The organism is Pseudomonas sp. IT-196MI5 (assembly GCF_949767415.1).
Taxonomy (GTDB): Bacteria; Pseudomonadota; Gammaproteobacteria; order Pseudomonadales; family Pseudomonadaceae; genus Aquipseudomonas.
Map to the genome: position 1 here is coordinate 115344 of NZ_CATKPZ010000004.1, position 57671 is coordinate 173014.

General features: G+C 57.5%; 52 protein-coding genes and 2 tRNA genes (2 of these 54 cut by a window edge). 27 read left to right on the forward strand and 27 right to left on the reverse strand.

Going from position 1 to position 57671, the window contains the following annotated elements; genetic code table 11:
- From fdnG to ACM6IK_RS03030, 7 genes are all read left to right on the forward strand, one after another.
- Positions 1-615: the final stretch of a formate dehydrogenase-N subunit alpha gene (gene fdnG / locus ACM6IK_RS03000; RefSeq protein ID WP_414873088.1), read on the forward strand. The gene continues 2451 nt to the left of window position 1, outside the view; only the last 615 of its 3066 coding nucleotides appear in the window; its start codon lies beyond the left edge, outside the window; it ends in the stop codon at positions 613-615.
- Positions 616-1551, forward strand: a complete 936-nt coding sequence (fdxH, locus tag ACM6IK_RS03005) for a formate dehydrogenase subunit beta (protein ID WP_414873089.1) — start codon at positions 616-618, stop codon at positions 1549-1551.
- Positions 1548-2213 carry a formate dehydrogenase subunit gamma gene (locus tag ACM6IK_RS03010; RefSeq protein WP_414873090.1) on the forward strand — a complete coding sequence of 222 codons (666 nt, stop codon included), beginning with the start codon at positions 1548-1550 and terminating at the stop codon, positions 2211-2213. The genes fdxH and ACM6IK_RS03010 overlap by 4 nt, the downstream gene beginning before the upstream one ends.
- Positions 2214-2216: 3 nt before the next feature.
- Positions 2217-3143 (forward strand): formate dehydrogenase accessory protein FdhE, encoded by a 927-nt coding sequence (gene fdhE, locus ACM6IK_RS03015; protein ID WP_414873091.1) that lies wholly within the window; start codon positions 2217-2219, stop codon positions 3141-3143.
- A gap of 51 nt (positions 3144-3194) precedes the next feature.
- On the forward strand, positions 3195-4625 hold the full coding sequence (selA, locus tag ACM6IK_RS03020; protein WP_414873092.1) for an L-seryl-tRNA(Sec) selenium transferase: 1431 nt from the start codon (positions 3195-3197) through the stop codon (positions 4623-4625).
- A complete protein-coding gene (selB, locus tag ACM6IK_RS03025) occupies positions 4622-6529 on the forward strand; it encodes a selenocysteine-specific translation elongation factor (RefSeq protein ID WP_414873093.1) in 1908 nt (635 codons plus the stop codon). Before selA ends, selB begins: the two co-directional genes overlap by 4 nt.
- Before the next feature lie 32 nt (positions 6530-6561).
- A tRNA-Sec gene (locus ACM6IK_RS03030) sits at positions 6562-6657 on the forward strand.
- A gap of 57 nt (positions 6658-6714) precedes the next feature.
- Here the strand turns inward: ACM6IK_RS03030 and ACM6IK_RS03035 are convergent.
- The 6 genes from ACM6IK_RS03035 to ACM6IK_RS03060 all read right to left on the reverse strand — a co-directional run bounded on the left by ACM6IK_RS03035 (position 6715) and on the right by ACM6IK_RS03060 (position 12199).
- A complete protein-coding gene (locus ACM6IK_RS03035) occupies positions 6715-6960 on the reverse strand; it encodes a type II toxin-antitoxin system ParD family antitoxin (protein ID WP_008045492.1) in 246 nt (81 codons plus the stop codon).
- Positions 6961-7130: 170 nt separating this feature from the next.
- Positions 7131-8450 carry an OprD family porin gene (locus tag ACM6IK_RS03040; RefSeq protein ID WP_414873094.1) on the reverse strand — a complete coding sequence of 440 codons (1320 nt, stop codon included), beginning with the start codon at positions 8448-8450 and terminating at the stop codon, positions 7131-7133.
- Between the two features lie 178 nt (positions 8451-8628).
- Positions 8629-9282: a hydrolase gene (locus ACM6IK_RS03045; RefSeq protein ID WP_414873095.1), complete on the reverse strand. Its 654-nt coding sequence runs from the start codon at positions 9280-9282 to the stop codon at positions 8629-8631.
- Between the two features lie 132 nt (positions 9283-9414).
- Positions 9415-10893: a DUF1254 domain-containing protein gene (locus ACM6IK_RS03050; protein WP_414873096.1), complete on the reverse strand. Its 1479-nt coding sequence runs from the start codon at positions 10891-10893 to the stop codon at positions 9415-9417.
- A 16-nt stretch (positions 10894-10909) separates the two neighbouring features.
- Complete coding sequence (locus ACM6IK_RS03055; protein WP_414873145.1) at positions 10910-11059, reverse strand: hypothetical protein; 150 nt, start codon at positions 11057-11059, stop codon at positions 10910-10912.
- Positions 11060-11131: 72 nt separating this feature from the next.
- Positions 11132-12199 carry an alpha/beta fold hydrolase gene (locus ACM6IK_RS03060; protein ID WP_414873097.1) on the reverse strand — a complete coding sequence of 356 codons (1068 nt, stop codon included), beginning with the start codon at positions 12197-12199 and terminating at the stop codon, positions 11132-11134.
- Between the two features lie 409 nt (positions 12200-12608).
- On the opposite strand from ACM6IK_RS03060, the gene ACM6IK_RS03065 reads away from it, so the two are divergent.
- The 7 genes from ACM6IK_RS03065 to ACM6IK_RS03095 all read left to right on the forward strand — a co-directional run bounded on the left by ACM6IK_RS03065 (position 12609) and on the right by ACM6IK_RS03095 (position 20176).
- Positions 12609-13820 (forward strand): MFS transporter, encoded by a 1212-nt coding sequence (locus ACM6IK_RS03065; protein ID WP_414873098.1) that lies wholly within the window; start codon positions 12609-12611, stop codon positions 13818-13820.
- Positions 13821-13947: 127 nt separating this feature from the next.
- On the forward strand, positions 13948-14667 hold the full coding sequence (locus tag ACM6IK_RS03070; RefSeq protein ID WP_414873099.1) for a TetR/AcrR family transcriptional regulator: 720 nt from the start codon (positions 13948-13950) through the stop codon (positions 14665-14667).
- 289 nt (positions 14668-14956) lie between these two features.
- Positions 14957-15439 (forward strand): VOC family protein, encoded by a 483-nt coding sequence (locus ACM6IK_RS03075; protein WP_414873100.1) that lies wholly within the window; start codon positions 14957-14959, stop codon positions 15437-15439.
- A complete protein-coding gene (locus ACM6IK_RS03080) occupies positions 15436-16656 on the forward strand; it encodes an FAD binding domain-containing protein (protein ID WP_414873101.1) in 1221 nt (406 codons plus the stop codon). Before ACM6IK_RS03075 ends, ACM6IK_RS03080 begins: the two co-directional genes overlap by 4 nt.
- Before the next feature lie 31 nt (positions 16657-16687).
- Positions 16688-17050 carry a DUF485 domain-containing protein gene (locus ACM6IK_RS03085; RefSeq protein ID WP_414873102.1) on the forward strand — a complete coding sequence of 121 codons (363 nt, stop codon included), beginning with the start codon at positions 16688-16690 and terminating at the stop codon, positions 17048-17050.
- Complete coding sequence (locus ACM6IK_RS03090; protein WP_414873103.1) at positions 17047-18702, forward strand: cation acetate symporter; 1656 nt, start codon at positions 17047-17049, stop codon at positions 18700-18702. Before ACM6IK_RS03085 ends, ACM6IK_RS03090 begins: the two co-directional genes overlap by 4 nt.
- Before the next feature lie 136 nt (positions 18703-18838).
- On the forward strand, positions 18839-20176 hold the full coding sequence (locus ACM6IK_RS03095) for an OprD family porin (protein WP_414873104.1): 1338 nt from the start codon (positions 18839-18841) through the stop codon (positions 20174-20176).
- Positions 20177-20405: 229 nt separating this feature from the next.
- Here the strand turns inward: ACM6IK_RS03095 and ACM6IK_RS03100 are convergent, their stop codons facing one another.
- Genes ACM6IK_RS03100 through ACM6IK_RS03110 form a run of 3 tightly spaced genes read right to left on the reverse strand, consistent with a single transcriptional unit; the run spans position 20406 to position 24393 of the window.
- Positions 20406-22661, reverse strand: coding sequence for a molybdopterin cofactor-binding domain-containing protein (locus ACM6IK_RS03100; protein WP_414873105.1), 2256 nt, complete (start codon positions 22659-22661; stop codon positions 20406-20408).
- Positions 22658-23122, reverse strand: a complete 465-nt coding sequence (locus ACM6IK_RS03105; protein ID WP_414873106.1) for a (2Fe-2S)-binding protein — start codon at positions 23120-23122, stop codon at positions 22658-22660. Before ACM6IK_RS03105 ends, ACM6IK_RS03100 begins: the two co-directional genes overlap by 4 nt.
- 5 nt (positions 23123-23127) lie before the next feature.
- The gene (locus tag ACM6IK_RS03110; RefSeq protein ID WP_414873107.1) at positions 23128-24393 is read right to left on the reverse strand and encodes a c-type cytochrome; all 1266 of its coding nucleotides are present in this window, start codon (positions 24391-24393) and stop codon (positions 23128-23130) included.
- A 287-nt stretch (positions 24394-24680) separates the two neighbouring features.
- On the opposite strand from ACM6IK_RS03110, the gene ACM6IK_RS03115 reads away from it, so the two are divergent.
- The 9 genes from ACM6IK_RS03115 (at position 24681) to ACM6IK_RS03155 (ending at position 32872) form a co-directional block, all read left to right on the forward strand.
- Positions 24681-25325: a DsbA family oxidoreductase gene (locus ACM6IK_RS03115; RefSeq protein ID WP_414873108.1), complete on the forward strand. Its 645-nt coding sequence runs from the start codon at positions 24681-24683 to the stop codon at positions 25323-25325.
- Positions 25326-25362: 37 nt separating this feature from the next.
- Positions 25363-26475, forward strand: a complete 1113-nt coding sequence (locus ACM6IK_RS03120) for an alkene reductase (protein WP_414873109.1) — start codon at positions 25363-25365, stop codon at positions 26473-26475.
- Between the two features lie 53 nt (positions 26476-26528).
- Complete coding sequence (locus ACM6IK_RS03125; RefSeq protein ID WP_414873110.1) at positions 26529-27671, forward strand: FAD binding domain-containing protein; 1143 nt, start codon at positions 26529-26531, stop codon at positions 27669-27671.
- A 114-nt stretch (positions 27672-27785) separates the two neighbouring features.
- A complete protein-coding gene (locus tag ACM6IK_RS03130) occupies positions 27786-28685 on the forward strand; it encodes a LysR family transcriptional regulator (RefSeq protein ID WP_414873111.1) in 900 nt (299 codons plus the stop codon).
- A gap of 259 nt (positions 28686-28944) precedes the next feature.
- Positions 28945-29397, forward strand: coding sequence for a hypothetical protein (locus ACM6IK_RS03135; protein ID WP_414873112.1), 453 nt, complete (start codon positions 28945-28947; stop codon positions 29395-29397).
- A gap of 1250 nt (positions 29398-30647) precedes the next feature.
- Positions 30648-30723: transfer RNA gene (locus tag ACM6IK_RS03140), tRNA-Phe, on the forward strand.
- 491 nt (positions 30724-31214) lie between these two features.
- Positions 31215-31586, forward strand: a complete 372-nt coding sequence (locus ACM6IK_RS03145) for a hypothetical protein (protein WP_414873113.1) — start codon at positions 31215-31217, stop codon at positions 31584-31586.
- Between the two features lie 2 nt (positions 31587-31588).
- The gene (locus tag ACM6IK_RS03150) at positions 31589-31768 is read left to right on the forward strand and encodes a DUF1289 domain-containing protein (RefSeq protein WP_414873114.1); all 180 of its coding nucleotides are present in this window, start codon (positions 31589-31591) and stop codon (positions 31766-31768) included.
- Positions 31769-32005: 237 nt separating this feature from the next.
- Positions 32006-32872 carry a patatin-like phospholipase family protein gene (locus ACM6IK_RS03155; RefSeq protein ID WP_414873115.1) on the forward strand — a complete coding sequence of 289 codons (867 nt, stop codon included), beginning with the start codon at positions 32006-32008 and terminating at the stop codon, positions 32870-32872.
- Positions 32873-33039: 167 nt separating this feature from the next.
- On the opposite strand, the gene ACM6IK_RS03160 is transcribed toward ACM6IK_RS03155, so the two are convergent.
- Positions 33040-33669, reverse strand: a complete 630-nt coding sequence (locus ACM6IK_RS03160) for a LysE family translocator (RefSeq protein ID WP_414873116.1) — start codon at positions 33667-33669, stop codon at positions 33040-33042.
- The gene (locus ACM6IK_RS03165) at positions 33663-34073 is read right to left on the reverse strand and encodes a VOC family protein (RefSeq protein ID WP_414873117.1); all 411 of its coding nucleotides are present in this window, start codon (positions 34071-34073) and stop codon (positions 33663-33665) included. Before ACM6IK_RS03165 ends, ACM6IK_RS03160 begins: the two co-directional genes overlap by 7 nt.
- Positions 34074-34201: 128 nt before the next feature.
- On the opposite strand from ACM6IK_RS03165, the gene ACM6IK_RS03170 reads away from it, so the two are divergent.
- The gene (locus tag ACM6IK_RS03170) at positions 34202-35524 is read left to right on the forward strand and encodes a PLP-dependent aminotransferase family protein (protein ID WP_414873118.1); all 1323 of its coding nucleotides are present in this window, start codon (positions 34202-34204) and stop codon (positions 35522-35524) included.
- 514 nt (positions 35525-36038) lie between these two features.
- Here the strand turns inward: ACM6IK_RS03170 and ACM6IK_RS03175 are convergent.
- The 12 genes from ACM6IK_RS03175 to ACM6IK_RS03230 form a co-directional block, all read right to left on the reverse strand.
- Entirely contained in the window at positions 36039-36710 is a 672-nt protein-coding gene (locus ACM6IK_RS03175; protein ID WP_413424256.1) for a methionine ABC transporter permease, read from the reverse strand.
- Positions 36707-37687 (reverse strand): methionine ABC transporter ATP-binding protein, encoded by a 981-nt coding sequence (locus ACM6IK_RS03180; RefSeq protein WP_414873119.1) that lies wholly within the window; start codon positions 37685-37687, stop codon positions 36707-36709. Before ACM6IK_RS03180 ends, ACM6IK_RS03175 begins: the two co-directional genes overlap by 4 nt.
- Positions 37684-38508, reverse strand: coding sequence for a MetQ/NlpA family ABC transporter substrate-binding protein (locus ACM6IK_RS03185; RefSeq protein WP_414873120.1), 825 nt, complete (start codon positions 38506-38508; stop codon positions 37684-37686). The genes ACM6IK_RS03180 and ACM6IK_RS03185 overlap by 4 nt, the downstream gene beginning before the upstream one ends.
- Positions 38509-38536: 28 nt before the next feature.
- Positions 38537-39574 (reverse strand): isopenicillin N synthase family dioxygenase, encoded by a 1038-nt coding sequence (locus tag ACM6IK_RS03190; RefSeq protein WP_414873121.1) that lies wholly within the window; start codon positions 39572-39574, stop codon positions 38537-38539.
- Positions 39575-40168: 594 nt separating this feature from the next.
- A complete protein-coding gene (locus ACM6IK_RS03195; protein ID WP_414873143.1) occupies positions 40169-41386 on the reverse strand; it encodes a DUF3422 domain-containing protein in 1218 nt (405 codons plus the stop codon).
- A 392-nt stretch (positions 41387-41778) separates the two neighbouring features.
- Positions 41779-42528: a peptidase gene (locus tag ACM6IK_RS03200; protein ID WP_414873122.1), complete on the reverse strand. Its 750-nt coding sequence runs from the start codon at positions 42526-42528 to the stop codon at positions 41779-41781.
- A gap of 82 nt (positions 42529-42610) precedes the next feature.
- Positions 42611-43408, reverse strand: a complete 798-nt coding sequence (locus ACM6IK_RS03205; RefSeq protein WP_414873123.1) for a transglutaminase family protein — start codon at positions 43406-43408, stop codon at positions 42611-42613.
- The gene (locus ACM6IK_RS03210) at positions 43405-44355 is read right to left on the reverse strand and encodes an alpha-E domain-containing protein (RefSeq protein WP_115948004.1); all 951 of its coding nucleotides are present in this window, start codon (positions 44353-44355) and stop codon (positions 43405-43407) included. The genes ACM6IK_RS03205 and ACM6IK_RS03210 overlap by 4 nt, the downstream gene beginning before the upstream one ends.
- 3 nt (positions 44356-44358) lie before the next feature.
- Complete coding sequence (locus ACM6IK_RS03215) at positions 44359-45768, reverse strand: circularly permuted type 2 ATP-grasp protein (RefSeq protein WP_414873124.1); 1410 nt, start codon at positions 45766-45768, stop codon at positions 44359-44361.
- 712 nt (positions 45769-46480) lie between these two features.
- Entirely contained in the window at positions 46481-46708 is a 228-nt protein-coding gene (locus ACM6IK_RS03220; RefSeq protein ID WP_414873125.1) for a hypothetical protein, read from the reverse strand.
- A gap of 10 nt (positions 46709-46718) precedes the next feature.
- Positions 46719-48017, reverse strand: a complete 1299-nt coding sequence (locus ACM6IK_RS03225) for an MFS transporter (RefSeq protein WP_414873126.1) — start codon at positions 48015-48017, stop codon at positions 46719-46721.
- 998 nt (positions 48018-49015) lie between these two features.
- Positions 49016-49921: a LysR family transcriptional regulator gene (locus tag ACM6IK_RS03230; protein WP_414873127.1), complete on the reverse strand. Its 906-nt coding sequence runs from the start codon at positions 49919-49921 to the stop codon at positions 49016-49018.
- Positions 49922-50031: 110 nt separating this feature from the next.
- On the opposite strand from ACM6IK_RS03230, the gene ACM6IK_RS03235 reads away from it, so the two are divergent.
- Entirely contained in the window at positions 50032-51270 is a 1239-nt protein-coding gene (locus ACM6IK_RS03235) for an SGNH/GDSL hydrolase family protein (protein WP_414873128.1), read from the forward strand.
- Positions 51271-51598: 328 nt separating this feature from the next.
- Positions 51599-52207, forward strand: coding sequence for a trimeric intracellular cation channel family protein (locus tag ACM6IK_RS03240; RefSeq protein WP_414873129.1), 609 nt, complete (start codon positions 51599-51601; stop codon positions 52205-52207).
- 282 nt (positions 52208-52489) lie between these two features.
- On the opposite strand, the gene ACM6IK_RS03245 is transcribed toward ACM6IK_RS03240, so the two are convergent.
- From ACM6IK_RS03245 to ACM6IK_RS03260, 4 genes are all read right to left on the reverse strand, one after another.
- Positions 52490-52705 carry a hypothetical protein gene (locus ACM6IK_RS03245; RefSeq protein WP_218428201.1) on the reverse strand — a complete coding sequence of 72 codons (216 nt, stop codon included), beginning with the start codon at positions 52703-52705 and terminating at the stop codon, positions 52490-52492.
- A gap of 169 nt (positions 52706-52874) precedes the next feature.
- Positions 52875-53648 (reverse strand): ParA family protein, encoded by a 774-nt coding sequence (locus tag ACM6IK_RS03250; RefSeq protein WP_414873130.1) that lies wholly within the window; start codon positions 53646-53648, stop codon positions 52875-52877.
- A gap of 156 nt (positions 53649-53804) precedes the next feature.
- Positions 53805-54737, reverse strand: coding sequence for a carbohydrate kinase family protein (locus tag ACM6IK_RS03255; RefSeq protein WP_414873131.1), 933 nt, complete (start codon positions 54735-54737; stop codon positions 53805-53807).
- 160 nt (positions 54738-54897) lie between these two features.
- Positions 54898-56463 (reverse strand): carbohydrate porin, encoded by a 1566-nt coding sequence (locus ACM6IK_RS03260; protein ID WP_414873132.1) that lies wholly within the window; start codon positions 56461-56463, stop codon positions 54898-54900.
- Between the two features lie 167 nt (positions 56464-56630).
- On the opposite strand from ACM6IK_RS03260, the gene ACM6IK_RS03265 reads away from it, so the two are divergent.
- Positions 56631-57671, forward strand: partial view of an ABC transporter substrate-binding protein gene (locus ACM6IK_RS03265; RefSeq protein WP_414873133.1) — the 5' portion only. 234 nt of this gene lie beyond the right edge of the window; only the first 1041 of its 1275 coding nucleotides appear in the window; its start codon is at positions 56631-56633; its stop codon lies beyond the right edge, outside the window.

A 57671-nucleotide genomic window follows, 5' to 3' on the forward strand; every position in this document is an offset into this window, starting at 1 on the left:
GACGCCGCACCGGAAGCGGGCATCAACCCGTTCATCATGAATCCCGAAGGCGTGGCGCGTTTCTTCGCTCTCGACAAGATGAACGAAGGGCCGTTCCCTGAACACTATGAGCCGTTCGAGACGCCCATCGGCATCAACCCGATGCACCCCAACAACAAGCAGGCGACCAGCAACCCGGCCGGGCGGATCTTCGATTCAGTCTGGGACACCCTCGGGCAGGCCAAGGACTTCCCGTATGCGGCGACCAGCTACCGGCTGACCGAACACTTCCACTTCTGGACCAAGCATTGCCCGATCAACGCCATTACCCAACCTGAACAATTCGTCGAAATCGGCGAGGTGCTGGCTAAGGAGAAGGGCATTGCTGCCGGTGACCGAGTCAGGGTCAGCTCCAAGCGCGGGCATATCGAAGCGGTGGCGGTGGTGACCAAGCGGATTCGTCCGCTGCAGGTCAACAATCAGGTCGTTCACCAGATCGGGATCCCCTTGCACTGGGGCTTCACCGGTGCCACCCGTCACGGCTACCTGACCAACACCCTGGTGCCGTTCCTCGGCGATGGCAACACCCAGACCCCGGAATCCAAGTCATTCCTGGTCAACGTGGAGAAAGTCTAAATGGCCAGCCAAGACATCATTGCCCGCTCGGCCACCACCACCCCCGCGCCGTCGATACGCGGCGCGGAGGAAGTCGCCAAGCTGATCGACACCACCAAATGCATCGGCTGCAAGGCCTGCCAGGTCGCCTGCTCGGAATGGAACGAGTTGCGTGACGAGGTCGGTCACAACCATGGCACCTACGGCAACCCGCAGGACCTCACCGCAGAAACCTGGACCTTGATGCGCTTCACCGAGCACGAGACCGACGCCGGCAACCTGGAATGGCTGATCCGCAAGGACGGCTGCATGCACTGCGCCGAGCCCGGTTGCCTGGCGGCATGCCCCAGTCCGGGGGCGATCATCAAGCACGCCAACGGCATCGTCGATTTCGATCAGGACCACTGCATTGGCTGCGGCTACTGCATCACCGGTTGTCCGTTCAACATTCCACGGATCTCGCAGAAGGATCACAAGGCCTACAAATGTACGTTGTGTTCGGATCGGGTGGCGGTAGGGCTGGAACCGGCCTGCGTGAAAACCTGCCCGACCGGTGCCATCGTGTTCGGCTCCAAGGAGGACATGAAGGAACACGCCGCCGAGCGTATCGTCGATCTCAAGAGTCGCGGTTTCGATAACGCCGGCCTGTATGACCCCGCAGGCGTCGGCGGTACCCATGTGATGTATGTACTGCACCACGCCGACACGCCGAAACTGTACGCCGGTTTGCCGGCCGATCCGATCATCAGCCCGTTGGTCAACCTGTGGAAAGGCGTGAGCAAACCTCTGGCGCTGCTGGCCATGGGCGCGGCGGTGCTGGCCGGGTTCTTCCACTACGTGCGGGTCGGCCCCCAAGTGGTCGAAGAGGATGAACACCCGAGCCCGCCGGATACCTCGGTGCACGAAGTCGACCCGGCGGTGCATACCTTCGATCCCCGTGGGGAGGGTAAGCCATGAGCAACAAGACCATCCTGCGCTATACGAGCAACCAGCGCACCAATCACTGGCTGGTGGCAATCCTGTTCTTCATGGCCGGGTTGTCCGGGCTGGCGCTGTTCCACCCGGCGCTGTTCTGGCTGAGCAACCTGTTCGGCGGCGGGCCGTGGACGCGCATTCTGCATCCGTTCATGGGCGTATTGATGTTTTTGTTGTTCCTCGGTCTGGTGCTGCGTTTCTGGCGCGCCAACTCCTTCATCGCCAACGATCGCCTGTGGCTCAAGCGCATCGACCGGGTGATCAAGAATGAAGAGGAGGGCGTTCCGCCCATTGGCAAGTACAACCCCGGGCAGAAGTTGCTGTTCTGGACTTTACTGCTGTGCATGCTGGTGTTGCTGTTCAGCGGCCTGGTGATCTGGCGCGCGTATTTCACAGATTACTTCGGCATCACGCTTATCCGCTGGGCGAGTTTGCTGCATGCGCTGGCCGCTTTCGTGCTGATCCTGAGCATCATCGTGCACATCTATGCCGGCATCTGGATCAAGGGCTCGGTCAGTGCCATGGTGCACGGCTGGGTCAGCCGCGCCTGGGCCAGGAAGCACCACGAGCTCTGGTATCGCCAAGTAACTCAAGATGAGACCCGCGACGCAGCACCCAAGCGACCGATCACCAAAAAGGGCTGACATTTGCCAACTATCCTCGAACCCGGAGAAATCGAAGCGGCGGCCAGTTCACCGCCGTTTCTGTACATGCCACCGCATAACCTGTTCAGCCTGCGCGCCTTGCGCCTGGAAACGCTGGCCGAAGGGCATCCGCTGGCCGATTACCTGCGTCTGATTGCCGGATTGTGCCGGGTGCAGCAACAGGTGCTGGACGACCCGCCGCTAAGCGAACCCCTTGACCGACAACGCATCGAGTTGTGCCAACAACACGGCTTGCCGCCGTTCGCGGCCGACAGTCTGGCGCGCGAAGACGATTGGCAGCTTTACCTCGATGCCTTGCTGCAACGCTATAGTGCACCGTCACAATCTGCCGTGGCCGATGCCGTGCAAACCTTGCGCCTGGCCGGTGCCGGGCAGCGCCGCGCCTGGGCGGTGGCGTTGGTCAGCGGCCAGTATTCGCTGGTGCCGGCAGCACTGGTGCCGTTTCTCGGCGCGGCGCTGCAAACCGCCTGGAGCCACTGGCTGTTGAGCACGCCCAATCTGCAACTGACCCGCGGTGACAGCCTCAGCCAGTGCCCGGCCTGTGGCTCGCCGGCCATGGCCGGGGTCATCCGCCATCGTGGCAAGTACAATGGTTTGCGTTATCTGGTCTGTTCGCTGTGCGCCTGCGAGTGGCATGTGGTGCGGGTCAAGTGCGTGTATTGCGAGCAGAGCAAGGGCCTGGAATACCTCAGCCTTGAAGATGACCGCCATGCCGCCAACCAGGCACCGCTGCGCGCCGAAGTCTGCCCCGGTTGCAACAGCTATCTGAAGCTGCTCTATCTGGAGAACGATGCGGATGCCGAAGCGCTATCGACAGACCTGTCCAGCCTGATGCTCGATATGCGCCTGACCCAGGACGGTTATCAGCGTTTGGCACCGAATCTGCTGCTGGCTCCGGGAGACGAATAAGCGCAGCGTCTACACTCTGGCGCGAGGGTCTTTCGTTTTCAGGAGCGTCAGATGTCTGCACGCGGTGCCAGCCAACCCCTGCGTCTACCTTCCATCGACAGTCTGTTGCGGCACCCGGCGTGCCAGCCGTTGGCTGAGCGTTATGGACGCGACGCCTTGCTGAGTACCTTGCGGCTTTTGCTGGATGAGTTGCGCGAAGGGGGGCAGCAGGGTTTGCTCGAACCTGCAGAAGTCAGCGCCGAAGTGCTGGCGGGCAGGGTCGGCGAACGACTGGCCATCCAGCATCGCAGCCAGGTGCGCCGGGTGTTCAACCTCACCGGCACAGTCTTGCACACCAACCTCGGGCGGGCGTTGTTGCCCGAAGAGGCGATTGAGGCGGTGCAAATGGCGGCCCGCTATCCGCTCAACCTGGAATTCGACCTGCGCAGCGGCAAGCGCGGTGACCGCGACGACCTGATCGAAGGCTTGATCCGCGAACTGACCGGCGCTGAAGCGGTGACCGTGGTCAACAACAATGCCGCAGCGGTCTTGCTGACCCTCAACAGCCTGGGGGCGCGCAAGGAGGGGATTATTTCCCGGGGCGAACTGATCGAAATCGGTGGCGCCTTTCGCATCCCCGACATCATGGCCCGCGCCGGGGTGAAGCTGGTTGAAGTAGGCACCACCAACCGCACCCATGCCCGCGACTACGAGGCCGCCATGGGCCCGCGCAGCGCATTGATCCTGCGCGTGCATGCGAGCAACTACAGCATTCAAGGCTTCACCACGCGTGTGGCGACGGCTGAACTGGCGCAAATCGCCCACCAGCATGGACTGCCGTTGCTTGAAGACCTCGGCAGCGGCAGCCTGCTGGACCTGACCCGCTGGGGCTTGCCCGCCGAACCGACGGTACGCCAGGCGCTGCTCGATGGCGCGGACATCGTTACCTTCAGTGGCGACAAACTGCTCGGCGGGCCGCAAGCCGGGCTTATCGTCGGCCGCAAGGAATTGATCGCCAGGATCAAGAAAAACCCGCTCAAACGTGCGCTACGGGTCGACAAAATGACCCTGGCGGCCCTGGAAGCGGTGTTGGCTTTGTACCGCAACCCGGACCGACTGGCCGAGCGCTTGCCGAGTCTGCGCCTGCTGACCCGGCCACAGGCCGATATCCTCGCCCAGGCCGAGCGATTGCGGCCAACGCTGGCCCAGGTGCTGGGTGAGGGCTGGAGCGTCAGTGCCATGCCGGCACTGGGCATGATCGGCAGCGGCAGCCAACCGGTGGCACGGCTGGCCAGTGCGGCGCTGTGTGTGCGACCACTCACCTCCAAGCGCTTGCGCGGGCGATCCTTGCTGACTCTTGAGCAGGCTTTGCGCGGTTTACCGATTGCGGTTCTCGGGCGCATCGACGATGACGCCCTGTGGCTGGATCTGCGGCAACTGGACGACGAGCCGGCATGGCTGGCGCAACTCGATCAATTACAGGTGGAGGGTCGGGCAGGGTGATTGTCGGCACCGCAGGGCACATCGACCATGGCAAAACCGCGCTGCTCCAGGCGCTGACGGGTCAGGCGGGTGACCGGCGCCGCGAGGAGCGCGAGCGTGGCATGACCATCGACCTCGGCTACCTGTATGCCGCGCTGGAGCCGAATGCGCAGCTGACCGGTTTCATCGACGTTCCCGGCCATGAACGCTTCACCCACAACATGCTGGCCGGGGCGCAGGGTATCGATCTGGTGTTGCTGGTGGTGGCCGCCGATGACGGGGTGATGCCTCAGACCCGCGAGCATCTGGCGATTGTCGAGTTGCTGGGCATTCCCCGGGCGTTGGTGGCAATCACTAAATGCGACCGGGTCGATGGCGACCGGGTGCAGGCTGTTCGCGAGCAGGTGGAAGCATTGCTGGCGCCGGGGCCGTATGCCAATGCACCGCTGATTGCACTGTCGAGCGTGACCTTTGATGGCATCGACACCTTGCGCCAGGCGCTGCTCGATGCCCAGCGTGAAGTGTCGCAACGCAGCACCGAAGGTGGTTTTCGCCTGGCGATCGATCGGGCCTTCAGCGTGGCCGGGGCCGGTATCGTGGTGACCGGTACGGCGCTGTCCGGCCAGGTCGCAGTGGGCGATACCCTGCTACTGGGGCCACAAGGCAAACCGGTGCGCATTCGCGGCCTGCACGCGCAAAACCAGGCCACCGACCACGCCATTGCCGGCCAGCGCGTGGCGTTGAACCTGAGTGCCGAACGGCTGGCCCTGGAGCACATCCATCGCGGCCACTGGTTGCTGGCCGCCGGCTTGTACGCACCGACACAGCGCCTGGACATCGACATGCAGTTACTCCCCGGCGAATCCCGCGCCTTGGAGCACTTTCAACCGGTGCACGCGCACCTCGGCACCCAGGACGTCACCGGTCGAATCGCCTTGCTCGAAGGCACCAGCCTGGCGCCCGGTGGGCGGATGTTGGCCCAACTGCTGCTCAATGCACCGGTGCATGCGGTGAGGGGCGATCCGCTGGTCCTGCGCGATCAGAGTGCCCAACGTACGCTGGGTGGCGGCCGGGTGATCGACCCGTTTGCACCCACCCGGCAACGCCGCAGCCCCGAGCGGTTGGCGCAACTGGTCGCGCTGGCGAACAGCGCAACGCTGGAAGATGTATTGCCGGCATTGCTGGCCCATAGCGACAGCGGGATCGATCCGCAGCGCCTGGAACGGCAGTTCAACCGACCGCGCAGCAGTTGGGTGTTGCCCGCTGATGTGCGCTTGATCGACACCCGTCAAGGCGCGTTGCTGTTCAGTGCCAGCCGTTGGCAAGCCTTGAAGCTGGCGGTACTGGAGCACCTCGCACGCTTTCATCAGCTCGATGCGGATCAAATGGGACCGGACCGCGATCGCTTGCGCCGTTTCGCCGGCAGCACGATGGAACGCGCGACATTTATCACCCTGCTCGAGGAGTTACTGGCCAGCGGCGACATCGCCAGCAGCGGTCCGTGGTTGCATCTGCCCGGGCATCAGGTGCGTTTGAGCGAAGAGGACGAAGCCCTGTGGCTACACTTGCAGCCGCTGTTCGAACAGGCCGGTTTCGACCCGCCGTGGGTGCGCGACCTGGGGCATGAGGAAGCGGTTGTGCGCGATCTGCTGCGCAAAATGGCGCGCCTGGGCTTGATGCATCAAGTGGTGCGCGACCTGTTTTACACCGACAGCATGATTCACCGATTGGCGGCTATGCTGTTGCAACTGGCCGACGCCAATCCGGTGATTCAGGTGGCGGCATTTCGGGACGCGGTGGGCCTGGGGCGCAAGCGCAGCATTCAGATACTGGAGTACTTCGACCGTATCGGCCTGACCCGGCGCTTTGGCGATCGACGGCAGATTCGCCCGGACAGTGCGTTGGCCCGGCGCAATGAGCACTGATTCAAGGGCATGATTCAGAGGCAAGACTTCAAGGAAGGCAATCGCGCCCGGTGGCGCGGCCGGGCTTCAAACCCGGTTGGGGACGGCATCCGTTCCCGGGCAGGTTCGACTCCGGCTGCCTTCCGCCAATCAACCCCAAACTTTCTGACTCAACCCAATCCCCTGTGGGAGCGAGCCTGCTCGCGTCAGCCATGCGCGGTTAACATTCTCTGTTTGAATGCAACGGGATCGAATGGGCGAGGTTTTCCGCTGGATTCACCTTCCCGAAGGGCGGCACGGATCGTTTCGAGTTCAGCGCTGCGCTCCTGTTCACGACGGATCAGATCGCGAATATATTCGCTGTCGTTGGTGTAATGGCCCGCTTCTATCTGCGCTTTGATCCAGTTGTCTTGCTGGTCAGTCACAGTGATGGTTTTTCGTACGGTTCCCATGATTGGGCCTCCACAGAGATGGTCGACTGCGTGCAACCTATCATACTATTGGTGCGGTATCGAGCAGTCGGGCCTCTGTCGCGATCCATCCAGTCCGAACAGAATTTGCAGCTCTGCGGCAAGCCCGCTCCAACAATTGAATGCATTCCAGACATTGCCGATTGCTTTGCTCAGAACCCCAGCGGGTACTGAATCACTACATATATCCGGTCTATGTCATCACCTGCCTGCGCCTCATTGGCCCGGTGCGAAACGTGCGACACCTGCACCGACAGGTCTTTCGCCGCACCCGTTTGGACGATGTACTTCAAATCAATGTCTCGCTCCCAGTGTTTACCCCCATCACCCTGTTGCGGCACGAAGGTGCCGGTCGCCGGGTCGAACGGGTTGTAGGCCCCGCCTTGTGGCGCATGGGTGCCGTCGATCTGGTCGCCGGTGACGTAACGGGTCATGAACTTCAGGCCGGGTATCCCGAAGGTGGCCAGGTCCAGGTCGTAGCGAACTTGCCAGGAGCGTTCGTGGGCGCCGTTGAAGTCGGCGTACTTGATCGAGTTGGCCAGGTAGATGGAGTCGCCACCGACAAAATCGAACGGCGTATCACCGTTGATTTTCTGATAGGCCAGGGTGAAACCATGGGCGCCCAGCGTGTATCGGCCGGACAAGCTGTACGCCGTATTGTCGATGGCACCGGCCAGTGCCTGACCGGTGTCCCGGGTGTGATAGAGGTTGGCGTCGAGGAAGACTTCGGTCTGCTTGAAGTGCAGGTTGCCGTAGTACTGGTGCCAGGTGTCAGTCAGATCTGAGGCATACAGGGCGCCGCCAATCGGGCTTTGTGTAAACAGATCGGCGCCGACAAACGAAATGCCGCCAGCCTCGGTGTTGGCGCCATAGCCGAAAAAGTTACCCTTGCCTGAAGCACTGTCCTGATTCTTGAATGCCGTGAAGTGGCCGGCTTGCAGGTTCATGCCGTCGATTTCGCGGCTGTCGAGCAGAAAACCGCTGGCGTACTCCGGTTGCAGGCGTTTGTCCGCGGTGTCGAACACCGGGCTTTCGACCTCCATTTCACCAAACGCCAGGGTGGTGTTCGAGGCCTTGAGCTTGATCGCGCCGCCACCGCCGGAGTAATCGCTTTCACTGCGGCCGTCACTGCCTACCGGCAGTAATCCGGTCCCGGAATGGCCCTTGCCGCTATCGAGTTTCAATCCCAGAAAGGCATGGGCATCGAGGCCGAAGCCGACCGTGCCCGGCGTGAAACCGGATGCAAAAGCGCCGATAAAACCTTGAGCCCATTCGGCTTTGTAGCTCTTGCCGGTTGGCGAGGGGGATCGATAGTCGCTGTTCAGATAAAAGTTTCGGCTGAGTACGCCAAGGGTCGCTCCGTCGAAAAATCCTTCTGCGCCTTGTGCCGGTTCATCGGCCATTGAGTGGGTAGCGAACAGGCAGAAGCACAGGGCAATCGTCACCCTGAAGTCTTGCGGGAAGAGGGTCATCAATGGTTCACCACAGGGGGTAGCGACTGCGATGATTCACTGTAGGAGCGAGCTTGCTCGCGATGGTCTCAATAGCGCCGCGTTCAGCCGGTAAACACGCGTTATCGTTAACGACCATCGCGAGCAAGCTCGCTCCTACGGGAGTCCGCCTGCAGTCGCTGGTTTTTTTCAACGGACCTTAATGGCCTTCGGATGCACCAAACATGGTCTTGGCGTAGATCAGGCCCAGACCGTAGGCACCGCCGTTGGCAATCGAGGTTTTCACCGTTTCGTCGTAGGTCTCGCTGCGCGCCCAGTCACGTTGCAGTTCCAGCAGGTATTGCAACGCGGTCATCGGCCGGGCGCCGATCTGGATCATGCGCTGCATGGCCATTTCATGGGCTTCGGTGCTGACGTCGCCACAGGCATCGGCAATCACATACACCTCGAAGCCCTGATCGATCGCCGACAGCGCCGGGCCGACGATGCAAACGGAGGTCCACAGACCGGCGAGGACAATCTTCTGCTTGCCGATGGCATTGACTTGCACGGCAATGCGCTCGTCTTCCCAGGTGTTCATGCTGGTGCGGTCGATGACGTTGTGTTCCGGGAACACGGCTTTGATTTCGTCGAAGATCGGCCCGGAAAAGCTCTTCTCGGCGACGGTGGTGAGAATGGTCGAGACCTTGAAGCCACGGGCTGCCTTGGCTACCAGTGCGGCGTTGTTGCGCAGGGTCACGGCGTCGATCGACTTGGTCGCGAAGGACATCTGCGACTGGTGGTCGATCATGATCAGGGTGTGGTCGGTCGGGGTCAGCAGGGTTTTGCCGGGGACTGCTTTTGCAATGGCCATGACAGGGTCCTTACGGGGTGAGTGAGGACGTCATGGTTACGCAGATCGAATCGGGAATATTGAATCGGTGTGCTGTCTTTGACCGACGTGTGCAGGCTCGCTCCCACAAGGATTGGTGTTTGCCAATTCTGCTCAGTTCGTTTTCACCACGGCCGGTGGGGTCCATTGGCCGTTGAGTGCCTCGGACTCTGGCCAGTAAGCCCGGATATACAGCGAAAAACTGGCGTCCCTGGGCGAGGGCAGCCAGTTGCTTTCCTTGTCCTTGCCGGGTGATTCGCTTTGCACGTAAAGGGTCAACGAGCCATCAGGGTTGATTTGCAGGGACTTGTTCTTGGTGCCAATGGAATAGCGCTTGAGGGCATTCGGGGCGAAGAAATGTTGTTCGTTGTACAGCGTCAGCGACCAGAAGCCCCTGACTGGCGGCAGCTTGCCTTTGGCGAATGTCAGGCTGTAGCCGTACTGACCGTTAAGGCGCAGGCCGTTCTCATCCAGGTCCTGGTAGAAGTATTTGGTCTCTTTCTGCTGATTGACGAATATGTTCGAGCGCGCCACGGCGGTACGGCTGAAATAGTCAGTGCCGAACGCTGCGCCGTTGCTCACTGTGCTCCAGTGATCGGGCAATTGCAGGCCATAGTTGCGGAACTGCAACAGCGGGTCGATCACTTCGTTGTCAGCCTTCTTCGCCTCGTCGATCATCGCGGCGCGAAGTTGCGGGTCGGCTTTGGCGATGGCCGCCAGGGCGGCCATTTGTGCGTAGCGGGACTCTTCGCCCGGCAATGGCTTGGCATCCTTGAGCAGGGTCGGCAGTTCGTCGAAGAACTTCTCAGGTACCACCCATTTGGTTTCGGCGTTGCCTTCGGAAGCCTGGGTCGGGAATTTCGGCAGCCTGGCCCAGGCTCGCGTCTTCATCTTGCCGTCGTACTGCGACAGTGGGTACATGTCGATGCCCGACAGTGCCGGTTGCACAGCCAGACGGTCGGTAGCGGTGTCATCCTGGAATACCCGCGGGATCACGAACCCGGTGTTGGTGCGCGCCCGGTACACCCGCTTGATGCCGGGCGGCACCTTGCCGTTCCAGTCCGGGCCGACCAGCAGGTAGAAACCCGGTTGGGTGTTATACATTTTGCCCAGTTCGGCAAAGCTGTCGGAACGCAGGTCGACCACCTGATACACCCAGAAACGGCCGTCGAAGTCCGGTACTTGCAGCACCACCGGCTCAATGTCCAGGGCGATGCTGCCGGCGCCGTACACCACGTCCTGGTTCGGACAGGCCACCCACCGCTCGGCCGGGTCGATGTAGTCGCTGAGCATCGACAACCGATTGATCGGAGCCACGGGCACGATGCCGCCCATCAATCCGGGTTCGGGCAGGTCTTTGAAGGTCTGGCGACGATTGAAGATGTTGGCCATCGGCCAACCCCAGAAATACGCCTCGCGCGCCATCATGCGCACGTACGGCTCAGTGACTTTGGTGCCAGCGACGGGGCCCGCGACCGCGCTGGCGGCGGTGGCTTCGACAGCGCGGTTCTGTGCCCCCGGCAGAGGCGTGGCGGCGAGCGTACTGGCAATGGTCAAGGCAAAGAGAGCGTGGCGTCGGGGCAAACGAATCATAAAGCGTCCTGACTTGTCAGCGGTCACCTGATGCAGGTGAGTTGCTGAAAAGATAGCTCATGTTTGCCGCACCAATACCTGTAGGAGCCGGCTTGCCGGCGATGGACTCAAGTGCACCGCGTTTATCCGGTTCACACGCGTTATCGTTTACGACCATCGCCAGCAAGCTGGCTCCTGCAAGGGACCGTGCCCACGAAGGTGGTTATTCGGCAACAGCAGGCGAATGCCGGATCCGCCCTTAAAGATGATCCGCATCGATCACCGCCTTGGCGAACGCCTGCGGATCTTCCTGCGGCAGGTTGTGGCCGATGCCGCCACTGATCAGCCGGAATTGGTACTTGCCGCTGAAACGCTTGGCGTAATCCTCGGGGGCAGGGTGGGGCGCGCCGTTGGCATCGCCTTCCAGGGTAATGGTCGGCACGCTGATGGACGGCGCCGTGGCCAGTTTCTGCTCCAGCGCTTCGTACCGGCTTTCGCCCTGGACCAGGCCCAGGCGCCAGCGGTAGTTGAACACGGTGATATCGACATGGTCCGGGTTGTCCAGCGCCTTGGCACTGCGGTCGAAGGTGGCGTCATCGAACGCCCATTTCGGCGAAGCCGATTGCCAGATCAACCTGGCGAAGTCGTGGGTGTTCTTTTCATAACCGGCGCGACCACGGTCAGTGGCGAAGTAGAACTGATACCACCACTGCAATTCCGCCTTGGGTGGCAACGGGTTCTTGCCGGCCGCCTGGTTGCCGATCAGATAACCGCTGACCGAGACCAACGCCTTGACCCGCTCCGGCCACAACGCCGAGACAATGTCGGCCGAACGCGCACCCCAGTCATAACCACCGAGCACCGCTTGCTTGATCTTCAGGGCATCCATGAAGTCGATGACATCACTGGCCAGCGCAGCCGGTTGGCCATTGCGCAGGGTTTTGTCGGAAAGAAAATGCGTATCGCCATAGCCGCGGGCATAGGGCATCAGCACCCGGTAACCCTTGGCTGCCAGCAAGGGCGCGACCTCGTCATAGCTGTGAATGTCGTATGGCCAGCCGTGCAGCAGGATCACCACCGGCCCGTTGGCCGGGCCTGTTTCAGCGTACGCCACGTCCAGCAGCCCGGCGTTGACATGTTTGAGTGGGCCGAACGGCGAGGGCGCCGCCTGAGTGGTGTCAGCCGGGGTTACCGCTGGCTGCGCAGTGGCAGCCGTTTGCCCGTGGGCTGCGCCGAAAACGCCGAACAGGGTCAGCGCAAGGATCGAAGGGCCGACCAAGTGGCGGCGAGCGTTGCCGGTGTTGCTGTTGCGCAGTGCCATTTTCATGGGATGTCTCCATTGCTAGTCATGGGGCAGGGGGCCGGTCTGTGCCCCTGCAAACCTGGCTTGCATTGAAACGCGGCAACGTATCTGGCCTGTGTCGAATCGCCGGGCGGGTGAAAGTCTGTGTATCGGGCGTTGGTGCTGACACACTGTGATACACAGAGATTTGGCCTGAGCCTCTTGGTAACCCGGTCGACACACATAACCCGCTTTTGTCCTTCTCATTCCCGCCAATGATGCACACGGGAGGCGTTGATTGCGCCCAGGCAGCTTTTGCGCACGACGCAACATGACGTTGCGCCATGTCCATATTCACTCGGTAGGGCGTGCCGCCTATTTTGTGACCTGACAATCATCAGGCGGGTGACCTTCATTGGAAAGTCACCGCTGTCGAACCTCAGGAGTTCATGGCATGAGCGTTTCAACAAGCGGCACAGCAGCGGCGATAACCAAAGCTTCAATGACAAGGGGAATGGTGCTTCTCTTTGCGTTTTGTTGTGGTGCCATCGTGGCCAACATCTATTACGCACAACCGATTATCAGCTTGATCGCCCCGGATATCGGCATGTCGAATGGCAGCGCCAGCTTTATCGTATCGCTGACTCAAATTGGTTACGCACTCGGATTGTTTTTCCTGGTCCCCTTGGCGGACCTCATGGAAAACCGCCGACTGATGATCACGACGATCGTGGTTACAATCTTCAGTCTGATCGCCGCTGGTTTGGCCAGGCAACCGAGTGTGTTTCTTGTCGTCTCGGCACTCATCGGTTTCAGCTCGGTCTCCGTGCAAATGCTGATTCCATTGGCCGCGCACCTGGCACCGGAAGAGTCTCGTGGCCGAGTGGTGGGCGCAATCATGGGGGGCTTGCTGTCGGGGATCCTGCTTGCGCGGCCGCTGTCGAGCCTGGTTGCTGATCATTTCGGCTGGCGGGCAGTATTTATCGGCGCGGCTGCGTTGATGCTCGTCATCTCCATGGTGATCGGCATGACCATGCCCAAATGGCAACCGACCCATCGCGCGTCGTATGGTCAGTTGCTGAAGTCCCTTGGACAACTGTTTTGCCGCGAGCCTGTATTGCGTCAGCGAGCGCTCTATCAAGGGTTGATGTTTGCCGCGTTCAGTTTGTTCTGGACCGCTGTCCCCCTGGTGTTGAGCCGTGAGTTCGGCCTCACGCAAAGTCAGATTGCGATGTTCTCTCTGGTCGGCGCCATCGGTGCAATCGCCGCACCTATCAGTGGTCGACTCGCTGATGCAGGGCACACTCGACGAGCCTCACAGTTGGCCATGATATTGGGCGCAGTGAGTTTCCTGCCGGCCTTCATCAATCCTTTTTACGGTGTGATCGGCTTAGCAGTTACGGGGATCGTGCTGGACTTTGCCGTGCAGATGAACATGGTGCTTGGGCAACGAGCCGTCTACGCCTTGGGCACTGCCAACCGAGGCCGTCTGAATGCGTTGTACATGATCAGCATCTTCATTGGCGGGGCGATCGGCTCCTCGGTGGCCAGCTCGCTTTATGACCACTTCAGCTGGTTGGCGATTGCCGCAGTCGGGAGTGCATTGTCACTGGTCACCTTGATCGTCTTCCTGGTGGTGTCCCGTAGAGACGGGCAGAGTCACTGAGTTATTGCGCTGCCTGAACGCCTGCCCGGTAACGGAACAGCTCACGTTCTCGGACGCCGGGTCGGGTTCATAGCCAGCGCATTCTTTTGTTTTGTATGATGCCTCGATGAAGCTCTAGTGAGGCGTTATGCAAGACTCAAAAAACGTAGACGAGAGAACGTCGGAAAAATCAGCGGACTCACAGGGCACCGTCAAAGCGGCGACTCGGCGCCTTTCGCCAGAGGTCCGGGAAAAGCAGATCGTGCAAAAAGCCATCGAGCACTTTGCGACGTGCGGATTTTCGGGAAGTACCCGTGAGCTGGCGCGGCAACTGGACGTTACCCAGCCGTTGCTCTATCGCTATTTCCCCAGCAAAGAGGCATTGATCGACCGCGTTTACGACGAGGTATATCAGTGGGATGCCTCTTGGGAGACGATGATCAAGGATCGTTCGCAACCCCTTCAGGCTCGCCTGGTTCGTTTCTATACCTCATACGCAAACGTGATTTTGCGGCGAGAATGGATTCGCATCTTCGTTTTTGCCGGGTTGACCCGTGAAGGCATCAACGATCGGTATCTGGCCAAATTGCGTGAGCGAGTCTTCATTCCTGTTATCGCGGAAATTCGCCATGCCCATGGTCTGGCGCCTTCCTGCGGTGAAACGATCAATGAAAAAGAGCTCGAACTGATCTGGAGTTTGCATGCCAGCATTTTCTATATTGGCGTGCGCAAATGGATCTACGATCTTCCAGTGACCGAGGACATTGATGCGCTGATAGAGCAGATGGTCGATGCGTTCCTCAATGGCGGTCCCCATGTATTGGCTCAAGTCGACAACGACCTCGGCGAAAAGCCTTGCTTGAATTGATTTTTCCGCTTGCCCACCTGATGACATCCTGCTTCCACCCTTCTTTTTGTCGACCACTCATCACCTGTTTCAGCCTTTAGCTGGATAGGTGGCGGGAGGGCGCGCACCCCGCTATTTCGCTCTGAAAAGCCCTTTCCAAACGCCTGGAACTCGCCCTGCCGAGACGACACCACGACGTGGTTCAGGGGCAGTCCTCAAAAAATCTTGTCCTGCGGCTATTTACTTCAATTTCATCAGGTCTTATTGTTTATCGAACGATAAATAACTACAAAAAACTGTTGGAGGCACCATGCAAGTCCGAAAACTCGCTCACTACTCGATCCGGTCGTTCGACCTGGAAAAGTCCAGCCAATTTTATGAAAGGGTGCTCGGTTTCACCCCCGGCTACCGGCCGCCGTTCGACTTTCCTGGCGTGTGGTTGTACATGGGAGGGGATGAGCAAGACTTTGGTACGGTCCACATTATCGGGATCGATCCCTCCAACCCAGAGGGCCTGAAGACGTATCTCGGCGACAAGGAAATCCCGCTGAAGGGCACCGGGACCGTTGATCACATTGCTTTTCTGGTAACAGGCCTGGTTGAGTTCTGGAGCGTCTTCAAAGCGCAAGGCATTGCCTGGCGTGATCGCACCGTTCCGAGCCTGGGCCTGCATCAGGTCTTCATCGAAGATCCTAGCGGTGTCACCATCGAACTCAACTTCCCGGCCTCCGAGATTGAAGCCGTCGGTTCCTACACCGCCCATGTCGCTGCGACTGTGGAGGTGCAGCCATGATTAATATGACGAACAAGCGCCGCGCTATTGTCGCAGGTGGCTCGCTGGGAGGTCTGTTTGCAGCGAACATGTTGCTACGCAAAGGTTGGGATGTAGAAGTCTTCGAACGTGTTCCGGACGAACTCGCTGGACGTGGCGCAGGGATCGTTACACACCCTGAATTGTTCGAGGCGATGGCTGCAGCGGGTATCCCACTCGATGCGTCGGTAGGTATCGATGTACTGTCGCGCGTCACGTTGGCCCAGGACGGCGATGTCGTACTCGAGAACGCGCTCCCGCAAACGCTGACTGCGTGGGGGAAGATGTACCAGGTGCTTCGCGCCGCTTTTCCAGACTCGCTCTATCGTTGCGGTGGCAGCGTCGTCTCGGTCGAAAGTACGGAGTCCCATGCCAGTGTCACATTGGCTGATGGCACAACCCATCAAGCGGACATCATTATTGCTGCCGATGGATTCCGGTCGACGATTCGCCAGCAGCTTTTGCCTGACTTACACCTGCAATACGCCGGCTATATCGCATGGCGCGGGTTGGTCGATGAAGGTGTTCTTTGCGACTCCACCCACGCATCGCTCTTCGATAAATTTGCGTTCTGTTTACCCCCGCGCGAGCAAATTCTGGGGTATCCAGTTGCTGGCCAGTCGAACAGCACTCTTGCAGGAGAGCGTCGTTACAACTTTGTCTGGTACCGCACCAGCGGCGACGATGAGTTGAAGGATCTGCTCCGGGATGAGAGCGGTAAACAGTTTGAAGGTGGAATTCCTCCGGCACTGATACGTCGTGACGTGCTCGCCAATATGTATAAGTCCGCCGATACGCTACTTGCCCCGCAGTTTGCCGAAGTCGTGAAGAAAGCCACGCAACCGCTGTTCCAGCCGATTTACGACCTGGAAGTACCGAAGATGAATTTCGGACGAGTCGCTTTGCTCGGCGATGCTGCATTTGTGGTCCGTCCCCATTGCGGGATGGGTGTCACCAAGGCGGCCGGTGATGCCTTGGCAATCGTCGAAGCACTTGAACGACATGCCTCCGTTGAAGATGCCTTGGCGGACTATAGCCAACAACGCTGCCGTTTCGGCGCCTCGATCGTTCAGCACGCCAGGCATCTTGGCGCGTATATGCAGGCGCAATTGAAAAGCGAGGAAGAGCGCGAAATGGCTGAGTTGTACCGGACTCCAGAAGCCGTGATGCGTGAAACCGCAGTGCCCGTGAAGTTTTAATTCAGTTACACGCCCTTCGCAGGAGAGAACCATGGAACATGCATATCCGCAAGACGGTGGCCCGGCCGTGTCCGCTGAACGGCTTGAAGACACCATTCAAAATCCGATTCTCGAAAACCCGCAGTTTCGTGCGTTGGTAAAACAGCGACGAATATTTTCGTGGAGCATGACTGCTCTGATGCTGGCGGTATATTTCGGCTTCATTCTTTCGCTGGCCTTTATTCCTGCCCGCTTGGGTACACCTATCACCGAAGGTCAACCCATGACGTGGGGCGTGCCGATTGGCTTCGCAATGCTCGCCTTTACGGTTCTTCTCGTGGCTGTCTACGTATGGCGCACCAACACCTGCTACGACCCAAAAATAAAAACAATCATCAGGAGCTTCAAAAAATGAAGCGTCTTCTTATTACATTCTCGGCCATCCTTGCTTCGGCAACTGTATACGCGAGCGATGTCCCCGCCGCAGTGCCCAAACATAATCCCATTGCCATAGGCATGTTCCTGGCGTTCGTCGTATTCACTCTATTTGTCACACGATGGGCCGCGCGTAAAAACAACAGTGTTGCCGATCACTATGCGGCAGGCGGCAAAATTACCGGTTTCCAGAATGGTTGGGCCATCGCCGGAGACTACATGTCCGCAGCGTCGTTACTGGGCATCTCCGCCCTGGTTTTTACCAGTGGCTTCGATGGGCTGATCTACTCAATCGGCTTTCTTGCAAGCTGGCCGATCATTCTGTTCCTGATCGCGGAGCCATTGCGCAACCTTGGGCGCTACACCCTGGCGGACGTTCTGTCCTACAGGCTGAAGCCAAGACCCATACGAGCTTTTGCGGCGTCCAGCTCTATCGTGATCGTGCTGCTTTACCTGGTGTCTCAACTGGTAGGCGCTGGAAAACTGGTAGAACTGCTGTTCGGCTTTGATTACACCGCGGCTGTACTGCTCGTCGGTACGCTGATGGTCATCTATGTGTTCTTTGGCGGGATGCTGGCAACTACCTGGATTCAGATCATCAAGGCAGTGTTACTGCTGACCGGCTGTGTTTTCATGGCGTTCATGGTGTTATCCGAGTTCGGATTCAGCCTGAACCAATTGTTCACTCAAGCCACTCAGGTTCATCCATCCCATGGGGCAATCATGAGCCCCGGAGGTTTGATTACCGACCCGGTATCCGCCATTTCCCTGGGGTTGGCACTGGTCTTCGGTACGGCAGGTCTTCCACATATTCTCATGCGGTTTTTCACCGTCGGTGATGTTAAAGCCGCGCGCCAAAGCATTCTTTATGCCTCCGGTCTTGTCGGCATAGGGTATGCGCTGATTGTCATCATTGGCTTTGGCACCATCGCCCTGGTTGCGAGCAATCCTGCCTATCACGATGCATCAGGTGGAATATTGGGTGGCGTTAACATGGTTGCGATTCACCTCGCCCATAACGTCGGCGGTAATGTCTTCCTCGGATTCATGTGTGCGGTATCGTTCTCGACGATATTGGCGGTAGTGGCAGGGTTGACCCTGGCTGGCTCGTCAGCTGTTTCTCATGATCTCTATGCACATGCTTTGCGGCGCGGCACCGCCAGCGACCGTGACGAAATGCGCGTCTCTCGTGTTACGACCATCGTACTGGGTGTGTTGTCGATCATCCTGGCGATTGCGTTTGAAAAGCAAAACATCGCCTTTATTGTGAGCTTGACGTTCTCCATCGCCGCAAGTTCCAACTTTCCGGTACTGTTGTTATCGATCTACTGGAAAGGCTTGACGACCCGTGGCGCCGTGATTGGCGGATCGCTGGGGCTGGTATCGGCAATTACCCTGTGCATTCTCAGTCCAACCGTTTGGGTCAAGATCCTTCATCATCAGCAAGCCTGGTTCCCTTATGAATATCCGGCCCTGTTTTCGATGGCTGTAGCATTTATCGGTATTTTCTGGTTTTCCATTACCGATCGCTCCGCCAGTGCCATCAGTGAGCGCAACCGATTCGAGAATCAGTTGGTCGACTCTGAGCTGGGTACGCCGGCAACATGGAAGGCTCAGCTCAAAGCTGATTGATCCATGTAGTGGCTGTCTGCAATAAATAACTTCTGAATAGCAGCGCTCATGCTCCATGTGCTGTTTGGGCATTTGTGCCTGAAAAATCGCTGAAGAGTTAATACAAAAATAACAACCTAAACTTGGGTGCACATAAATGAAATGTACTTTGACCGTTGCGGCTGCCATGTGTGTATTGGCGCAGCAAGCCCATGCGGCTGGTTTCATTGATGATAGTAAGGCTGCGCTTAAACTGCGTAATTACTATATCAACAGCGATTATCGTGACTCTGCAACACCCGCGCAGCAAGCCGCCAATCAAAGTTATCAAGCGGAATGGGGACAGGCTTTCCAGCTGGAATTCATCTCCGGATACACCCAAGGCCCTGTAGGGTTCGGTGTCGATGCTTTAGGCATGCTTGGCGTAAAGCTCGATTCAAGCGCCGGCAAGCATGGCAATCCAACGGGTACCAACTTCGGTGGCGTGGTGTTTCCTAGCGACGGCGACCATGCGGTTGACGATTTCTCCAGTCTGGGATTGACCGGGAAAGTGAAGATATCCAAGACCGAGTTGAAGCTGGGTACTCTGGTCCCGAAACTGCCGGTTATCTTCAGCAATGACGGGCGTTTGCTGCCCCAAACCTGGCAGGGAACCCAGGTTACCTCCGCGGACATCAAGGATCTGACCCTGGTAGGAGGGCAAATCGACGGGGTCAAGGGCCGGAACTCCAGCAATATCGAAAACATGTCAATTGCGGGTGCCAACAATCCTGTCACCGGTCGCTTCAGTAATAAATTCATTTATGCGGGCGGCGATTACAAACTGACCAAAGATCTGACCTTGCAATATTATTACGGCAACCTTGAAGATTTTTATAAGCAACACTTTCTAGGACTGATTCATAACTGGGCAGTCGGTTCTGGCGTTCTGACCAGTGATATTCGATATTTCAATAGCCACGATGATGGTGCAAACGGCCATGACCCTGCTTACTTTACGACAGGCTACTATGGCGGCAATACGATAAAAGGCAAAGTCGATAACAACCTGTTCAGTGGATTATTCACCTATGCCGTTGCCGGTCACACCTTTGGAGCCGGCTATGAAGTTAGCAACGGAAAAAGCGATTTCCCTTATTTGAACCAGGGTGACGGTCCGACCACTTACACCATCACGGAAATGCAGGTCCAGAAATTCGTGCACGCTGGCGAGAAGTCCTGGCAAGCACGCTACGCTTTTGACTTCGCGAAACTGGGCTTGCCCGGTGCGACGGCGGGGGTTGTATACGTTAAAGGTGATGACATCAATACCATCGCTTCCAGCCATTCCAGTGAGTGGGAACGCGATATAACGCTGGCCTATGTCGTGCAATCGGGACCGTTAAAAGGCGTTAGCGTCATGTGGAAAAACGCAATGGTACGAAACAACATCCCGAACACCCGCCAACAAGACGAAAATCGGATAATCATTAATTACCAATTGGCATTGTTTTAGGCGTTATCGATAGAACGCAAGTGAACGTATATTCAGCGGGTTAGCGGCCCGCTTGACTGACAGGCAGCGCGTTGAGGCGTGTTGCGTGTACATGCCGTTCTCTTCCAACGGCATGTTTTATAGAAGAGAAACATTTCCCTTGATTGGGGTAGGGCGGTGCAAGTGATCCTTCACCGCCTTTTTTATTCCGAGTGTGCGATAGGCGACCGATTCAGCACGTCAGGATCGCTCATGATCCCAACGATTCCTGCCAGCCACGTCGAGCCAGTGGAAGATCGAGCAAACGCTTGCCGGTGGCATCGCTGATGGCGTTGCCCAGCGCTGCGGCCATGGGGCCCTGGACGATTTCCGCGGCACCGAGAAATGGCTGATCCGGCTGATCGATCATGTGGACCTCGACCTGTTTCGGCACCTCGGGAAAACGCATGATCGGATAGCCACTCCAATCGAAGCTATGCAGGCCACTGGCGTCATAGAGGATTCGTTCATAGAGCGTCCAGCTGGCGGACTGCACGATGCCGCCCTGAATCTGATTGAGCAGCCCATCGGGGCTGACAATTTGCCCCACATCGACGGCGGCAACCACCCGATCAATCGTCACTTGCCCGGTCTGGCGCTGTACATGTAACTGCACGGCGATGGCGCAGTAACCCATGATGTTTTTATAGCGTGCGAAGGCGAAGCCGATTCCGCTGCCAGGGCCTGTTGCTTTTTGCGGCCAGCGGAACGCACTGGCCACGCGATCCACCACCGCCCGTGCACGCGGATCGCTCAAGTGATCCAGGCGAAACTGCACCGGATCCACAGCGGCCCGAGCCGCCAGTTCATCCACCGTGCTTTCGATGGCGAACACGTTGATATGGGCACCGAGCGAACGCATGGCCGAAGTCCTGAATGGCATGGTCAACACAAAATTCAGGTCAACCTGCTGGTTGGGTATCTCATACAACGGAACTGCGTTACGGTCGCCGTCTCCCTCGGGTTGGGCGATCGGGACTGAAGGGGCAGGGGTGAAGGGTTTGGCCAATAGCCACGCCGGTAACAGGCGCCCGGCATTGACGATGCGTTCGTTGTGCGGAGTACTCCAGAGCTCGTATTTCCAGTCCCGAAGACGCCCGCTGTCGTCCAGTCCCGCTTCCACTTCGGCCAGCATTGCCGAGCTGTAGGGCTCCCAGAGATTTTCCTGTTCGCGCATCCATTGCACACGTATTGGCTTGCCAGGCAGGGCCATGGCGATCAACGCAGCATCGGCGGCGGCGTCATCGGCGCCGTTGTGACCATAGCAGCCGGAACCTTCAGCATGGATGCAGCGTACCTGCTGCACAGGCAGACCCAGCATCTCGGCGATGCCCATGCGCAGAGGATAAACACCCTGGGTGTGGGTCCAGACGGTCAGCGTCCCATCCTTGAACCACGCCACAGCGCAAGACGGCCCGATCGAACCGTGCATCAGGTACTGCTTGGTCACCCGTGCCTTGTACGCACGCGACTCAGGGTGCGTGAGGTGACCCTTGGCGCTCACCGGGTAGCGCCGCGCTGGCAGCTCGGTGAGGAGTTGATGGATATGTGTCGAGTCAGGTAGCGGGTTACCTTCCGTCCAGCAGGCAGTGTCGTAGCCCTCGCGCATTGCTTTGACCGCCAGCCATTCATCGGTGGCAACCACGGCGAGGTAACTGCCGTTGCGGACCAGCTTCACCACACCGGGGAGTTTGTTGAGGGCGGCTTCGTCAATGTCCAGAAGCTGACTGCCGCGCCGGGGTGGACGTATCACGCGGGCATGCAGCATATCGGGCAGGCGCATGTCCTGCACATAGGCCGAACCGCCGCTGACCTTGTCCGGGATGTCCAGCCGAGGCAATGATTTGCCGATCAGGGTGAAACTGCTGGCTGGCTTGAAGGGGGAACTCGCCGATGCAAAGCGATGCAATTGAACCCCGACCACCGCTTGTGTGTAGGTCATGCTGTGGCCTTGCCCATCGTAGATCACAGCGTCCCGCGTGCTCAGGCTGTCGATGTTGCATCGCCATTGGCGTGCCGCGGATTCGAGTAACAACTGACGCACCTGGGCGGCGGCATTGAACAATGCAGTGCCGCTGTCGACGATCGTATGGCTGCCGGCGGTGTAACCCTCGTTGGGTGTCAGCGCAGTGTCGGCTGTGAGAAAGCGGATGAGACCGGGTGATACTTCCAGGCGCTCAGCGGCGATCTGCAGGAGCGCAGTCTTGACGCCAGTGCCCAGCTCCACTTTGCCGGTGTAGACGGTGATGCCGTCTTTCGCGTCAATGCGGATCCAGGCGTCCAGATAGGGCGTGGCCCGCAGGCTGCCCGGCAGATCAGGCGCCAGGATCGCCGTACCCAAGGTGTCCACTTCGGTGTCAGCGAAGGCGCGTGGAATACCCGGGAGCATGGCGAACCCCATCACCAACGCGCCGTTTATCACGAAGGCGCGGCGGCTCAGATCGACGTTTTGCGTTGAGGGTTTCATACCTTGTCTCCCTGCGCGATGACCGACTTGATAGCGGCAAGGATCCGCACATGAGTGCCGCAGCGGCACAGGTTGGGCGCCATGTGGCGACGGATCGTTGCATCGTCCGGATGCGGATTGGCCTCCAATAAAGCTTGCGCTCGTACGATCATCCCCGCGATGCAATAACCACACTGGGCTGCCTGTTCGTCGATAAAGGCTTTCTGCAACGGCCCCGGTTTGTCGGCGCTGCCCAGGCTCTCCACGGTACGCACTGATTTTCCCGCCAGCGCGCCGCAGGGTGTCAGGCAAGAAAACACCGGTTTATCGTTCACTAAAACGGTGCAAGCGCCGCACTGACCCAAACCGCAGCCGTATTTCGCGCCATTGAGCCCTACCTGGTTGCGCAGGGCATACAGCAGCGGCATGTCTTGCGGGATGTCCAGTTCATGCGTCTTGCCGTTGATGTCGAGTGTGATCACGGTTGCTACTCCTGAGCCCGAATGCTGTTGATTGTCTTGTCGAGGTCTGTCCAGGGTCTGGTCGGGCAGCTCTCGTTGCGCAAGTACTCGGCAATTGCGGCGAGGTGGGAGTCATCCAGACTGTCAGCGAAGGCAGGCATGTAGTGGCTGGAAGCGGCGGTGGACATCGGGATGCCCTGCAGGATGGTTTGGATCAGGTTACGTGGCGAGTCCGCCGTCACTGCGCTGGTGCTTGCCAGAGCGGGCCTCGATTCAATGGCGCGCATGGGGGCGGCGGAGCCGTGGCAACTTGCGCAGGCACCGTCGAACAGCGACGCGCCCGCCAGCGCCTTGGCACTGGGCTTGGCCTCAGGGGGGCAGGGCGGTGACGTCACGTGCGAAGAGGTTTTTTTGAGGTCAAGAATATAGCGGGCGATGGCATGGGCATCTTCCACCGGCAATTGCGCGATGCTCAGGCTGACCGGCAACATCGGGCCCGCCGCTGCACCGTGATCTTCGGCGACCTTGCCCGTCAGATAGGCGACCAATTGGGCTTCATTCCAGGGGTGTTGCGCTTCGGCCATCCCGCGCAGGGAGGGGGCCGTCCAGCCGTCGACGATAGCGCCGTTGAACAGTTCGCTGCGCTTTTCGCCGCCAATCGGATTCAGGGGCGAATGACAGGATGAACAGTGTCCCGCGCCTTCGACCAGGTAGCGTCCGCGGTTCCATTGCGCTGACCGGTCGGGAAGTGGTTCCAACGGATCCCCATGCAGGAACAGCAAGTTCCAGAAAGACACCAGCGCACGGAAGTTCATGGGGAAAACCATATGGTTTTCAGGTGCGGTGTACTTGACCGGGTCCACGCTCATCAGGAAGGCGTAGGCATCCGCGATATCGGCATCATTCAACTTTCGGTAATGCACGTACGGGAAAGCCGGATAGAGAAAGTGACCGTCGCGGGCGATGCCTTCACGCATGGCTCGTTCAAAGGCCTCCAGCGACCACTTGCCGATACCGGTTTCCCGGTCCGGGGTGATGTTGGTGGTGAAGAGTGTTCCGAAGGGCGTTTTCAATGGCAATCCGCCCGCCATGTAATCGCCTCCTGGCCGCGTGTGGCAGACCGCGCAATCTCCCGCTTCGACGATGCGCCGGCCTCTGTCCAGGGTTTCGCGCCCGGCACTCTGAGGCTGGCTGACAGTAGCTATTGGCGGCCTCCACATCATCCAGAACGCGAACGCTATCCCCACCACGCCAAGCGCCAGAACGGCACCGATGATCGTCTTGCGCTGCATCGCCCAACCTCTCGAACTGAGTAAACGGCAGATTTTTCAATCCGCCGCGTGCGATTGGCGTACGGCAGACTTTCTGCGCAGAGAGCTTAAACAGAGCGCTTGTGATGGAGTACCCCATCAAGGCGCAACGCTACATTGCGCCGGGCGCAAAGACGGCAGTGCGCCGGCGCGCAAATCACCTCATCGTTGCGTTTTGCGAAAAGCATCGTTGCGTGGCAGGCGGATTCTCCGGGGGGCGCCGGACGCTTACCTTGGGGGTGTGAAAACATCCAACCACGGAGACCGTCATGAGTTTGCACTCATCCACTATTCAGGTGACTTACGACTTCATCTGCCCATGGTGCTGGATCGGTGAAGAAAATCTCGAACGTGCGCTTGCCGCGTCGGGTTTATCAACTGACCGCCACATTCACTTCCTGCCTTACCAATTGAACCCGGACATGCCTGTTCGAGGCATGGATCGTAAAGCCTATCGCTCTGGCAAATTCGGCAGTTGGGCGCGCAGCCAGGCTATGGACGCGCAGGTCACCCACGCCGGTAAGGCCGTCGGCCTTGGCTTCCATTATGAACGTGTCGAAACAACCCCCAACACCATGGCAGCGCATCGGTTGGTATGGCGGGAGCAACAGGCGGGTAAAGACGCTTCACTCCTGGTCAAGGCCATTTTCAAGGCGTACTTCGGCGAGGGGCGGGATATCGGCAACCTTAACGTGTTGGCCGATATCGGTGCCGAAACAGGGCTGGACCGAGGGGCCATTGTCGACTTTCTCAACACCGATAAAGGCACTGCTGAAATCTTGAAACTCGAAGCGCAAATCAAGGCGTCCGGGATGCGCTCGGTGCCGAGTATTCAGATCGCGGGTGACGTGATCAGTGGCGCGCAACCCAGCGAAATAATGATCCAGATACTGAAACGAAACCAGGCAGCTTGAGCCGCTTGTTCAATCCCTATCCATTCAGGAAATCATCATGTCTCATCACTTGTTCAGCCCAATCAAACTCGGCCAGCTCAACCTCAATCACCGTGTCGCCATGGCCCCTCTGACTCGCTCACGGGCGGGGCAGCCGGGTAACGTACCGACATCGATGAACGTCGAGTACTACCGCCAGCGCGCCAGTGCCGCGTTGATCATTACCGAGGCTACGCAGATTTCGCAGCAGGGTCAGGGTTACGCCTGGACGCCGGGCATCCATAGCAACGAGCAGATTCACGGCTGGAAAGCGGTCAGCGACGCCGTGCATGCAGAGGGCGGGCGCATATTCCTGCAGCTCTGGCATGTGGGGAGGGTGTCACACCCGGTGTTTCAACCCGACGGCGGCTTACCGGTGGCACCGACCGCACAGCCGGTCCCCGGCAAGACCTTCATCCTGAATGAGAAGGGCGAGGGGGTGTGGGGGGATGTACCTGTCCCTCAGGAACTGGACATTCCGGGGATCGAAGCGATCGTTTCCGACTTCCGCAAGGCCGCGCGCAATGCGCTTCTGGCCGGTATGGACGGCGTGGAAATCCACGCGGGCAATGGCTACCTGCTGGACCAGTTCATCAACAGTGCCAGCAATCAGCGTAGCGATCGCTACGGTGGAAATATTGAAAACCGTGCGCGGCTACTGCTCGAAGTCGTGCAGGCGGTGACCGAAGAAATAGGTGCCGAACGCGTTGCTGTGCGCCTGACACCGATGGGACGTTTCATGGGGATGGGCGATGACACCCCGGAACAGACCTTTGGCTACATTGCTTCCCGGCTCAATCAATGGAATCTCGCTTACCTGCACCTGGTGGAACCGATGATGGTCGGCACGGTGCTCGATGAAAGTAATGATCCGCGCTGGGACGCCATCATCAAACAGCTGCGTACTGACTTCCACGGCGTTCTGATGCTGGCAGGTGGTTACAACGGAGAAACCGCTGAACTGGCCATTGCGCAGGGGCGTGCCGACCTCATCGCTTTCGGTCGGCCGTTCATTGCCAACCCCGACTTGCCGGCTCGCCTGCGCGGGCGTACCGAGCTCAACCTGGCGGACGGCAACAGCTTTTTTGGTGGCGACGCCAAGGGGTACATCGACTATCCGGCGCTGGCATGACGCAGCTCAAAACCGCTTGGCATGGGAATCACCACTCTGCAAGGAGAAGGGTAATGAAGAGTCCGGATGTTCCAAAGGCCCTGGTCATTGGTGGTTCTCTGGGAGGACTGTTTGCCGCCACGGCGTTGCGGGCGATTGGCTGGCAGGTCGATATTTTCGAGCGATCCCCCGCGGCAATGGATAGCCGTGGCGGTGGCATTGTTCTGCAAGCGGATGTCTTGCAGCATTTGCGCTATGCGGGTATCCAGCATACCCGTGCGCTAGGTGTCCGGTCCCATGATCGTCTGTATCTGGATCGAGCCGGTACCGTCGTGCATAAAGAACCGATGCCGCAAACGCAGACGTCCTGGAACACACTGTATGGCTCGTTATTTTCTGCATTTCCTGTCGAGCATTATCACCGTGGCAAGACGCTGGTGGATCTGACTCAGAATGAGCACCGAGTGACCGCGCTTTTTGCCGACGGCAGTCGTGCCGAGGCAGACCTGCTGGTGGGGGCCGATGGTGCGGGCTCATCCGTGCGAAGCAGGGTGTTGCCCGGGGTGCAACATAGCTATTCGGGCTATGTGGTTTGGCGTGGGCTTGTTGATGAAGACCGACTTCCAGACTTCGCCAAGACGCAGCTTTACCAGGATTTTGTTTTTCAACAGGACCCTGGATCGCTGATGTTGGAATACATGGTGCCGGGCTTGAACGGCTCCGTTGATCCTGGCGAGCGCCGGTTCAACTGGCTATGGTATTTGAAAGCCGCGCAAGGGCCGGAACTGGACGCCGTGCTCACTGATCGCGACGGCCAGCGGCGTAGCCACTCCATTCCACCGGGGGCGTTGGCTGCGAAGCAGGAGGCTTACATACGGGAAATGGCGGAGCGGCATGCGAACCCGGCTTTTCGCGAATTGATTCGCCAGACCAAGGACATTTTTGTCCAGGCGATCCTTGATCTCAACGTTCCTCAAATGGTGTTCGGACGTGTGCTGTTGACCGGCGATGCCGCTTTTGTGCCGCGACCTCATACCGCCGGAAGCACGGCCAAGGCGGCCCGCAATGCACTGTTCCTGGCTCAGGCAATCGACAACACTGGCGACCTCGATAAAGCCCTGCAGGCCTGGCAAAAACAGCAACTTGCAGAAGGCCGGCGCATGGGGGACTGGGGGGTGAGCATGGGCAATCGGATCATGGGCATCACTCCATCCTGATTCAGCGGCTCATATCGGGCTCGATCCACTACTGATTGAGCACAGCCATGCAAGACGTACGACGCCTGGTCATGCACAGTCGTTACCCTTCTTTTTCTATCCTGGACGCCGTTTATGGATAAGTTGCTGGCGCTCAAAATGTTTGTCGAAACCGTACGCTGTGGTGGTTATTCGTCAGCGGCGCGCAAACTTGGTATCTCCACTTCGTCTGTGACTCGGCAGGTAGCGGGGCTGGAAAGTGAGCTGGGCGCCAGCTTGTTGAACCGCACCACGCGCAACACGAGCGTCACGGTGGCGGGGCAGAACTATTACGAAAAGGCAGTGGCGATCCTCGAGGCCATCGACGAAGCGGATTCCATCGTGACCGACCGTGGCAGCGAAGCTCAAGGGCGCTTACGAGCCAGTGTCCCGGTGGAATTCGGCCGACGCATCATCGCTCCTCATCTGGGGCGACTGCTGGATCGTCATCCCGGCCTGGAGATCAGCCTTTCTCTGAGCGACGAAGTCAGTGACCTGCTCAGCGAGCAAATAGATGTGTCAGTGCGTCTTGGTTCATCGGTCGTCAGTGATGACATCGTCAGCAAGCGTCTGGGCAATTTCCAGCGGTGGGTTGTGGCGAGTCCCGAATACCTCACGCGTACCGGACTGCCACGACACCCCCGTGATCTGTTGGAGCATCAATGCCTGCGTTTTGATTACCGCACGGGCCACCACCATTGGACATTCAAGCGCGATGAGGAAAATATTCGTTTGAACGTGCAAGGAAGGCTGCAAAGTAACAACGCTGACATTCTGCGCGAGGCAGCGTTGGCCGGGGGCGGGGTGACGCTATTGGCTGACTGGCTGGTGCGTGACGATGTCAGCGCAGGTCGCCTGACGCGCGTGCTGGAGCAGTATGAGGTCAACCCTGGCAGTGCGAGCACTTGTATCAATGCGCTGTACCTGCCCAATCATCGTGGTTCCAGTCGCATCAATGTGTTCATTGAGTTTCTTCAGGAAATACTCGTCCCCTGAGTGCGTCCTGTGCATTTGGCAATTCAGCCTGGGCGTCATCACGCTGAACGCAATGAAGGGGGCAGAGGGGGTTAAGGAGACTGGCTGTCGCGGAAGAGAATAGGATTGAGTTTTTTCCCAAACATAGCTCAACTAAATAGTCATTTAGTTTAGTTATTCTTTCCAGTTATAAATCAATCGTAGCTGAAGGGGAGTGTTCATACCACTGCATCTGTTCGAGTTAAGCTCTGGTTGAAAATTTCAATCTGGAGGAAGCCTGATGCAGCAGCATCTAACGCCATGGATGGTCGAGAGCGCTTACCGTTATTTGACGGCTGCAAAACATCTGAGACGTGGCCATGACATGCTGGACATTGCGCAGATTAATGCTGCAATCGGCATGGAGATCCTGCTGAAAAGCTTCGTATCGAAGCCCGATGACAAGCTTGGCCAGGTCAATGAAACCTACAAACTGGACGACGATGCGCTCAAGGCTGCACACGAGTATTTGAAAACAGCAGAGAGCATTCCGGCTGATCGCAGATACCCGAACAGGCACGATCTGCTGACGCTGTTTTATGCGATACCTGGACCGGTCCGGCAACGTATTCGGCTTGATCGCCGTGAGCATTGGATCGAGAAATATCGCGACGTTTTCACCAAGGCGCGTTATCGATACGAGAAAAGTGCCGCGAAAGGTTCCGATGACATTTTGATCGGGATCCTGGACTAACTGATTGATGACGTGGTGGACTGGTATCGCGAACTGGGCTGTAAAGACATGTTCATCGCGTATTATGGAATGCCGCCGCTGCAGCTGCTGCCGGATTCCGATCAGAAGCCGGAGACCCTGTGAGCCAGTGCTTCAAATCTGGCTACTGACTAAGTAGCTCTCTGGTGAGCTAGGGGTAGCCCAAGCCTGAACGTTAGCTTCATATCTGAGCGTTAACGATCGGCATCAGATGAACGAGGGTTCGTTCATGCTTGATCGGACATCTGCCAACGGATGAAGGATATCGTTCAGGCGTGTGAGATAAGTCGCGTCAGGCTTCAAATCTGATCACGAGAGCCCCCCAGTCCCATATATGACGGTTCGCATAATGTATATTATGTTAAATCGTGTATTGAGGCAGATCGCCACTACAGGTGTCTTCCTTGCCGTGACCGTTGCGAAATGAGGACAAAACTAGTGATCGTCTGAGGCAATCGCGAAACAACGAGACTTCGCCTCGAAAAATGCTTAACAGATTGATTTTAAACGATATTACTCAAAATGTAGTGCGGGCCTCACCATCTCTTGCAACGTAATCATGAGACTGCCACGTAGCCGACAGCTGGACTGTAAGCCTTTATTTACGAGGGTTTCTGCTGATTCCATCATTTTGTAACTAGCTCATAGGCTATCAATTAATCGTGAGACAGCATCGCGCAACCACGCTTGCACAATTAAGATAAAAGCTAATAAATACAATCAGTTAGATAGAGTTGAACGAAATCGCGAGACATAGCCTGAAGCGCTTTTTGTGAAGATTTGACGAGACACATCTGGGCCCCGACCGCTCTGGTGGCGTAGGCAGAACTCCACGCCAAACCAGCGCTCGGGTTGCCGAAGACCAAGCCTGACGCGGGCTAGCAATATTTGCCCAAAATGTTTTTCGGAAAAAATGGGCTGAGAACGGCTCTGCACCAGATCCCTCCTGGAGCTGCGGTTCTGGCTTTCCAGACACGAAATCGTGAGATCTCACCAGTGGACTTACACCCCTGACCACCACCCTGCTCCACCGGGCATCGATCGTCACGGTTCTTGGAAAGCAAATGACGTTGGCAATTATCGAATCCCGTAGTGACGTGTCCCTTCTGACCAGGGCTCGTGGCGAACTGGATCGGATTTATAACGGATAATCGTAAGCATAGGTATTCATTAGTTTTTTTTTGATTTCGTGCTTGACGCCTCAGCCGTAAAAAACGTTTAATTCCGCCGCGGCCCAGATAGCTCAGTCGGTAGAGCAGGGGATTGAAAATCCCCGTGTCGGCGGTTCGATTCCGTCTCTGGGCACCATTACTTCTAAACCCCCTGATTCCTTATGGCTTCAGGGGTTTTCTATTTGTGGGCACCGCAAACGACGATTCGAAGACAACATTAGTCGAACACCACCTCTCTTCGCCTCGCAAGCACCACCAGGTAATGGGAGGCGGGCCGCTCGGCATCCGCGAAATCTATGGTGCCTGCAGTCAGTCATGGAGCGAGAGCTGACTCGATCAAGCGCGCGTCAGGTACAGCTCGACGTACGTTTTCTATAGCAATCTCAATTGCGTCATGTGCAAAGGTTGCTTCACGGACAAACTCCAACACCAGGCGGCCTGCCTGCCCAACTCCGACCAACGCATCATCACAGCCCTCTTCCGCCATGCTAAGCAAATGAAGGAGAGAAACACCTTTTCGAGCCGCCTGACTTTCAGGGAAAGGTCGCTTATTGAGTCCTTTTGCTGCTTTCTCCCTAAAGACGGTGCAAAGTACCTCCCATTTTTTCCTTTCCAAAGGAGCCCGCTATGCCCTTGGGTAAACGTGAACTTGCGCGGATCGAGCGCCGTTTAGTTACAACGCTTACCGATGCCTGCGAAACCGCAAAAGGTGAAATCAAAGGCTTTACCTGGCTCACCCACACAACTGACTTGAACGCCCTTGCTCAAACGCTGAAGGTGACTTGGGTGTTCGAAACGTTGACCGACAAAAAGCTCGCCCAAGCTAGCGCGAAAGCGCGGATTTTCGAGCTGACGGCTATCGCGCTGCTCGAGGCAGACATCGATGTGAAGCTTTCAGATCAGACTGTCCGGTTCGACTCTGAGGAGGAGTGCCAACGCACTCATGGTGGCGATTGGCAGAAGCGCCTTGCACAGTCACGCGTGACCCAGAGTTATTGACGATGGCTAAAGAAATCGGAAATCCATGCATTTCGGTTTGCCAGTTGAGCGGCGATCTGTGTGTCAGTTGCGGGCGCAGCAAGGAAGACATCAGGAAGTGGAAACGCATGAAGCGGCCTGAAAAAATGGCCGCTGTGCAAAGGGCGAATGTGCGTTTGAAAAGTCTAAAGAAAGCACACTGATAGTCATCTGTCCTAGATAACCGCTTTGGCTCGGTAACTGCCTTTCCGATAACCAAGCGCGGAGCTATCGACCCTGAAGTTCTCGATCCGAGGGGATGCCTAAACTGGATAGCGCTCGGTACTCAGGTGATCGGTATCAAATTCAGCACACGATTCGATCATGTGGCGAGCACCCGGAAGCAACGCCGACCCGCCAGCTACACTGATTCGATACATTTCTGCACAGAGACTTCGACCATGGCTACCAGAACCGCAATCGTATTCGCTGGCGGCGGCAGCTTGGGTGCTGTCCAAGTGGGTATGTTGCGGGCCTTGGTCGAGGCCAACATTCGATTCGACATGGTGGTGGGCGCTTCGGTGGGCGCCATCAACGGTGCCTATTTTGCCGCAAGACCCGATGCCGAAGGCGTCGAGGCGCTCGCCAATTTCTGGCGGGGCCTACGTAAAACGGACATTTTTCCCCTCTCCTGGCTCGATACCTGTAGAGGACTGATCAAACGGCGTGGCTTTCTGTTGCAACCGGCGGCCTTGAACCGATTACTGGGACAGGCATTACCCATTCACCGCATTGAGGATGCGGCGCTGCCCCTGCACATCGTCACCACCGATCTGCTCAGTGGTGCCGAGACGGTTCTGTCCAGTGGCGAACTTGAACAGGCGTTACTGGCCAGCGCTGCCATCCCGCTGGTGTTCCCCTGCGTAAAAATTGCCGATCAATTCCTGGTTGACGGTGGCGTGGCAAGCAATACACCTATTTCAACTGCCGTAGCCCTGGGCGCCACCAACGTAGTCGTGGTTCCTACAGGAGTGAGTTGCGCCCTACCACAACCGCCCCGAGGCTTGATTGCCTTAGCTCTACATACCGTCAACCTGATGAGCATGCGCCAGTTGGTGAGTGACATCGAACACTTCCGCACGCTCACCAGCCTGCACATCGTCCCGCCCTTGTGCCCTGTGGAGGTCTCGGTGTTCAACTTTGACCAGACCGAATCTTTGCTGCAGCGTGCCTATGAGCAGACCCTCCGGTGGCTGGAACGTGGGGGGCTCGAACGTACCAAGGTACCCGGTGCCCTGACCATCCATTCACATGCCCATGAGCATTGAGTGATGTGAATTACCTATAAAAGAGGCCCTGTAATATTGCGAGAGGTTGAGCATGCCTCACTTCGATGTTGACCTATGCCGAGTGTCCCGACACACGGTTAAATGAAAGGCGGCAGGGTGCTTAATGTTAAGGCGTTGCATGGGCTCATCCCTGTCCGACTCAGCATTCATGCCGGCCGCGACGTGAACGCCAGGCGAACCGCAAGCCACACCAATACGAATGCCAGGCTCCGCGACTGCCACTTCGCGGACTCGCCTTTGTGGGACGCGTAACCCCGGATGATTCCCCCCACCAGGCCCAGCGCGACGTGGAAAAAGGTCGCGATCAGTGTCAACACCAGCCCCAGCGTCACGATTTGCTGTGCGACTGGAGAACTGCCCCGAACAACGAACTGCGGCAAAAACACCATGAAGAACAGCAGCGCTTTCGGGTTGAGCAAAGAGTTCAGCATCGCACGGATGAACACCGACATCAGCGAGACTTGGATGGCGGAGTGTAGTGGAAGTCCGGCACGAACCCGTATGGCCTTCCAGGCCATCCAGAGCAGATAGAACGCACCGGCCCAGCGGATCAGGTCGAACGACGGTGGCCACTGCGCTATTGCGGCCGTGAGACCGGCTGCGGTGAGCGCGGTCAATACGAGGTCAGCTGCGCCAATTCCCAATGCGGCAACGACGCCGCCACGCCAGCCGTAGCTCGCGCCGTGCGCAATCACGAAGGCCATGTTGGGGCCGGGAGACATCAGCAACAGCAACACCGCCCCCGCAAACAGCAGTAGCGTCGATGGCTCTACCATGTGTGCTCCAGATCACCGCGATAGACGATGTGAAGCTTGTTGCCATCAGGGTCTCGAAGGTAGGCACCGTAGTAGCCCTCGCCATACCAGGGCCGCTCACCCGGAGTGCCTTCATCAGTACCGCCCTGCAGAATCCCCGCTGTGTAGGCCGCGCGTACGCTGTCGGGCGTTTCGGCATGAAACGCGAGCATGCTGCCATTGCCCGGCGTCGCCGCAAGGCCATCACGCGGCAAGTAGACATAGAACCTGGGCAGTGTGCGCGTCGGATCGACCCAGCAAGCCGAGGCGGGGCCTCCATCCGGGGTCACCGCACGGCGGATCAGCCCGAGTGGCGCAAGTACGGCGTCATAAAAAGCCGATGCTCTTTCGAGGTCGGTGCATCCCACAGTAACGTGACTGAACATGTCTCAATCGATTCGACGCCACTGGAACGGTTACGTCCTGCGCGCCGAGCTCGCCTCCTTGCTTTGTGTGGTAGTGGAGCCTACGCTCGGCACTTGATACACACAAAGAATTGTTCTAGGTACATTGAATGACGATGCCACGGTACAAAACCATTGCTGACCAGGTAGCGGAAAACATTCGCAGCGGACGTTTGCGCCCTGGAACCCAACTGCCGACGGTACGCACCTTGATGAGCGAACATGGCATTGCGCTTGCGACAGCAGCTCGCGTCTACCGCACGTTGGAATCGATGGGGCTGGTGGTGGGTGAAATGGGGCGTGGCACCTTCGTGCGCGATACCTCTCTGCCACGCGACCTCGGTCTGCAACCGGCATCCGAAGCTGGAATAATTGACCTGACCTTCAATAATCCAGCGGTTCCCGGGCAAGCAGAGATGCTGAGGCAGGCACTGCGCAGCCTCGCATCGTCGGGCGATCTGGACGCCTTGTTGCGCAACGCCCCTCATGGCGGGCGTGCGCATGAACGAGAGATCGCTGCGAAACATCTTCGCAATAGAGGGATTCGAGTCCCCGGATCGCAGGTGTTGATCGTCAATGGCGCGCAGCAAGGGCTGGCGCTCGCGATGATGGCGATACTCAAGCCGGGCGATGTACTCGCTGTCGATGCGCTCACCTACCCGGGCATTAAAGCGCTGGCCGTCGCCCATCGCATTGAGCTTCTGCCTATACCGTTGGCTGCCGGCAAGACCAATCTCGATGCGCTCGCGGCAAGTTGCAAGCGGCGTCCCGTACGTGCGTTTTATGCGATGCCAACCCTGCACAATCCGCTGGGATCGATCATGCCAGCCGCCGACCGCAAGCGTTTGGTAGCGCTGGCCGAGGAACACGATTTTGCGCTGATCGAGGACGGCGCCTATGCGTTTCTAGCTGAGCCGGCGCCGAAGCCGTTGTTCATGCTCGCACCGAATCGCACGATCTACGTTTCCGGCCTTTCCAAAAGCGTCGCCTCGGGCTTGCGAATCGGATTCATCGCTGCGCCTGTATCGCTCATCCCTGCGCTCGAGCAAGCCGTGCGAGCCTCCACATGGAGTTCGCCATCGATCACCGTCGAACTGGGGTGTCGCTGGATCGAAGAAGGCGTGGTGGATGACCTGGAAGAATTGAAGCGCAAAGACGCCGCGAATAGACAACGACTTGCCCGCCGCATTTTCGGAGGCATCAACCTGATCGCGCATCCAAACGCCTACTTCCTGTGGCTACCATTGCCCGAAGACATGCGGGCCGAGAGCATTGCTGCTGCATTGCGGCGCGACAACATTTTGGTCACGACAGCAGAGCCGTTTTCTGCTGCATCCCATGCGCCTAATGCGCTGCGCGTGGCGCTGGGATCGGTGCCGGTTGAAACGCTTGAACTCGCCCTAAAAAAAGTGAGAGTTGCTTGCGGCTATTAGTTTGAGTTTTCATACCATCATGTTCTTTCGCCACGTAGGATTATTGCTACCGGCGTGCGCTAAGCTCTTGTTTACATCGCCGTGACAGATACTACCAATTTGGCTACCCCTTACTGATACGCCTCTACAGCAGCCCTCCTCCGTATCTGCGATAACACCCACGGCCGGATCAAGTTCTCGATCTGGTTGTTGTCGGATGTTTGGCATGGCGATTCCTCCCGTTTCTTGAAGGGATATCCACGCGTTTGGGGTACGAATAGACGGTATTTTCTTCCGGTCGATCGAAGGCTAGTAGAAACGCCTATGACACTCTCGCGCTCCATTTTCCGAGTGCGTTTGGCTCAACTTCGCAGATCAGTCATTGAAGAAAACCGCGATCTTGTTTCCGACTGGATCTCGAAGATATGCAACGTAGAAGTCGTCGGTGTAAGCCTCTCGGATATTCCTGTCGTACTCTGCTCGCGAGTGAGGCTTGGTCATGTCGCCCAGCTCCGCAGCAGGACTCCGAAAAAAGTCATCGCCGATGAGCCAATGAGCTCACCAGCCGATCACCAAGGCTTTGCACGCTCTGAACCAGAATCACCAGCACCACCACAGTCGCAACCATCACCTGGTTATTGAAACGCTGGTAACCGTAGCGAATCGCCAGGTCTCCGAGCCCACCGCCCCCAATGACCCCGGCCATGGATGAGAATCCGATCAACATCACCAGGGTCAGAGTGATACCCGCGAGCAAGGCGGGCAACGCTTCGGGCAGCAGCACTTTGAAAATCACATGTCGAATATCACCGCCCATGGCGAGGATGGCTTCGATGCGGCCCTTGTCGACTTCGTCCAGTGCGTTTTCGACAATTCGGGCAAAAAAAGGAAAAGCCCCTATCGTGATGGGCACCACGGCAGCAGTACTCCCCAACGTCGTACCGACTACCAGCCGGGTCAGCGGAATCAACGCGATCAGCATCACCACGAACGGTAACGAGCGACCAAGATTGACCAGGCCGCCCAGCCCTTTGTTGAGTCTAGGCATAGGGTACAACCCACCGCGGCGGCTGATGAACAGCAACACGCCAAGGGGCAAGCCGATCAGCAAGGTAAAAATACCCGCCAGCAGCACCATGTACAGGGTTTCACCGGTTGCGTTCAACACCAGTTGAACGATTTCGCTCCAATCGATATTCCGGTTCATGAACGCTCCACCCTGACGCCACGCCGCTTGAGAAAGTCCACCACCCGCGTCAGGCTCAGCTCATCACCGGGCTGTCGAAAAGCCACGCGCAAACGCCCTACCCTGCGCCCTCCAATAGACTCGACGCCACTGGCCAACAGGTTCAACTCCACACCCTGTTGTTGCACCAACTCGTTGAGCACCGGCGTGGCCAGCAGATGGTCGAAAAAGCTCAATTCCAGGGTTTGTGCAGCCTTGCCCAAAGGCGCGCAGTATCCCGGCAGCAGTGAACGGCCCAGGCTGGAATCCGGGTTGCTCAATAGCTGCGCGATCGGCCCCGCCTCGACCAACCGGCCATGGGCCAGTGAAGCGGCGTGATCACATATGGACTTGACTACGTCCAGCTCATGGGTGATCAGCACGATGGTCAACCCCAGTTGCCGATTGATATCGCGCAGCAGTTCAAGAATCGAAGCCGTGGTTTCCGGGTCGAGGGCACTGGTGGCTTCATCCGACAGCAGATAAGCCGGTCGCGCCGCCAACGCACGGGCAATGCCAACCCGTTGTTTCTGCCCACCGGACAACTGCGAAGGAAACGCCCGGGCTTTATCGTTCAAGCCCACCAGATCCAGCAGTTCCCTGACCCGTGCATGGCGCCGCGTTTTATCGACGCGCGCGATTTCCAGCGGCACCGCGATGTTGTCGAAGACGTTGCGCGAATGCAGCAAGTTAAAGCCCTGGAAGATCATGCCGATGCGCTGGCGTTGTCGGCGCAGTTCGAGGTCGGACAAGGCTGTCAGGTCTTCACCGTCCAGCAGAATACGCCCGGAACTTGGTCGTTCGAGCAGATTGAGGCAACGCAGTAGCGTCGACTTCCCTGCGCCGCTGCGCCCCAGAATCCCGTAGATCGCGCCGTCGGAAATGCTCAGGGACACGTTGTCCAACGCAGGTGCCTGCCCTGGCGAGTAGGTTTTGCTCAACTGCTCGACGACAATCATGGCTTGCTGGCCGCCACGGTTACCGGATCGACCGGAATGACCGAACCCGCAAAGGTGTCGGTAATGAACCTGGCCACCTCAGGCGACGTCAGGTCTTTGGCCAGCTGTTTTATCCGTGGGTCGTCCTGCAACGTTGGCGTGGTCACAAGGATATTGGCGTACGGATTGCCATCGGCCTTTTCCAGGCCCAGCGCATCTTTAGCCGGAGTCAGACCGGCGTCCAGCGCGTAATTGCCATTGATCACCGCAAGATCCACATCCTCCAGTGCGCGAGGAATCTGCGGCGACTCGATTTCGAGGATTTTCAGCTGCTTCGGGTTTGCGGCAATGTCCTTGGGTGTTGCCTGGTCAGTGGCCGGGTCGTTGAAACCGGCCTTGAGCTTGATCAGGCCATTGTCCTGAAGCAAGTACAGCGCGCGACTCAGGTTAGTGACGTTATTCGGCACCGCCACCGTGCCTTTTAGTGGTACCTGGTCGAAGCTTTTGTGCCGACGGGAGTAGATCCCCAACGGTTCGATATGCACCGTTGCTGCCACCGCGAAATTTTCGCCGAGGGCCTGCTCCTGAGATTTCAGATACGGCAAGTGCTGGAAGTAGTTCGCGTCCACGTCACCGTGCGCCAGCAGTTCATTGGAGTTCACACCGTTGGGGATCTCGATCACTTTGAGGTTCAACTGCGGGTCGATTTTTTGTATGTACGCCAGAATCTGCGCATGAGGCACCGGGTCTGCCGCCACGCGTAATGGTTCCAGCGCCATTGCGCTGAGAGACGCAACCAGCCCGCCCAGTACGGCCAGGATCAATCCTGTTTTCTTGAACATGTTTGTATTCCTTGATCGAGTAAAAGGGTCAGGCGCTGAGTGCGTTGGGGATCAGTACATCCCCGTAAAATCGCTGGGCAACATCGGGATGGGAACGCAGGCGACCTTTGAGGTAGTTCCAGCCCACGTCGCGAAACAACGGATTGTCGGGATCGCTCGCCGGGCCCCGTGCTTCGCGCAACAGCGCCGTCGGCAAGGGGTAAAGCGGCACCACTGCGTCCAGTTGCGCACCGAGAAAAAAGGCGATCGACAAACGCTCATTGCCCTCAGGCGGCGACAACACGCGATGCACCGTGGCGCGCAGATAACCGTTGGTGGCCAGCTCCAGCAATTCGCCGATGTTCACCACCAGGGTGTTGTCCCGAGGCAGCGCATCGATCCAACGCCCCTCCTCTATTTCCACCTGTAAACCGGTTTGATGATCCTGCAGCAGGAAGCTCAGGAAACCTGAATCCTTGTGCGCCCCCACGCCCTGATTGCTTTCGTCTGGCACCTGCCCTGGATACCGCATCAGCTTGATGTGCTCATTGGGCTTATCGCCGTACAACTGATCGAAAGCTTCTTGCGGCAGTGACAACGCCTGGGCGAAAGCGCGGAGCAAGCGCAGCGACATTCCGGTCATGGCCTGCTGCCAATCCAGCAACAATGGCTTGAGCGCCGGCAACGCGGCTGGCCATTGATTGGGGCCTTGCAGGCGTGCCCAGTAAGGACTGTTTTCATCCAGCGTTAGTGCGTCCCTTTCTGCACCCAGATCGAACTGTTCGCGCAAATCCGGTTTACCGCGAGTGATCTCCGACGCCGCGCGGTTGTAACCGCGAAAATGTGGGGAATTGATCATGCCGACGGCAGTCTTCTCGCTGTCCGGCAGCGCAAAGAACTGGCGAGCATGGCTCTGCACCAGGTTCAACAAATCGGCATCAATGCCATGGCCGGTCAGGTAGAAAAAGCCCACATCCCGTGCCGCATGACGCAGATCGTCAAGAAACCCCTGACGCTGTGCCGCAGTGCCATCGAGCAATGACAGATCAAGCGTCGGTAAGGAGGTGATACCTCGTGTGTGCGCCATGTTTCACTCCATGTCTGACTGAACCTAAAATCCTTGCTTGAAGCTAAACGATCTTAAAAAACAGCAATAAATATCTTTTTAGCATTAGCTTAGGTTCGCTTCACAGGCGCGGTGTGTTTTGGACTGGAGGGTGGCTCAGGGAGATTCATGAATGCGGGGCGTGAAAATTTCTGCCCTCTCAAAGCAGCGTTCTGATTAGTCAACCTTTGAAGGGGCACACTACTTCGTCAAGCGTAACGAAGTGCTCGTATCGACTTGATTGCTTGGCTGGCGCTTGTGAACCAGCCGCACGGGCAGTAGCGTCACCTCAACGTAGAACTCTTCGCCTGACTCCGATACCAGCGAAAATTGCGACCGATGGATTTGCCGGGAGCAAATTCTGGAGATTGGCAAAGAGGTCGCGAGGGCTGAATCATGACCGGTTTCGGGGTGCCACCGGCAGTTGCCAAATTGCGTTCAACTTGCCCACCGATTTGCATTCGACCGGTTGAATCCACATCTGCAAGCAGTCATTCAGCGACTTCAATATTGTGTGTGCGCTCCCAGTTTTTAACACCACGCGCCCTAGTACATAAAATGAGTCAGGTCATCGTCTCAATGCTCTTTGACTTTCTTGATACGGAGCACGATCAACGCAAGAATACCGATCGCGAGCGGCGTCATTACCAGCATGGCCTCTCGCGGGGCCACCCCAACGCCAAGCAGGTGCAGCCCTGAGTATCCCAGCTTGAACAAACTGAGCAGGTAGTAGGTAATGGCAATAATCGACAGCCCCTCCACTGCGCGCTGGATCTTAATCTGAGCATCGGCGCGAGCATTCAGGCTTTTCAGGATTTCCGAGTTCTGTTCCTCCATTTCTACCTGAACCCGTGCTTGTAATAAATCGCCCAGGTTGGCCACGCTTTCGGCCAAGTGCTCCAGGCGCTGTTCGGTGGCGGTGCAGTACCTGACGGTAGGTTTGAAGCGGCGCTCGATAAATACGCCCAGGCGTTGGCAATCACCTACGTGACTTTCTCGTAGCTCACCCAAACGTTCGAACACCAATTGCGCATAGGCTTGCGTGGCACTGAAGCGGTGCCGGGTTTTCGCAGAACTGCTCACCACTTGGGCAGAAAGGTTGGAAATATCCGCAAGCAGGGCTTTCGCATTGCTGCCGTCGGGGTCGGCGTTCCGTTCGGAAAGGGTGACCAAGGTCTTGTCAAAAACATCGAGCTGCGCGCTCAAGTCTTTGGCCATGGTCAACGATAACGAGGCCATCATCCTATAGGTCTCGATTTCCAGCAGGCGGCGTATCATCCGGCCCTGACGGTAGGCATTCAGGCGCCGGTTGACGAACAACATGTGGTTGTTGCCATCCTCGCTCAGGCGAAAATCACTCCAGACCATTGCATCGCCACCACCCACACAAGAACCGCTCGGATCCTTAAAGCCGTAACGGGACAGATCCAGGTCGGCTTCACCACGCACTACAATCTGCACCGAGTTGATCAGGGCCGGTACATGCACTTCAACCTTTGACGCCAGCACCTCGGGCAGCGTTGTCCAAGACAAGTCATCACAGGATGAAGTGACCACCAGTGTCAGGGTGAAAAACTCGGCATGGCGCTCCCATTTCAGTGCATGGCCATTGAGCTGGGTAATGCCTTGGGCGGCATTCAGGTCGTGGAAGCCTGGGCAGCATCGTTCAAGGAATTCATTGCACTCCTGATCGCTTCCGAGGAAGGCCAGATGAAACACATGGGCCGGTTCATCGAAATACAGTGACGGGCGTGCATGTAGTTCGTTGTGCAGGCTTTGTCGTAATGGATGCATGCTGTGTGGCCATGTTGGAATTGTTTTTATGGGACAGGCCGATGCACTCACAAGTCACTCCCGGGACGATTGTGGAGGTGTTGCGTAGTCTTTCTGTAACTGATGTCTGCTCATGCGAAATTACACTCCACTTGACCAACCGACTGCATTCGGCCTGACCAGCCATTTGCATTCGTTCTGACCAACGATTGCATCAGATTTGACCAGCACGCTTTGTCACCATGATCGGCAAAGAACGGCCAGTTTCAGCCGTTCGACACTGCAGGTGTCTTCCTTGCGACTCCATGAGTTTGAAACTTTTCCATCAAAATCTTGCGTCCTGGTAATGACCGATTACTGCAGCAGACAAACCGCCTGGAAATCCGGGCGGCGCCTGAAAAAGAGGTGACACGTCAGTTTTTGTTGGCGGCCCCCGACATGTAGGTGTCAGGCGGCTCCGGCAGTGCGGCAAGCATGTCGCGTAGTCCGGCAGCCCACTGCATTCGGACACGAATGAAGTACGGGTCGTCGGCCGTGATGCGATAACTTTTGGCACCGCTAAAACTGTCTTTCCTGTACACCAGCAGATCCAGCGGCATGCCTACCGACAGGTTGCTGTGCATGGTCGAGTCGAATGAGATCAGCCCACAGCGCAGGCCCTCTTCGAGTGATGTGCGGTATGTCAGGTTGCGGTCCAGGATCGGCTTGCCATATTTGCTTTCACCCAATTGCAGGAAAGGTGTGTCCTCGGTCGCTTGAATGAAGTTGCCTTGCGGGTAAATGCTGTACACGTCCATCGGCCCGTGCGCGATCTGCCCGCCGACCAGAAATGAGCAACTCAAGTCGGTCTTGCCTGCCAACTTGGTGTGATCCCGGGCGACGACTTCGCGTACGGTTTCGGCCACCAGTACCGTGGCGTCATAGAGCGAGCGGACATTCAACAGGTGCGGGCCCTGCCCCATGGAACGTTGCTTGAGCAGGTTGACCACCGATTGTGAAGTGGCCAGGTTGCCCGCGACTTGCAACACAATCAGGCGTTCGCCCGGCGTGCTGAAAATAAACAACTTACGGAACGTTGAAATCTGATCAATGCCCGCATTGGTTCGTGAGTCGGAGATGAACACCAGCCCGTCGGCCAAGTGCATAGCGACGCAATAAGTCATTCGTGTTAACTCATGAATTCGAGATGAGAGGCCATACCGTCTCCACGACGGTATGGCCAGTTTGCTGCGACTGATTCGGGGGTTATTGGTGTTGAACCTGAAACAGGGACGTTACCTGTACCCGAGCCAGCATCGACTCAGCCCCACCGCCACGACGCATACCGCGTACCGGACAAGCGTCCAGATAGTCCAGACCCACCGCCAGTTTCAAATGGCGTTCGGGCCGGGCCAACCGATTCGTCACGTCGAAGCTGTACCAGCCATCGTCGAACCACGCTTCGGCCCAGGCATGACTGGCCAAGTGATTTTCATCTTCGGTACACAGGTAGCCAGAGACATAACGTGCGGGAATTCCCAGGCTGCGGGCGCAGGCCAGGAAAGCATGGGTGTGGTCCTGGCACACCCCTCCTCCGCCCGCAAACGCCTCGGCTGCGGTGGTATCCACCGTGGTCGCGCCCGGGTTGTAGACCATGTGGTCGGCCAGGCCATTCATCAAGTCGATCAGCGCCGCCCGGTCACGCCGCGTGCCGCAGTGTTGCAAGGCAAAGGCGTTAAGGGCGTCATCGGCCTTGGTCAGATGGCTGGTGCGCAAGAACGGCAGCGGCGACTGAGTGTCGTGCTCCACGTCCATCGTCTGATCGATTTCAACCTGACCATAGGCAGTCAGTACCAGGGTGCCGTGGGGTTCGTCCATCGTCAACACATGCAAGACGTTGCCGTAAGGATCGAACTGGCTGCGCACCAGGCGCGGCAGCTCCAGGTGCCACTCCAGAATGTGCTGGCGCTCGGTGTTCTTGGGCGTCAAACGCAGGAACTGGATGCTGGCGCAGACTTCGTCGGCGTAGCTGTAAGTGGTGTCGTGGCGTATGGACAGTTTCATACGACCTCCAGATAGGATTCGTGAACGGTCTGACCGAGATGGCGAACCTGGGAGATGAAATCAGTCAGCCACAGGTGCAGACCGAAGCCGAGAATCTCGTCGATCCCGGTGTAACGCAGCCGCGCATTCAGTTCTGCGGCCAGGCGTTGGGCCGGACGACCGTTGTTGCCTGGCAGGCTGGCGAGGATCTGGTCCAGTTCCTCGATGCAGGCGTGCAGCGAGCGTGGCACATCGCCGCGCAACAGCAGCATTTCGGAAACCTGCTCGGCACCGGGCGCATTACGGTAGATCTCGTTGAACGCCTCGAACGACGACAGCGCCCGCAACAACGCGCTCCACTGGTAGTAGCCGCGAGCCGAGTTATCACTCACCTCCTCCGACTCTTCGCCGAACATTTCGTAGCGCGCATCCAGTAGACGCAGGGTGTTGTCGGCCCGTTCGAGGAAGGTACCCAGGCGAATGAAGCAGTAGGCATCGTTGCGCATGATCGTGCCTGAGGTCGCCCCGCGGAACAGGTGCGAGCGCTCCTTGACCCACTCGCAGAAATGGCTGATGCCGTATCGACCCAGACCATTGCTGGCGATATTGCGCATTTCCAGCCAGGTGGCGTTGATGTTCTCCCACATATCGGCAGTGATACGTCCGCGCACGGCGTGAGCATTGGACCGAGCCGCCTGCAGGCAGCAATAGATACTGTCGGGGTTGGTTTCATCCAGCGCGAAGAAGTGCAGCATGCGCTCGGTGTTGAGCTCGCCGTAGCGTTCGTTGTAGTCGTCCAGCGTGCCGGCGGCCAATAGCGACATCGCCAGCTCGGCGCGGCCATCGGTACGCCCGGCCTGGGGCATCAGCGACAGCGAGTAACTGACTTCGAGCATGCGCGCCAGGTTTTCGGCGCGCTCCAGGTAACGGGACATCCAGTAGAGGTCCGAAGCGGTTCTTGAAAGCATGTCTTAGTCCTCCACTACCCAAGTGTCTTTGGTGCCGCCGCCCTGAGACGAGTTCACCACCAGCGAGCCTTCGCGCAATGCCACGCGGGTCAGGCCACCGGGCACCAGACGGGTTTCACTGCCCGACAACACAAACGGGCGCAGGTCAATGTGGCGTGGAGCGATGCCGTTTTCGACAAAGGTTGGGCACGTCGACAGGCACAGGGTTGGTTGGGCTATGTAGGCTTCAGGGCGCGCCTTGAGACGCCGGCGGAAGTCCTCGATTTCCGCCGCCGTGGCGGCCGGGCCGACCAGCATCCCGTAGCCGCCGGAACCTTGGGTTTCCTTGACCACCAGTTCGGGCAGATGAGCCAGCACATGGGACAGCTCTTCGGGTTTGCGGCATTGCCAGGTCGGCACGTTCTTGAGGATCGGTTCCTCGCTGAGGTAGAAGCGGATCATGTCGTCGACATAGGGATAGATCGATTTGTCGTCGGCCACACCGGTGCCGACGGCGTTCGCCAGCACCACATTGCCCGAGCGGTAAGCGGCAATCAGGCCGGGCACACCGAGCATGGAGTCCGGGTTGAAGGACAGCGGATCGAGGAACGCATCGTCGAGACGGCGATAGATCACATCCACCTGTTTCGGGCCAGCGGTGGTGCGCATGTAGACATGATCGTCACGGACAAACAGATCGGCGCCTTCCACCAGCTCCACACCCATTTCACGGGCCAGGAACGCGTGTTCGAAGTAAGCACTGTTGAAGCGACCCGGGGTCAGCACCACGGCAGTGGGGTTGTCCAGGGGGCTGGAGCTCTTGAGGGTGTCCAGCAGCAGGTTGGGGTAGTGATCGATGGGCGCCACACGCTGGGCGGCGAAGAGTTCGGGGAACAAGCGCATCATCATCTTGCGGTCTTCGAGCATGTAGCTGACGCCGCTGGGGGTGCGCAGATTGTCTTCCAGCACGTAGTAACTGCCATCACCGTCGCGGACCAGATCGACCCCGGAGATATGGGCATAAATGCCGCGGTGCAGATTCAGGCCCTGCATGGCGACCTGATAACCCTCGTTGGCCAACACCTGTTCGGCCGGAATAATGCCCTCCTTGAGAATGCGTTGCCCGTGGTAGATGTCGGCCAGGAACAGGTTCAATGCCTGGACCCGTTGAATGCAGCCACGCTCGACCGTCTGCCATTCGCAGGCTGTGATGCTGCGTGGAATGATGTCGAACGGAATCAACCGCTCTGTGCCCTGCTCGTCCCCGTATAAGGTGAAGGTGATGCCGGCTCGGTGGAACAACAGGTCGGCTTCGCGACGACGTTGATCCAGCAACTCCAGAGGTGTGTCCGCCAACCAACGTGCGAACTCCTGGTAATGTGGGCGGCAACTACCACTCGCATCATACATTTCGTTAAAAAAAGCTCGGGACATACCCTACTCCTTGCCGCGATACAAACGGCATTTTCTTATAACTTCGCTATTTCAATACATTCAGGCCTTACGTTGTTTTAGTGAGTACTGTTTCTGTCGAGCACCTCAGTGTGCGTCGTTAACTTCCTGTCACATTCGGAAATACATTCCTGATGATTTCGGCAATCTCTTGACGCGTCCCGACGCCAGAGACTTGGCCTTCTCGGTTTGATTTCTGGCGCCCAATTTATAACGCTCCCCATTATTTTTTTCGTAGAAAATCACACTTTCGGTGATTTGAAAGTACTTTTGCAAAGGCTGTGCCCAAGTAGTGTTACAGGTGGCAAAAAGGCAAAAAACCCTTCAATAAAGATAGTCTGGCGACATTTTGTGTCACTTTTGAGCCGAAAATTATAAAGTTTACTGAAACGTTTTTTCCACTTGAAACTTGCACAACTCTGAAGCGTACGAAAACTGTGCAATTAGCAACTCAAGTGAGTTTTGTGCCCTATAAGCGGGAAATTTCTACTCACAGTTTTTATTGCCCTTGTAATACAAAGCCTCCCGCGCAGCACGATGATTAATGACGACGCACTACTAATGATCACAAAAATGCACCAAGAGCTGACGTCTGGAGCGAAAACGCCAAGTCATGATGCAAAAAAGGAATGCAAGAGAGACGGCCAACCCCTGAGGTATTGCCGTCCGTGTAGAGGAGTAGACTTACTGCGGATTATTCGAGGAATTTCCGGGTCAGGGTCACCGACGGCATAGTCGGGGTCATCATTACAGCCTTGGGACGACGCAACAGATACCTGCCGCCGACCAATAAAATCGCTACAACCGGTAACGCAGCCACGGTCAATGTTCCGTTTGGATAATCAAATGCCATCATTACCAATACGCCCACCAGGAACAGCAAAGTCAGCCACGAAGTTACCGGCGCTCCCGGCATCTTCAACGGAACTGTTTCATCGGGCCACCTCGCTGCCATCCGCCAAGGATGACGACGAAGAGCCGTCTTCCCTGTTCGCCTGCACGACTTCGTTATCCTTGGGGGCTAGCAGCACAATTGCCCCCACGATCACTTCGAAAATCCCGGCACCGACAATCACCAGGCCGGTTTCAAAGCGGGCATACAGCGCAGCACCGCAGGCACCGGCAATCAGAATCGACGCGCCCAGCGCCGCAAAACGCAGCCGTGCCAGCCCGGCGATTTCGCTTTGTCTGAACCGGGTTTGAATCAGCAGAATGAAGGAGATGTCGATCAGTGGCCCGCCGAGTGCCGCAAGACTTGCGCCGACCATCATCCCCGTCAGGACGTGTTCCGGTGGCAGGTACAGCACCGCCGTACCGATGATCGCGATGCCCAGGCCGTTAACCACGGAACCGAAGGTAAACCCGTGATACAAGCGACGGATCTGCAGATTGCCCACAACAAAAATGGAGATCAGGTTCCCTGCCCCGTAAGCCCCCATAATCAGGCCGTAGGCAGCAAAACCCTGTACGCCGAATCCCTGGATATCGTATTTGACGACTGCCAGCGCCATGCCGATCGATATACCCACACTCCAGGCAACATTGCCCAGTCCCGCACACACATACACCGCCTGCATCTGGCTGCGTCCCGCAAGACTTCTCCAACCGGCGGTAAATCCGGCACGCCGGCTTGTTGCCTTGACAGGTTGGCGCGGCAACGCCTTGCCCAACTTCATGACCGCCCACGCGGAGATCAGGAAGGTGATGCTGTTCAGGGTAAACAGATGTTCGATCGGAATCAGCAGCGTAATCGCCGCTGCCAGCATTGGCCCGATCACCCGGGCGACCCGGATGATCGCATCGAACAGCGCGTTGACCGATTGCAGCTGGTCCGGCGCCGCGGCAATCCGCGGAAGACTGGCGCGTAGCGCCGGCTCGAACAACGAGTTGACGATCATCATGAGCATGAGCGGCACCGCCAGCATCCACAGACTCATGATGCCGAGCCCCCAAGCAAGCACCGGAATCAAGGCAAGCCCGGCCCGCGCCAGGTCGGCGCCGATCATCGTGCGACGGTGGTCCCAGCGCTCAGCCCATATTCCTCCCAGCAAAGCACCTGCCAACGCGGCAGCACCGCGTAAAGCACTGAGCCAGCTTGCATCGGTTCCGGCGATCTGCACCGCCATCCAGGCGATGGCAATCGCGAAGAGTTCGTCACCGATCGAAGAGAGCGCCAACCCTCCCCACAGCAAGGCTACGGGCCGCTGAAGCAACGGCCTGAACAATTTCATATCATCAACTCCGCACAGTCACTCAACAGGTCTGAAAAAAGGTTCTTCACGGAATTCCGGGGAACACATATAACGAAATATCTGTAGGGGTTGCCGAAGGTTCGGGCCGCGTTCGGACGATCTTTTTGATCTTGATCTTCAGCCATCTCCAGATCGCAAAAGCAAGATCAAAAGATCGCAGCCTCCGGCAGCTCCTACAGGGGAACGCGTGCACCACCAAACAACGAGGTCGAGCGTTAGCTCGCCTCGAGGTGCTGTTGCGGTGCACGCCCCTTCGAGAGGCCGAGCGCAGGTTCTGCGCAGTGGGCAACCCGGCATGGATGCCGGGTTAGCCGCCGCCGGCCATGGATGGCCGATGGCGGCGGGCCCACGGAGCAGGACCGGAGCGAGGGCATGCCGAGCCTGGGCGAGGCACCGAACGTCAGGGGCAAGAGCCCTTGGTTAAGTGACCCGCCGTCAGGGCGGAACCCTAAGTGGCCGTTACCGCAGCAATGAATATGTACACCAGGAAGAAAATGCTCGGCCGTCAGTTGCCATCGCTGGCAAGCCAGCTCCTACAGGTATCGGTGTTCCCCGGGATTGCGTGAAGAACCTGAAAAAAGCCTGTCGTCTCGTTACTCGTTGGTTGGAAACGACTGGCCCGCCGAACGGGCAGTCCATTTCGGAACTCAGTACGAAGAGGCACTCTGATTGTTTATAGAGTGGCGCTCGGTGGCTGCGAGGGAAGTCTTGTCGACGGGCGTGCCTCTGGCACGCATGCCATAACGGCAGACCAGTCATTCCCTGACCCGGTTGTTGCTCCCTGAAGAGCCCTGATCCTACGAGTGAAAATTTATGAGTGTCAACGGGCTTTTTTCGACTTTTTTCAACGCAGGCGACGGCACATTCGAGATCCGCACGCTTAGGTAGACTCGCCGAGCTGGCGCTTTCCTTGACGCAAGAGGCCGTATGCCTCTCGCCCTGTGACCCAACCGGTTTGCGTCAATAGAGGTTTTTAGCTAGGGCATGAACCCAGGTAACTGCCCCACCCGCTCGGCCAGATATTGCATCAGTAATCGCGTACGCAGTGCGCGGTAGCGGCGCTCGGGATAAATCAGAAAAGCGTCGTTTGGCGGGCCATTCCACTCGGGCAGAACACGTACCAACTGCCCGCTTTCAAGCAGGTCGCTGACAAGCCAGGCCGGGGTGATGCAGAGCCCGGTGCCCAGCAGAAGACCGTCGCGAATGGCCAATGAGCTGTTGGTTCGATAGCGCCCCTGAATCGTGACGCTTACCTGCTCACCCAGAGGGCCATTGAGTTGCAGACGATCGCCTGCGGTCAACCACGCAAACCGCAGGAAATTGTGCTCGCTCAGGTCTGCCGGGCTTTTCAAGGGGGAATGCTGGCGCAGGTATTCAGGGGCTGCCACCAGATACCGCGGTGAGGTCGCTATGCGTCGGGCGACGGCGTTCGGTGGCAAACTGCCCCCCAGGCGCAGGGCCAGGTCGACATTTTCCTCAGTGAGGTCGACGAAACGATCATTGAGGATCAGCTCCACTTCAATGGCCGGATACTGCTCCATGAACGACAACAGCAACGCATTCAGACGCAACACTCCCAGACTGACTGGAACGTTGATGCGTAGAAAACCCTCGGGGCGCTCGGTCAGACCGCGCACCTCTGCAACAGCTTCGCTGTACTCCTCCAGCACGCCTTTGGCACGTTCGTAGAAACGCTTTCCCGGTTCGGTAGGTGTCAGCCCGGTCGTGCCCCGAATCAGCAGGCGGGCTCCCAATTGCTTTTCCAGAGCGGCGATCAGCTTGCTGACCGTGGGCTGGGTGCTGCCCGACTCACGGGCGACAGATGACAGACTTCCTAGCTCGACGGCGCGGACGAAACACTGCATCGCCTTAAGATTGTCCATGGGTATTCGATTCAGGAATGGGCTGTATGGGATTTCCCCTTCTATCACACTCATTTTGAATAGATCAATCTGGCCTTCCTGAACCATTTACTGATCAAGGAGAAACCTGGATGACTGCCCTTCCCTCGAGATTACCCTTGTCTCTCACATTGACTGCCCTGCTTGCCGCAAGCCCTGTCATGGCAACGGAAAACTGGGTCACCACCTGGATGGCCAGCCCTCAACCCACCAGGGGCAATGAGTTGCCGCTGCCCACGCGAATTCCTCAAGCACTGGCCGATAGCACGATCCACCAGACAGTGCGTATCAGCAGCGGCGGCAGCCGTATACGCGTGGTGGTCTCTAACGAATATGGCCGGCAACCGCTGGTCATCGGTGCCGCGCGTGTCGCCTTCATAGAGGGTATCGATCACATTCGCGCGGGCTCCGGGCACAGCCTGACGTTCAGCGATCAGGAGCAGGTCAGCATCGCCGCGGGCGAAACGCGGATCAGTGACCCGATAGACCTGGCAGTGCCAGCACTCAGTGAGCTTGCGATCTCTCTTTATCTGCCGCAGCACACGCCGTTGACGACCTTCCACTGGGATGGCAAACAAACGGCATTCATCACACCCGGAAAACAGGTCAACGCTCAGCGGCTGGAAGGCCGCGAGCACGTGGAGGCGCGGCTGTTTCTCAGTGACATTCTGGTGGATGCACCGCCCGACACCCGTGCACTCGTGGTGCTCGGCGACTCCATTACCGACGGCAATGGCTCGACCCTGGACAGCAATCGACGCTGGACGGACTTCCTCGCCCAGCGCTTGATTACGCAGAAACTCGCCATACTCAACGCCGGCATCTCCGGGGCTCGTCTGCTCGAGGATGGCATGGGGGTCAGCGCGCTGGCACGTTTCGAGCGTGATGTGCTGGGCAAACCCGGGGTAAAAACGGTGGTTCTGATGCTCGGCATCAATGACATCAGTTGGCCGGGCAGTTCCTTCGAACCAGACAGGCTCGTGCCGCCCAAGCAAAAACTGATTGCTGGCTATCGTCGACTGATCGATCAAGCGCGCCGGAACAACATTCGCATCATTGGAACAACGCTGATGCCCGTCGAAGGCGCCCTGGAGGGAACGATCGTGAAGAATTATCACAGCCCGGAAAAAGAACAATTGCGCCAGGCGATCAACCACTGGATACGAACCAGTCACGCCTTCGACGCAGTGATCGACTTCGATCTCCTGACCCGCGACCCTGAACACCCCACTCGCTTGTTGCCACTTATTGATTCGGGAGACCACCTGCACCCCGGCGATACTGGCAACAAGGCGATGGCGGAGAGTGCCGATCTGCAAATGCTTTTCTAACACCGTTATCCGGGACGCAGGATTTCTCAGGCAACCGGCCCACAAGGCGACCCTGTGCCTGAACACCACAGCACATTCATCCTGGATCTCGCCTATGGCAGAAAAGGCACGATGACGACTCTTATGCGAGCACTCCCCTCTCCTCCACCTCAATGCAGTCTCCGATGTGGGAAAGGCACAAACCCACTAGACTTCCGGTGGGTGAAGCACCCTCTACATTTACAACCCGCATTGCCAGGCCAACGACGATGCCTTGCAGATGGCGCGCGCCTGCATTCCCCACATCGCCATCGTTCACCTGATGGGTACCCTGAGAACGGAGTAATGGATGCTTTATTTTCAGCAAATGTTGGGCACCGCCGTGTTTGCCATTACCGGATTGTTGGCTATCCAAAAGGTAGGTGTCGATCTGTTCGGGGCCGTAGTGCTGGGCATCATCACTGCTATTGGTGGTGGCACCATCAGAGACCTACTGCTCGATCAACCGATTTTCTGGATTGCAGACTTCAACTACATCTGGGTCGCATTGGTTACCTCACTACTGGCATTTTTTCTCACCAATAGATTGCACAAACGCTATCAGCTATTGCTGTATCTCGATGGTTTTGCGGCCGCACTGTTCGGATTAGTCGCTACTGAGAAAGTGATGGCATTACAACTTGGTGCACCTTTGGCGGTGATGATGGGCGTGCTGACCAGTATTGGAGGCGGCATAGCGCGTGATGTGCTAGCCGGCAGGGCCTCGTTGTTGATGTCACGTGAGATCTACGCCACACCAATCCTGCTGGGGTGCACCTTGTATGTCTTGCTGCGCGATATATTCCCGTCAATCCGGATCGCTGGTTGGATCGCTTTGATATTCACCTCAGGATTCAGGTTTCTCGCTATCTACAAGGAGCTCCAAATGCCAGCGATTTTCTCCACCAGGCAGAGGTAAGCTTGACGCTGATATTCGTTAACTGCGACGAATGGAGCGTCTACGGTAACCGTCCGGCCAACACATCTTCCTGATCCCCGCAATTAAGGCTACGGGGTCTGCCTTTGTCGATGTCAGCTACGCGGATCGAGCTTCGGCTCTAGAAGCTCTGATGGCATCAATTGCGTCTTGAGTGAGCGCCATAACTGTCGTTGTACTGATTTCAATCCGACTGATAATGTCTGCTCGCGGGCCCTGTTTCTCGGCAGGATAGACGGACCAGCGTTAAGTGGTGGACGCAGGTCACGCGAGCTTGATGGCCCCGCCCTGGATATCGTCCCGCGCCATTCGCAAGTCATTGGCGTCTTGGTTGAGCCGATGAATCAAGTTCAGCAATCGTTGGCGCAACACCTCATCCTGGAGCTGCTCTGCTGCACGCATCACATCAAGCGACGCTGCCTCATTGTTGGTGGCAACGGCGTCGAGCAGTTTGCGCATGCTTCTTGATGGCCGATTCATCTACAACCCTCCCAGGTTTCGGTGGTGCGAATCATATGGCCGGAATGTTTCGTTAGTGTTGCAGCTGCACGAACTGGTTTTGAATCATCGGCTCTGGCTGGTTTGACACTGGCTGGAGTGACGCCCCTGAGGGGGGGATTACACTTGTAACAGCCCATCCGCGATGAAGCTAAGCGGCCCGCTCCAGGGCGTCCAGCAAGCCAACAAACTCCAGCGAAAGCTTATGTCGCGGGGCCAAATGGATGATGGGAACTGACATTTCGTGAGATTCGCGCATCTTGACGGAGCTGCTCAGATAGACCGGTAGCACTGGCAAGCCTTCGGCCAGCAACTCATTCACGAGAGATTGATGCAGGCCGGTATACCCGGTGAACTGGTTGACCACCACCCCTTCCACTTTCAGTGATTCATTGTGATCAAGACGTAGTTCTTCTACCTGTGCGATAACACGGTACATCGCCTGACGAGAAAAGCTGTCGCAATCGAATGGAATCAGCAATCGATCTGCAGCCACCAGCGCGCTGAATGTGTAGAAATTCAGCGACGGAGGCGTATCGATATAGATGCGCTCATAGTCCTCGGACAGCTCTACCAGCAACTTGCGCAGCTTGTTGATCTTGAACCTGCTCTCGAGTTTTGACTGGAGGTCCGACAGTTCAGAGCTAGCAGTCACCAGGTGAAGGTTGTCGTAAAGGGTCTCGGTGATGGCCACTCGATTCCTTCTGCCTTCAAAGCCACTGGACAACGTTTGTTTGAAAAAGTCGGCTATGCCTGCGGGAATGTGCTCGTTGGTCAGACCCGTGAGGTAGTGAGTCGAGTTTGCCTGGGGATCGAGATCTACCAGCAGCGTTCGGTAACCTTCGGCAGCACTCACGGCGGCAAGGTTGCAGGCAATGCTGGTTTTCCCAACGCCCCCTTTCTGATTGAATATGACACGACGCATAGGGCTTGCTCATCCATGAAAAAGGCCAAAGGCCGGCTGAAGTGTGTAAGAAGTCATGTCAATTCTATGACGACAACATTACAGTTTTGCGACAGCGATTGGCCAAAGCTGCGGACTAGAGCATTTGACTGCCAACACAAGGTGGTAGCGACAGATTTACACGGATGAGCAATCCCCTGGGTTTGCCAGTGTTAGCCGCTTCAGCAAACCTTCCACATCAGCCAGCGCTGGAGCATGGGCTCCTGCATGGCGGCAAGATATGGATGCGCAAGCCGCTGAAAATTGCAGGCGCTCTCTCAAGTCTGCGATCCCCAACAACTGCGCAGCCAGCCAACCAGCCATACAAGCGTCTCCTGCTCCAACCGTGTCTTCTACCTTCACGGCAATCGCCGGCTGATCGAGTTGGCTGTCCGGGGTGTGGAGAACCATCCCGTGTTCCCCTCGGGTAAAAAGGATCTGCGCCTGAGGATTAAGAGCGCGAAGCTCATCCATTGCCTGGTGTTCTGTCAGTCCTGGATAAATTTGCCGAAGGTCTTCGTCGGAAAGCTTAATCATGTCAGCAAGGGTGGTCATCGTAGGGAAGGTCTGCTCCCGATAATGGCTATCCATTAAATTGCGCCAGTTCGGATCATAGCTAATCCGTTTACCGGCTTCTTTGGCCTGCTGAGCAATTTTAACCAGCCTGTCTGCGAGTGGCTGTCGAGCCAAACTGATGCAGCTGAAATGACACAGCTCTGCATGGTTGATCCATCCTTCTGGCATCAGGTCCGGATCAAAAAACAGATCGGCATCTCCAGCAAAAAAGTACCTTGGAGGATGGCTCGATGGAACGACGGCGACCAAAGGATCTCGGTCTACCCGTTGGATAAACCTCATATCCAATGCTGCCGCTTGCGACTGCGAAACTATCTCGTCACCCAGTGAATCCATGCTCACCGACCCAGCAAAAGCACTGCTGACACCCAAGCGACTTAGCGCTCGTGCAACGTTCCAGGGGGCACCACCTGGGTAGCCCTTCCACTGTCCAGGAGTGCCTTGGACAAGATCGGTCAGGGCTTCGCCAAACACTACTGCGCGAGGCAATACCATCGTCATTTCCTCAATTTTTTGTCGTAGGGAACTGCTGGCTGATCAGCTTCAACCGGTAATCACTGACTCAATGCGCTTTGATGAAAGGCAGGGTTTGTTGACGTTAGAGGAGTTTTCATAGCCAACCTCAAAGCAGATGTTGGCCGAACGCGCTCAAATATTAAAACCAGGTTTCCATTTGTATACCGTATTGCCATACACCTCCGGCTTTGAAATCCGTCATGCCAAAGGAGTCTGTGGTACTGAATCCGTCCAGATCCGAAGACCAGTTCATGAAGCTTGCGAACACTCGCAATTCGGGACGTGTAAGAAGATCTCCAACCTCAGGTTTGAATGTCGGGGCGACAGTGAATTTCCAGAAGTTACCGTCGACCGCATTACGTTGTAGATAGTCCTTCGGGTCGAGGTTCATGGTTTGCCAGCTTATTTCGTAGGCCATCTCGAAATTGCTGTTGATTTTATTGGCCAAACGCACGTTCAGGGTCAGCCAGCGGTAGTCGTCACCCTTGACGTATCTATCCTTGCTCTGTTCGGCCAGCAAGCTGGGGCCGATACGCCAGTCAGGCGCAAGGGGTGTCTCGCCGTAAAGTGCCAGACGCAGAGCGCGGGCATCGTCGATGAGTTCGCCATCCGAACCGATGTTCTTGACCTCGGCTCCCAGACCTTGCCCATAGAGCAGCGCCGTTTTGAAGAAGCCTTCCCTGCCGAAAAAGTTTTTCTGGTGATTGGCCAGCATGCTGTGCAAGCCGGAATCCGCAGGCGTCAAACCCGCTGCATTGGTGCGGGTAGCGAAATCGTTTTTCTTTGCGCCGATGCCATTGAACATCCACTGCCACTGACCATCCTCGAAGAACTGGTTGGAGGTCAGGATGTAGCTTTCTACATCGGCACTAAGATCGCCTTGACTGAAATCCCCGTAGTTACGCCCGATCAAAGAGTAGTTCGAACGCCAATTCCTGTTCATCTGCATATCGTAGATTCCACCCCCGGTGCCGGCCAGATAGACAACGTCCGAGTCCAGCCAGTGGATATCGAAATTATCTCTATCGAATCGCTTGCCTGCCCACAGGGTGGCGTTCTCGAACACTGAATTGCCCTTGAACGCAGCGAGATGGTCAAGCGCTGTGAATACCTGGCGCACGTTCAGTTTGCTTTCGTCGGCCGTCCAGTCATTGGAACTTTCCACACCGTCGGCGATGGAGACCGTGAATTTGGAACGGGTGCCGTTTTGCGCATAGATTTCTTTCGACAGGTCTATACGCATGTAGGTGTCGTCTTCGTTACCGAGTCGCCCGACTGCACCACCGACTGAACCGGCAGGCGTTTCATAAGGGCCGCCACGGCCACCACCCAGCCGATCGTTGATCAGCAATCCGGAGCGGGCGTAGCCGTTGAAGCTGAACCCATCAGTGAGGTGTCCGGTACTGCCCTCTTTCTCCAGGCTTTGCTGACGGGCCTCGAGTTTTGCCACTCGGGTATCCAAAGCGGGCGCCGAAATGACTGCCGCAGTAGACGCGGCGGGCTGCAAGGGAGCCGTGGCGAGTTTGATCTGCTGCAATTCCCTGGCAAGTGCCTGGGTTTGCTGCTCGGCTGCGGCCGCACGCTTTTCCGCGGCGCTGGTACGGGCTTCAAACGCGGCCATGCGTTCTTCCAGAGTCGCGGCCTGAGAGGTTACCGCCGAGGTGCCGAGCACGCCTGCGAGTAGCCAGCTTGATGCTTTCTGCATGTGGATTTCCTGTTTTGTTTTTATTGTCTTGTTCCCGCGACCGGCCATTTTTCGCGAGTTGCGAATTGTCGCAATCGACGAAAAAAAAGATGCCTCATCGCAAATACGCTGCTACATTTGGCGATGTTAACGTTAACTTTTTTAAAAACAAAAATAAAGAGGGCTTTATGAAACTGCTCAAATCTCTCCTTCCAGCAGCACTGCTCACCCTCTGTGCCGGGCTTCCGTCCGTCTCGAGTGCAGCCGATTTGACGATCTCCTGCGGCGCGGTGGGTGCGGAATTACAACTCTGCAAGGAGGCTGTCGAGGCATGGTCGAAACAGACCGGCAACCACGTCGAGGTGGTTTCCACGCCTAACTCGGCGACCGAGAGGTTGTCCTTTTACCAACAGATCCTCAGTGCGCAGTCCACCGACATCGACATCATTCAAATCGACATGGTGTGGCCGGGGATGCTGGCCAAACATTTGATGGATCTGCGCGAGGTGCTTCCTGCCAATGCGACCCAGGGCTACTTCCAGGCACAAGTGGATAACGCCACAGTGAACGGACGGCTGGTGACGATGCCGTGGTTCACCGACTCGGGCCTGCTGTATTACCGCAAGGACTTGCTCGATAAGTACGACAAGCAGGTTCCCCAGACCTGGGAGGATATGACCGCTACGGCCAGGGATGTTCAGCAAGCCGAGCGCAACGCCGGGAACCCCAATGCCTGGGGTTACATCTTTCAGGGACGCGCCTACGAGGGCCTGACGTGTAATGCGCTGGAGTGGATCAGCAGCCAGCCGCAAGGCGGGCTGGTCAATCCGCAAGGCGACATCGTGGTCAACAACCAGGCCTCAAGAACGGCGTTGACCCTGGCGAAAAGCTGGATAGGAGACATCTCCCCGCGTGGCGTACTCAACTACACCGAGGAAGAAGGACGTGGCGTGTTCCAGTCGGGCAATGCGCTGTTCATGCGTAACTGGCCTTATGTCTGGGCCTTGGTGCAAAGCCAGGACAGTGCCGTAAAAGACAAGGTCGGGGTCGCTCCCCTGCCCCGTGGCGGCGAGACCGGTACCCATGCCTCCACCCTCGGTGGGTGGGGCCTGGCGGTGTCGCGTTACAGCGCCCATCCAAAACTTGCCGCAGAACTGGTGAGCTACCTGACCAGTGCCCAACAGCAAAAACATCGTGCTCTGGCTGCCGCCTATAACCCGGTGATCGAG

Coding starts and splice junctions, on each gene's coding strand:
- ACM6IK_RS03235 (WP_414873128.1), top strand. CDS start 50,032: ATGACTGCCCTTCCCTCGAGATTACCCTTGTCTCTCACATTGACTGCC.
- ACM6IK_RS03175 (WP_413424256.1), bottom strand. CDS start 36,710: ATGAACCGGAATATCGATTGGAGCGAAATCGTTCAACTGGTGTTGAAC.
- ACM6IK_RS03110 (WP_414873107.1), bottom strand. CDS start 24,393: ATGCAGCGCAAGACGATCATCGGTGCCGTTCTGGCGCTTGGCGTGGTG.
- ACM6IK_RS03085 (WP_414873102.1), top strand. CDS start 16,688: ATGGAACATGCATATCCGCAAGACGGTGGCCCGGCCGTGTCCGCTGAA.
- ACM6IK_RS03065 (WP_414873098.1), top strand. CDS start 12,609: ATGAGCGTTTCAACAAGCGGCACAGCAGCGGCGATAACCAAAGCTTCA.
- ACM6IK_RS03130 (WP_414873111.1), top strand. CDS start 27,786: ATGGATAAGTTGCTGGCGCTCAAAATGTTTGTCGAAACCGTACGCTGT.
- ACM6IK_RS03100 (WP_414873105.1), bottom strand. CDS start 22,661: ATGAAACCCTCAACGCAAAACGTCGATCTGAGCCGCCGCGCCTTCGTG.
- ACM6IK_RS03245 (WP_218428201.1), bottom strand. CDS start 52,705: ATGAATCGGCCATCAAGAAGCATGCGCAAACTGCTCGACGCCGTTGCC.
- ACM6IK_RS03170 (WP_414873118.1), top strand. CDS start 34,202: ATGACGATGCCACGGTACAAAACCATTGCTGACCAGGTAGCGGAAAAC.
- ACM6IK_RS03035 (WP_008045492.1), bottom strand. CDS start 6,960: ATGGGAACCGTACGAAAAACCATCACTGTGACTGACCAGCAAGACAAC.
- ACM6IK_RS03080 (WP_414873101.1), top strand. CDS start 15,436: ATGATTAATATGACGAACAAGCGCCGCGCTATTGTCGCAGGTGGCTCG.
- ACM6IK_RS03070 (WP_414873099.1), top strand. CDS start 13,948: ATGCAAGACTCAAAAAACGTAGACGAGAGAACGTCGGAAAAATCAGCG.
- ACM6IK_RS03040 (WP_414873094.1), bottom strand. CDS start 8,450: ATGACCCTCTTCCCGCAAGACTTCAGGGTGACGATTGCCCTGTGCTTC.
- ACM6IK_RS03260 (WP_414873132.1), bottom strand. CDS start 56,463: ATGCAGAAAGCATCAAGCTGGCTACTCGCAGGCGTGCTCGGCACCTCG.
- ACM6IK_RS03135 (WP_414873112.1), top strand. CDS start 28,945: ATGCAGCAGCATCTAACGCCATGGATGGTCGAGAGCGCTTACCGTTAT.
- ACM6IK_RS03125 (WP_414873110.1), top strand. CDS start 26,529: ATGAAGAGTCCGGATGTTCCAAAGGCCCTGGTCATTGGTGGTTCTCTG.
- ACM6IK_RS03155 (WP_414873115.1), top strand. CDS start 32,006: ATGGCTACCAGAACCGCAATCGTATTCGCTGGCGGCGGCAGCTTGGGT.
- ACM6IK_RS03090 (WP_414873103.1), top strand. CDS start 17,047: ATGAAGCGTCTTCTTATTACATTCTCGGCCATCCTTGCTTCGGCAACT.
- ACM6IK_RS03150 (WP_414873114.1), top strand. CDS start 31,589: ATGGCTAAAGAAATCGGAAATCCATGCATTTCGGTTTGCCAGTTGAGC.
- ACM6IK_RS03075 (WP_414873100.1), top strand. CDS start 14,957: ATGCAAGTCCGAAAACTCGCTCACTACTCGATCCGGTCGTTCGACCTG.
- ACM6IK_RS03195 (WP_414873143.1), bottom strand. CDS start 41,386: ATGCATCCATTACGACAAAGCCTGCACAACGAACTACATGCACGCCCG.
- ACM6IK_RS03120 (WP_414873109.1), top strand. CDS start 25,363: ATGTCTCATCACTTGTTCAGCCCAATCAAACTCGGCCAGCTCAACCTC.
- ACM6IK_RS03255 (WP_414873131.1), bottom strand. CDS start 54,737: ATGGTATTGCCTCGCGCAGTAGTGTTTGGCGAAGCCCTGACCGATCTT.
- ACM6IK_RS03210 (WP_115948004.1), bottom strand. CDS start 44,355: ATGCTTTCAAGAACCGCTTCGGACCTCTACTGGATGTCCCGTTACCTG.
- ACM6IK_RS03095 (WP_414873104.1), top strand. CDS start 18,839: ATGAAATGTACTTTGACCGTTGCGGCTGCCATGTGTGTATTGGCGCAG.
- ACM6IK_RS03230 (WP_414873127.1), bottom strand. CDS start 49,921: ATGGACAATCTTAAGGCGATGCAGTGTTTCGTCCGCGCCGTCGAGCTA.
- fdxH (WP_414873089.1), top strand. CDS start 616: ATGGCCAGCCAAGACATCATTGCCCGCTCGGCCACCACCACCCCCGCG.
- ACM6IK_RS03205 (WP_414873123.1), bottom strand. CDS start 43,408: ATGAAACTGTCCATACGCCACGACACCACTTACAGCTACGCCGACGAA.
- ACM6IK_RS03160 (WP_414873116.1), bottom strand. CDS start 33,669: ATGGTAGAGCCATCGACGCTACTGCTGTTTGCGGGGGCGGTGTTGCTG.
- ACM6IK_RS03185 (WP_414873120.1), bottom strand. CDS start 38,508: ATGTTCAAGAAAACAGGATTGATCCTGGCCGTACTGGGCGGGCTGGTT.
- ACM6IK_RS03250 (WP_414873130.1), bottom strand. CDS start 53,648: ATGCGTCGTGTCATATTCAATCAGAAAGGGGGCGTTGGGAAAACCAGC.
- ACM6IK_RS03165 (WP_414873117.1), bottom strand. CDS start 34,073: ATGTTCAGTCACGTTACTGTGGGATGCACCGACCTCGAAAGAGCATCG.
- ACM6IK_RS03060 (WP_414873097.1), bottom strand. CDS start 12,199: ATGAAAATGGCACTGCGCAACAGCAACACCGGCAACGCTCGCCGCCAC.
- ACM6IK_RS03240 (WP_414873129.1), top strand. CDS start 51,599: ATGCTTTATTTTCAGCAAATGTTGGGCACCGCCGTGTTTGCCATTACC.
- ACM6IK_RS03225 (WP_414873126.1), bottom strand. CDS start 48,017: ATGAAATTGTTCAGGCCGTTGCTTCAGCGGCCCGTAGCCTTGCTGTGG.
- selA (WP_414873092.1), top strand. CDS start 3,195: ATGTCTGCACGCGGTGCCAGCCAACCCCTGCGTCTACCTTCCATCGAC.
- ACM6IK_RS03115 (WP_414873108.1), top strand. CDS start 24,681: ATGAGTTTGCACTCATCCACTATTCAGGTGACTTACGACTTCATCTGC.
- ACM6IK_RS03215 (WP_414873124.1), bottom strand. CDS start 45,768: ATGTCCCGAGCTTTTTTTAACGAAATGTATGATGCGAGTGGTAGTTGC.
- ACM6IK_RS03050 (WP_414873096.1), bottom strand. CDS start 10,893: ATGATTCGTTTGCCCCGACGCCACGCTCTCTTTGCCTTGACCATTGCC.
- ACM6IK_RS03145 (WP_414873113.1), top strand. CDS start 31,215: ATGCCCTTGGGTAAACGTGAACTTGCGCGGATCGAGCGCCGTTTAGTT.
- ACM6IK_RS03190 (WP_414873121.1), bottom strand. CDS start 39,574: ATGGCGCACACACGAGGTATCACCTCCTTACCGACGCTTGATCTGTCA.
- ACM6IK_RS03180 (WP_414873119.1), bottom strand. CDS start 37,687: ATGATTGTCGTCGAGCAGTTGAGCAAAACCTACTCGCCAGGGCAGGCA.
- ACM6IK_RS03200 (WP_414873122.1), bottom strand. CDS start 42,528: ATGACTTATTGCGTCGCTATGCACTTGGCCGACGGGCTGGTGTTCATC.
- ACM6IK_RS03045 (WP_414873095.1), bottom strand. CDS start 9,282: ATGGCCATTGCAAAAGCAGTCCCCGGCAAAACCCTGCTGACCCCGACC.
- ACM6IK_RS03010 (WP_414873090.1), top strand. CDS start 1,548: ATGAGCAACAAGACCATCCTGCGCTATACGAGCAACCAGCGCACCAAT.